This is a genomic window from Streptomyces sp. NPDC048434, from assembly GCF_043200375.1.
In the GTDB taxonomy this organism is placed as follows: Bacteria; Actinomycetota; Actinomycetes; order Streptomycetales; family Streptomycetaceae; genus Streptomyces.
Window position 1 is genome coordinate 1 of record NZ_JBICXQ010000041.1, and the last position, 56,463, is coordinate 56,463.

The window sequence follows — 56,463 nt, forward strand, 5'->3', positions numbered from 1 at the left end:
CCAGGGTGATCTCCTTGCGGCCGAAAGCGGCGAGGGACAGGTCGGCGACCTTGAAGTCCTGGCCGGTGGCTGCTGTCGTCATGCGGGCTGCTCCTTGGGGCGTGGCGGCCGGTGGGGCCGGGGCGTCAGACGGGGAGGGTGGCGGGCGCGTCGGCCGGAAGGTCCGGCCGGGCGGCGGTTCCGGGCACGCCGGTCCGCGCGGGCGGCAGCGTGCCGTGCACGAGGTAGCGGTGGACATGGGCGTCGACCTGCGCATTGCCGGACAGGACGAACACCTCGTGGTCGCCGGAGTCCTCGACCGTGACGAGGTGATGGCCGAGCCGTTCGGCCATGGCGACGCCGCCGGCGTAGTGGTCCATGGGGTCGCCGTCGGCCTGGACGACGAGCCCGGCCGGGTAGCCCTCGCGGGTGAGGGTCACGGGGCGCTCCGGCGCGGTGAAGGTACGGAAGGCGCCCACCCAGGGCTGTGCCCGCAGCACTCCGTAGCCGTAGGGGAAGCGCCTGCGGAACTCGCGCATGTCCGCGAAGTAGGTCTCCGGGTCCACGGGCCAGTCGTGTTCCAGGGTGATGGCTTCGAGGACGCCGCAGCGCAGATCGCCCTCGCTGTCGCCGGGCCGCCAGGTGCCCTGTTCGGACAGCAGGTCGCGGGTCTTCGCCGGGTCGCCGGCCAGCGCGGCGGCCCGCACATCCCGTACCAGGTAGCCGAGTTCGGCCCACTGCGCGCGGTCGGCCGCGCGGTTGCCCACCGCCCCGTCGAGCAGGGTGCGCACCCGGTACCCGTCCGTCTGGCGTTCCAGGCGGGCGACCACGTCCTCGACGGTGGCGAGCACCGCGGTGGCGTCGGTGCCGAGGTCGAAGTGGCGGTGGCGCTCGCCGGCCCACCGGGCCCAGGCGTCCACATTGCGCCGGACGGCGTCGCCCTGCCACAGGAACTGCTCGCGCCAGGTCCAGCCGGGGTGGACACAGGAGTCCAGGACGCTGCGGTCCAGGTGCGCGGGGAAGAGCGAGCCGTAGACGGCGCCGACATACGCCCCGTACGCATACCCGATGAAGTTCAGCCGTTCCTCGCCGAGGACGGACCGGATGAGGTCCATGTCCCTCGCGGTGTTCGGGGTGCTGATGTGCCGGCGCAGCTCGCCGCCGGCCCGCTCGCAGGCCAGTTCGCGGCGCCGCATGTCCTCGGCGAGCGCGTCGAAGGCCGAGTCGGGCGGACGGGAGTCGAACGGTGCCTTGGGGAGCGTCACTTCGGCGTGCAGCGGGGTGGAGGCACCGGTGCCGCGCGGGTCGAACCCGATGAGGTCGTAGACCTCGTGCAGCGGGGTGCCGGCGAACTTCGCCGCCAGGCCCCGGCCCAGGCCCCAGTCACCGCCGGGGCCACCGTTGACGGCCAGCAGGATGCCCCGCCGGCGGTCCGGGTCGGTGGCCCGGTGGCGGCTGAGCGCCAGGGTCAGCCGCTCTCCGTCGGGCTCGGCGTGGTCCCGGGGCACCTCGATGGTCGCGTACTCGACCGGGAGGCCGTCGTCGGTTGTGGCTGCCGTCCACCGCGGCCGCTGTGCGCGGAAGGCGCGCGGCGCGGAGGAAGTCGTCGGGGAGTCGGACCGCTTGATTACCACCGGGGATCTCCGTTCTCGTGATGAGGTCAGCGTTGCGGTGGCGCCTTGAGAGGCTCTGGAACCGCTCCGGACCGGCAGACGGTTCCGCCGGTCCGGACGTCGGCCGGCACCGGTCAGGCGGGCGCGGCACGAGGACGCGGACCCGGACCGCTGCCGGGGGAGGGCGTGTTCAGCGCGCCGCGCGGTGGAGCGCGGCGAGCTTCTCCAGTACGGGCACCGTGTCGTTCGGGCTCGGCATGGCCAGCCAGTCCGTATGCAGCCGCCGGGTGTGGTCCTGGAACGACGGCTCGGTGAGGACCCGCAGGAAGCGGGCTCGCATCTCCGCCACCGCCTGCTGCTGAGGATCCACCGCGAGGCCCGCACCGTGCCCGACCACATAGGCGGAGTTGGCGGCGTACGCCACGCGCAGCTCGTCCCCGACGACCAGCTGCGGCACGCTGTGGGCGACGGCCGCCGTGAAGGTGCCGATACCGCCGTGGTGAACGATCGCCGAGCAGCTCGGCAACAGCAGGTTCAGCGGCAGATAGTCGACGGCACGCACGTTGTCCGGCAGGCGCTGTCCGGCCAGTTGGGAGGTGTCGAGGGTGGCGATCACCTCGATGTCCAGCCCCTCCACCATCTCCAGCAGCGCCGGTACGAGCACCTTGTCGTTGTCGAACATGCGCTGGGTGGCGCCCAGCGTCAGTGCGACCCGGGGGCGGTCGGGGCGCGATCGGAGCCAGGACGGGACGGCTGCCGCGCCGGTGTACGGAATACGCCGGACCGGGACGGTACGGGCCCGGCTCGGCAGCCGCATGTCGGCGGGCGTCGGGTCGAGGGTGAACTGGCCGAGCAGCAGGTCGTCGTCGACCCGCACACCGTGGCGTTCGGCCGCCGGGCGGACGATCTCGGCCACCGGGTCCGGCAGCCCCGCGGCCGTCAGCTCGGCACGGCGCCGGTCGATCCGGTGACAGGCCCAGCCCAGGTAGTCCCGCCCCCACAACACCCGCCCGTGGGCCGCGCCGCAGGCCCGTGCCGCGACCGCGGCGGCCGGCCAGTTGGGATCCCACAGCACCAGATCGGGCTGCCAGTCACGGGCCGCGGCGACAAGATCGTCGACACCGCCCCAGCCGTCCGGAGCGGAGGCGTCCGCCGGGTGGAAGACGCGTGAGGACGCCAGGGTGTAGGTGCTGACGGTGGCCCAGACATCGGTGTCGCTGTCCTGGTCGATGTCCAGGGCCGCGGCCAGCCGCTCCCGGTGCTCCGCGGGCAGCAGGTGATCGCCGACGGTCGCGGGGGAGGCGATGGTCTCCGGCGTGCCGAGCCGCACCGCGGACAGTCCGGCGGCGGTGATGGTGCCGGCCAGATCCGGATGGGAGGCGACCCGGACCTCGTGGCCGGCGCCCTGGAGCGCCCAGGCCACCGGAAGGGTCGGATACAGATGTGCGGTCAGTGGCCACACCACGATCAGTATGCGCATGGGATTCCCCTTTGCTGTCCGGCCCGAGTTGCGGACACGCCCCGGAGCGTCACACGCGGCCATCGAGGGGGACTCGACTCCTCGTCGCCGCCGCCCGGCAGCCGTCCGCCCTGCCCGGTGAGGTACGGCCGGGGCAGGGCGGAGGGGGCAGGTGGGGCCGGGGCCGGCCGGGAGGTCAGGCGATGACCGCCTCGATGACCGACATCAGGGACGGCGTCGGCAGAATGCGAGTGATCCTGAACCCGGCCTTGGTGAGGATCTCCTCGAACTCCCGCTGGGTGCGCTCCTTGCCGTCGTAGACCGCCATCATCATCACGTCGATGGTCTTGCTGGCGTCGAACGCGTTGCCCGGCGGGATGACCGGGTCGACGACCAGCACCTTGCTGTCCTTGCGCATGCCCGCGCGTACGGCCTGCAGGATGCGCAGGCAGTTCTCGTCGCTCCAGTCGTGGAGGATGGACTTGAGCAGGTAGTGGTCGTGGCCGGCCGGTACCGATTCGAAGAAGTCGCCGGAGGCGGTGGACCACCGGCCCGCCACCTCCGGCCGGTCCAGCTGGTGTTCGGCGATGACGGACGCCTGGTCGTAGAGCGTGCCGGTGACCTGCGGGTGCGCGGCGAGCACCGAGCGCAGCAGACCGCCGCGCCCGCCGCCGACGTCGACGACGGTGGCGCCGTCCGGGAAGTCGTAGCTCTGCGCGACATGTTCGGTCACCAGGTGCGAGAAGCCCGCGGTCCCGGCATTGAAGAGCGAGGCGGCGGCCGGGTCCGTCTGCAGATGGGCGAAGAACGGCGCACCGAAGAGCTCGTCGAAGGCCGTACGGCCGGTGCGGACCGTCTCGTGCAGCCGGCCGACCGGCTTCCAGTACAGGTCGTCGCCCAGCATGAGGAAGCTGTCGCGCAGCGAACCGGGCACCCCGCTACGGAGCAGCTCCGCCATGGGGGTGAGGCCGAAGCGCCCCTCCGCGTCCTCCTGGAACACCTGGCGTGTGGACAGATAGCGCAGCACGCGGCCCAGGTGCGGGCCGTGCAGCCCGGTGAGCTCCCCGAGCTCCTCAGGAGTGCGCGGGCCGCCGGCCAGCTGGTCGGCGACACCGTGCAGGGTCACTGTGTAGAGCGCCGCCGAGTACAGAAAGCCGTTCATGTGCTCCGACAGCTGTGCGCTGAGCTCGGCGGCGTCGCCGTGAGCAGATGTCATCTTTGTCCTCCGAGGTGTACGGAAAGGCCCGTTGGCGGGCCCAGAGTGTGGCGGTGCTGCGTGCTTCCCACGGTGCCGACCGCCGCATGAGTGACGGCACAGGACGGGTCGTACGGCGCCTGAGCGCCTGCCCGCAGGGGCGCGGCCGGTGCGGTCCGTCAGCGGCGGCGGGTCCCTCGCGCCGCGACCTCCGCGCTCTCCAGCAGCTGGTCGCCGGCGTCGTAGACATGGGACACCCCGGAGCTGGTGAAGGTGTCCCCCGTCTGTACGACGTGCTGCTCGATGTCCACCCATCCCGTGAACGTGCCGTCCGGGTCGAAGACGAGCTCGGCGAGCCGGAAGGAGAAACGGCCGTCTCCCGTCGCGGTCCAGCTGCCCGCACCCACACAGCCCGGACGCGGGCCCGCCAGCAGCAGGGTGCGGCCGTTGGGCGTGAAGCGCAGGGTGCTGGTGTACGTCCCCCGCTCCAGAAGTAGTTCCTCCGTCCAGGTGCCCACCGGCGTGCTCGCCGTGGCGGTCCGGCCGGCCACCGACTGATCCATCCTGTGCCTCCTCACCCGCCGCACGCGGCGTCGCTGGGGCCCCAGCCTCGGGCCCGCCCCTCAACGACCGCTGGAGTCACGGTCATCCGGCCCGTGCCGGACGGACTCCGCACGCGGACGAGCAGGTTTCGAGCGCGCCCTTCTACCGTCGGGCCGACCGTCCCGCCGCCGTGTGCGGCCACCGACGCAGGAGGAGCCATGCCGCCCCCCGTCCGGATCGCCGTACTGGGCTGCGCCGACATCGCCCGTCGGCGCATGCTGCCCGCCTTCGCCGCAACGCCCGGCGTGACGCCGGTGGTGGTGGCCGGCCGGGATGCCGCCCGCACCGGGGAGCTGGCGCGGGCGTACGGGTGCCGGCCCGTCCAGGGCTACGCCGCCGCGCTGGACGCCCCGGACGTGGACGCCGTCTACCTTCCGCTGCCCGCCGCGCTGCACGCCGACTGGGCGGAGGCCGCGCTGCGGGCCGGCAAACATGTGCTGGCGGAGAAGCCCCTGGCGCTCGACCCGGAGCGCACCGACCGGCTGCTCGAACTGGCGGCGGCACGGGGCCTGGTGGTCGCGGAGAACGTGATGTTCCCCCACCACCGCCAGCACACCGCCGTACGGGACCTGGTGTGCGAGGGCGCCATCGGCGAACTCCGCTCCCTGCACGCGGCCTTCGCGGTCCCCCGCCTGCCCGACGAGGACATCCGCTACCGGCCCGAGCTGGGCGGCGGCGCCCTCTGGGACACCGGGGTCTACCCCGTCCGGGCCGCCGTCCACCACCTCGGCGGCGGGCTGCGGGTCGCCGGGGCCGTCCTGACCCGCGGGCCGGGACGCCTGGTGGACACCACCGGATCCGCGCTGCTGGTCAGGGACGACGGGGTGACCGCCCAGCTGTCGTTCGGCCTGGACCACGCCTACCGCAACGTCTGCGAACTGTGGGGCACCCGGGGCCGCATCGTCATCGAGCGGGCCTTCACCCCGCCCGCGGATCTGACGCCCCTGGTCCGCCTGGAGGACGCGACGGGCACGCGGGAGATCCGCCTTTCCCCGGATGACCAGGTGCGCAACACCGTCAGCGCCTTCTGCGCTGCGGTGCGCGCCCGGCAGACCTCCCCGGACGGCGCCATCCGTGAGCAGGCACGGCTGCTGCACGCCCTCCGCCGCGGTGCGCAGCTGCGATCGGCGGCCGACCGGGCCTCCACCGGCGCTCCCTACGGTGCCGCCTGAACGTGTCGGCCCCGTACGGAGGTGTCCTGGTGAGTGAAGACCGCATCGTCGATCTGGCGGCCCTGGGGGAGGAGTTCACCCGTGACCCGCATCCGGTCTACGCCGAGCTGCGGGCCCGGGGACCGGTGCACCGGGTGCGGTTGCCGGAGGGCTTCGAGGCCTGGCTGGTCGTCGGCTACGAAGCCGCCCGCGCCGCGCTGTCCGACCCGCGGCTCTCCAACGACTGGCGGCATGCCGCGGGTGCCGAAGAGGGCGATCCCGCGGCCGCGCCGCACATGCTCATCTCCGATCCGCCCCGGCACACCCGGCTGCGCAGGCTGGTGGTCAAGGAGTTCACCCCGCGCCGCATCGAGGCCCTCGGCCCCCGGGTACGGGAGATCACCGACGAGCTGATCGACACCATGCTGAGCCGGCCCGACGGCCGTGCCGACCTCGTGGAGGACTTCGCGTTCCCGCTGCCCGCCGCCGTCATCTGCGAACTCCTCGGCGTGCCCTACGCCGACCGGCGGAGGTTCCACGAGTGGTCCACCGAGGTCACCAAGCGCTCCGGCGGACCACAGGCCGAAGGGGCCATGGGGGAGCTGGTGGGCTATCTGGCCGGGCTGCTGGCGGACAAGAGCCGGCGGCCCGGTGACGACCTGCTGAGCGCGCTGATCCGTACGACCGGCGAGGACGGCGACCGGCTGTCCTCGGACGAACTCCTCGGCATGGCCGTCCTGTTGCTCATCGCCGGCCACGAGACCACCGCGGGGCTGATCTCCAACGGCATGCTCGCGCTGCTCCACCACCCGGAACAACTCGCCGCACTGCGAGCGGACTTCGGCCTCCTGGATGGCGCGGTGGAGGAAATGCTGCGGCACAGCGGACCGACCGGGACCTCGCTGCACCGGTTCACCACCGGGCCCGTCGACATCGCGGGCACCCCGATCCCGGGCGGCGGGGAGCTCGTCCTCATCGGCAACACCCCTGCCAACCACGACCCCGGCCGCTTCCCCGACCCCGGCCGCTTCGACATCCGCCGCGACCACCGCGGACACCTGGCCTTCGGACACGGCATCCACTACTGCTTCGGCGCCCCGCTCGCCCGGCTGGAGGCGCGGACCGCGATCCGGGCCCTGCTGCAACGCTGCCCCGGCCTCACGCTGGACGCCGCGCCGGACCGGCTGGTGTGGCACCACAGCGCCATGATGCGGGGCCTGCCCCATGTCCCGGTCCTGGTGCGCCCGCTGACCGCGGACCGGGCCGCGGAGGTGCACCACGCCTCAAGCACTCGTTGAGGCGGGTCCTGCACTGTGACGACGTCAGAAGGAGCGCTGGTGGGAGTGGAAGGGACAGGCGATGACCGACACGGCGAGTGAGCTGGACCCGTCGACGGGGTGGGCCGGGCCGACGGCCGAGGCACCGCCGGAGGCGGCACTCATGCAACTCCTGATGGGCGGTTTCGTCACCCAGTCCATCGGTGTGGCGGCACGGTTCGGTGTGGCGGACGCCCTCGCCCAGGGCCCCCGGCACGTGGACGACCTCGCCGCCGAGGTCGGCGCGCATGCGCCGTCCCTGTACCGGCTGCTGCGTGCCCTGGGGGACTTCGGGGTGTTCGCGGAGCTGGCGGACCGGCACTTCGCCCTCACCCCGGCGGGCGAGCTGCTGCGCAGTGACAGCACTCCGTCGCTGCGCGGGCTGGCGGCGCACTTCGGATCGGGCTTCCACCGGGCCGCGTGGAGCGGTCTGTACGACAGCGTCCGCACCGGCGAGGCCGCCTTCGAGCGGGTCCACGGAGCGCCGCAGTTCGACTACTACCGCAGCCACCCCGAAGAGGCCGCCATCTTCGACGCGGCGATGACGTCCGTGGCCTCCGCGATCTACGCGACGCTGGAGTCCTACGACTTCGGGCGGTTCGCCACCGTCGTCGATGTGGGCGGCGGCAACGGCGCCTACCTCTCCGGCATCCTCGCCTCCTACCCGGCACTGCGCGGGGTGCTCTTCGACCTCCCCGACGTCGTGGAGCGCGCCGCCCCGGTCCTCGCCAAGGCGGGCGTCGCCGACCGGTGCGAGGTGGCCGGCGGCTCCTTCTTCGACGAGGTGCCGCGGGGCGCCGACGCCTATGTGCTGACGGCCGTCATCCACGACTGGGACGACGAGGCCTCGGTGCGGATCCTGCGCAACTGCCGCGCCGCCATGCCCGCACACGCGACCTTGCTCCTGGGCGAACCGGTGCTGCCGGACGGCCCGGAGCCGTCCGTGGGCAAGCTCCTGGACCTGGAGACCCTGATCGGTACCACGGGCCGGCAGCGCACCGAAGTGGAGTTCCGCGCGCTGCTGGACCGTGCGGGGCTGCGGCTCACCCGCGTCATTCACAGCTCGGGACCGGACAGCCTCGTCGAGGCCGTGCCCCGCTGACCGCGCACGGCACCGCCCCCGGTGCCCCCGGTGGAAAAGACCTCAGCGCAACGGAAGAAGGAGTGGGATCAGCCGATGGGCAGCGACAGCGCACAGGACGGCAGTCTGCAACTGCTGGAGATCAGTGAGAGCTTCATCTACGCACGGGCGCTGCATCTGGCGGCGGAGCTGAAGATCGCCGACCTGCTGGCGGACGGCCCGCGCCCGACGACGGAGCTCGCCGAGGCCAGCGTCACCCGGCCGGCGGCCCTCTACCGCCTGCTGCGGGCGCTCGCCGGCCGCGGGGTGTTCACCGAGGTGGAGAGCGGCCGCTTCGGCCTCACCCCGGTCGGTGAGTGCCTGCGCTCCGACCACCCGCGCTCCGTACGGGCGACCGTGGCGCAGGCCGGCCGGCTGACCGCCAGGACGTTCAACCATGCCGAGGAGGTGCTGCGCACCGGCGAAGGGGCGTTCACCACCGCCTTCGGGCAGCCCGTCTGGGAATTCCTGCAGGAACACCCCGACGAGGGCGCGGACTTCGACACCGCGATGCACGAGCACAGCCGTATCGAGCGCGACGCGATCGTGGCGGCCTACGACTTCTCCGGAACCGCCCGGCTGGTGGACATCGGCGGCGGCGACGGCACGCTGCTGGCCACGGTGCTGGAGGCCCACCCGGAGACCGCCGGCGTGCTGTTCGACCTTCCGCATGTCGTCGAGCGGAACCGGATCGGCGACGCCGGACTCACCGCCCGCTGCGAGATCGTCGGCGGTGACGTCTTCGGCGAACTCCCCGCCGGCGGCGATCTGTACATGATGAAGTCGGTACTGCACGGCTGGACCGACCGGGAGGTCGCCACCATCCTCACCGGCTGCCGCCGGGCGATGAAGCCGGACGGCACGCTGCTGCTCATCGAGCGGGTGATCCCCGTCGGGGACACCCCGCACTCCAGCAAGGCGTTCGACCTGGCGATGCTCGTCATGGCCGGCGGCCAGGAGCGGACGCAGGACGAGTACTCGGCGCTGCTCACCGAGGCCGGGTTCCGGGTGCGGAGGGTCATCGGCACCGACTCGTCCCTGAGCATCGTGGAGGCGGTGCCCACCGGCGCCGCGCTCTGAGCCGGCCCAGGACAGGGGTGCCACCGGCGTGTGCCGCGGTGGCGCCCCTGTGCCGTGCGCGGACCCCGCGGCCGGGTACCCGGCCCGGTGCCGTGACGGTGCTGAGCCAGGGACCAGCCGCGCCCTAGCGCACGATGACAGCCTCGCTCCATGACTGCCACCGCGAAGATTGCACTGATCACCGGCGCCAACAAGGGCATCGGATACCAGGCCGCACGACTGCTGGGCGCCCAGGGTGCCGTCGTCCTGCTGGGTACCCGTGACCCGGCGCGCGGCGAGGCCGCCGCGAAGGCGCTGCGCGAGGAGGGCGCGGACGCGCACGCCGTGCCGCTGGACGTCACGGACCCCGCCGGCATCGCCGCGGCCGCACGGCATGTCGACGCGCGGTACGGACGGCTGGACATCCTCATCAACAACGCCGGGATCAATGTCGAATGGCCGGCCGGCGCGCCGAGCGAGGTCACCCGTGATGCCCTGTGGGCGACCCTGGAGACGAATGTGTTCGGCCTGGTCGAGGTCACCAATGCGCTGCTGCCGCTCATCCGGCGCTCGCCGGCCGGCCGGATCGTCAACGTCTCCAGCGAAATGGGACTGCCCGCCTGGCTCGCCGGATCGGAGATGCCGGCGATGACCGCGTACAGCGTGTCGAAGGCGGCGGTGAACATGCTGACCGTGCTCTACGCGAACGAACTGCGGGGCACGACCGTCAAGATCAATGCCTGCTCGCCCGGCTTCGTCGCCACGGACATCAACCGGGGTGTCGGAGAGCGGACGGCCGAGGAGGGCGCCGGGATCGAGGTCCGGCTCGCCACCCTCGGCGCGGACGGGCCGACCGGCCGGTTCCTCAACGACGGTGGCACCGTGGCGTGGTGACCGCGGCGCCATGCGCACCGGGAAGTCCGCCGGGCGCCGTGGAAACCCGCGACGCCCGGCCGGTCCGGACCGGCCGAGGCCGTGCCGGTTACGCGTGGGGGCCGACGCTGACCGTTCCGATCGTGAGCTCGGCGGTCCCCTCCAGCACGAACGCCAGCCGCTCCACCTGTGTGTCGAGCTCCGCGCGCTGCGCGGTCGTCAGGGGGGTGCTCGGCTCGACGGTGACGGCCAGCCGGCGGCCGGACCGGCGCTGGTGCCAGACGCCGCTGACCACGCCGTCGACCAGCAGGACCGGATAGTTGCCGGCCTGGCCGCTCGGGGTCAGCGCCCGCTGCGCCATGGCTCCCGGGTAGAGCCGGTCACGGGGCCGGCAGGCCACCACATAGGCGTCGAAGTACGGCAACAGCCGCACCCCGCACGGCGGTTCCGCGGGCGTCTCGGTGTCGCCCGCGTTCACCCAGGCCGCCGTGCCCTCCAGATCGACGCGCTGGAGCGCACCGGCCAGGGACTCGAACAGCTCGGTGGCCCAGCGCGGTGAGACATTGAGCCACTGCGCGAAGTTCTGCGGAGTCGCCGGGCCGTAGGCGTGCAGATACCGCTCCACGAGCCGGGCCAGCGCCGCCGTGCCCTCCGTGGGGCGGCCACCGGTCAGATGCTGCGGGTGGGTGTACGTCACCTTGCGGCCGCGGTTCGGGCCGAAGCACAGCTGTCCGCGGTGCGAGGCGAGGGTGATGGCCTGCCGCCAGCGCGGCCACATCCCCTGGAAGGCGGGCATGACCAGGTCGCCGGCCCAGGGGCCGGTGGCGGCGATGACGGCCTCGCTGAGCTCGTCGACGGTCAGTTCGGCGTCCCGCAGGGCCGCGCCGATGGCCGCGATGACCTCTTCCGTCTGCTCGGGGCTCATCCGGACGTCTTTGGTGAACGGACTGGGCGAGGGCGGCAGCGCGGTCAGGGCGCCCACCCACATCGGCAGTTCGGCCGCCGGCAGCAGATGGACGGTGCCCCGCGGCCCGTACATCTTGATCAGCCCGGCCTCGTCCCACAGCGCCTTGCGCACCACGCTCCGGGTGATGCCCTCGCCCCGCATGCCGAGGGACAGTTCGGCGGCGCTCAGCACCTGGGCATGCGCACCGCACAGGGCGCCGACGATCCCCGCGGGATCCAGATGCGGTGACGGCGCGGCGAGGGCGCTGCGCTCCAGACGCCGGGCGGAGACCGCGGGCCACCGCATCCGCACGGCGTCGCGCGTGGTGTCGCTCATCAGTGATCACTTCCTTGTTCCTGGCGGCGCCGTCCCCGGCGGCGGACGGACTGGTGAACCTACCCATGGATACTCGTGCTCGGCTCGACCGGCACTCCCCTCGCGGGTCCGGATCCCGGCGCAGCACGACGGCCGGCCCGTGGGCACCGGAAGGGGCCACGGGCCGGCCCGGTCGGGCGCGGCGGCGGGGTGTCAGCCGACGGTGGGTGTCGGTTCGTTCGTGGCCGGCACGGCCTCGTCGCGCAGCGCCGGGGAGTCGTCGGGCGACGAGGTGCCGGAGGCGGCGGCCGGGTCCTCGGCGGCGTCCTCGGCGGGCGCCGCGAACTGGGCCTGAGCGGCCTTCGGCAGGGCGAACATCAGCAGGAACGCCAGCGCCATACCGCCGATCACCCACCACAGCGAGTGGGTGAACGCCGTGATGAAGGGGGTACCGCCGGTCGGCGCCGGGTGCCCGGCGTCGTCCACGACGTTGAAGAAGGCCACCGACGTCAGCCCCAGGCCCAGGGACAGACCCACCTGGTTGATCGTGTTGATGAGGCCGGATGCGGACCCGGCGTGCTGACCGGGCACTTCGGACAGCACCGCGCTGGTCAGCGGCGCCATGATCATGCCGAGGCCGCAGCCGCCCACGACCAGGGGGACGGCGATCTGCGCCGGAGTGACCCCGGTGCCCTGCTGGTGGGCGATCCAGCCGTAGAGACCCAGTCCGACGATCATCAGCAGCGCCCCGGCCTGCAGCACCTTGCGGCCGAACCGCGGCACGAGCTTCGGCACGGCGACCATGGCGACACCGGCCATGGTCGCGCCGAACAGCAGGCTCGTCAGCGCGGCCCGCAACGGCGTCCAGCCCAGGCCGACCTGCATGTAGAGCGCGCCGGTGAGGGAGAACAACCCGAAGGAGGTACCGAAGGTCAGCTGGACGGCGATGCCGGCCGCAAAGCTCCGGATGCGGAACAGCGAGAGCTCCAGCAGCGGGGAGGCATTCTTGCGGACCTTGGTGCGCTGGTGCAGGACGAACAGCACGAACATGACGATGCTGCCGGCCATGGAGGCCAGGCACCAGGCCGGCCAGCCCAGGTCGCGGCCGCGGGTGAGCGGGAAGAGCAGCATGAACAGCGCGAGCGTGACGAGCGTGACGCCGACCAGGTCCAGGCGTGGCGCGCTGGGCGCCTTGGACTCACGGACGAAGCGGTGGCCGAGGATCAGACCGGCGATCCCGATCGGCAGATTGACCAGGAAGATCGGGCGCCATTCGAGGCCGAAGAGGTTCCACTCGGTCAGCAGGGCGCCGATGACCGGGCCGGAGACCGCACCGATGCCGCAGACGGCACCGAACATCCCGAAGACCTTGCCGCTCTCCTCAGGAGCGAAGGTGACATGGATGATCGACAGCACCTGCGGCACCATCATCGCGGCCATCCCGCCCTGCAGCACACGGGAGATGATCAGCATGTCCGGGCCGGTCGCCAGGCCCGACAGCGCGGACGCCAGGGTGAAGCCGGCCATGGCGAGCAGGAAGACTTTCTTGCGTCCGAAGATGTCGCCGAGCCGGCCACCGGTGACCAGGCCGATGGCGAACGCGAGCGTGTAGCCTGCCGCGATCCACTGAACGGCAGTGTAGGTAGCATGGATGTCCCGCTGGATGCTCGGAATCGCGATGTTGATGATCGTCGCGTCGAGCAGATCCAGCAGGGTAGCGGTCAGTAATACGGCCAGTGCCATCCAGCGCCGGGCATCCGCGACCGGTGCCGCTGTTTCGCGGGCGGAGCTCATGGGCCTCTCCTGATACGGGGGTTTGGGCGTGTCGACCGATCTTGCTGTACCGCGCTAGAGCCGCACTCGGGTCTCGCCGGAGCGAGGGGTTCCGCCTCCGTCGCGCGGGGGGCACGGCAGCGGATCGCCGGCCGCCGGACCGTGCAGACGCAGGCCTTCAGCGGCGCTCCACGGGCGTTCGAGTCCGGTCCACGACGGTGATTGCCGTCCGAGCCGGCCCGGCTCGCCGTTCCGACGCGCCCTGGAGGACGAATGGTCATCGATGCCTGCCGCATCTGCGACAACCGCACCCTGTTGCCCGTGCTCGACCTGGGCCCCTCCGCCCTCACGGGTGTCTTCCCCGCGACGCCGGATCAGCGCATCCCCACCGTCCCGCTGGAGCTGGTGATGTGCTCGCCCGACGGCTGCGGTCTGCTGCAGCTGCGGCACACCGCCGACCTGGGGCTGATGTACGGCGAGCACTACGGCTACCGCTCGGGCATCCGGCCGTTCATGATCCAGCACCTGCGCGGCAAGGTGGCCGCGATCACCGAACTGGTCGAACTCGGCCCCGGCGACCTGGTGCTGGACATCGGCAGCAACGACGGCACCCTGCTGAGCTGCTACCCCCGAAACGGGCTGGCGCTGGTCGGCATCGACCCGTCCGGGGAGAAGTTCCGCGCCTCCTACCCGCCGAACGCGGAACTGGTCACCGACTTCTTCTCCCGGCAGGTGTTCACCGAGCGGTTCGGCGCCCGGCGCGCCAAAGCCGTCACCTCCATCGCGATGTTCTACGACCTCCCGCGCCCGCTCGACTTCATGCGCGACGTCGCCGGCATCCTCGCCGACGACGGCGTGTGGGTGATGGAGCAGAGCTATATGCCGGCCATGCTGGAGGCCACCGCCTACGACGTGGTCTGCCACGAGCACCTGGAGTACTACGCGCTGCGGCAGATCGAGTGGATGGCCGAGCGCGCGGGGCTCACGGTCATCGGCGCCCGGCTCACCGACGTATACGGGGGCAGCCTCTCGCTGACGCTGGCCAAGAAGGGCAGCCGGCACCCCGTCGACCACACCGCCCTTGCCGGCATCCGCGCCCACGAGCGGAAGCTGGGGCTCGACACCCCGGCCCCCTACGAGGCGTTCGCCCGGCGGGCCGTCGACTCCCGCGACCGGCTGGTGGAGTTCCTCGCGGACTCCCGCAAGGCCGGGAAGCTGACCGTCGGCTACGGCGCCTCCACCAAGGGCAATGTCATCCTCCAGTACTGCGGCCTGGGCCCCGACGACCTGCCCTGCATCGGCGAACCCAACGAGGAGAAGGCCGGCTGCTTCACCCCCGGCACCGGCATCCCGATCGTGTCCGAGGCCGACGCCAAGGCCCTCGCACCGGACCAGCTCCTGGTCCTGCCCTGGATCTACCGTGACGGCTTCATCGAGCGGGAGGCCTCCTACCTCGCGCACGGCGGAAAACTGGTCTTCCCGCTCCCGGAAATCACGGTCCTGTGAGGGCGGCAACCGCGCCGTACGCGCCGTCGCCGGCCGGTCCCACGCCCCGTCAGGGACGGTGGTGAGAGCGTGCGCACCCGAGAGCTCGCCGTGTCCGGCGCCTTCGAGTTCACCCCGGACGTCCACGCCGACCAGCGGGGACTGTTCGTCTCGCCGCTGCAGGAGGAGGCGTTCCTCGCCGCCGTCGACCGTCCCTTCCCGGTGGCACAGACCAACCACAGCAGATCGGCCCGCGGGGTGCTGCGCGGTGTGCACTTCACCACCGCGCCACCCGGCCAGGCCAAGTACGTCCACTGCGCCCGCGGCCGGGCCCTCGATGTGGTGGTCGATCTGCGGCTGGGATCCCCGACGTTCGGCGCCTGGGACACCGTGGACATGGACGAGAGCACCTGCCGGGCCGCCTACTACCCCGAAGGAGTGGGGCACGCCTTCCTCGCCCTGGAGCACGACACCGTCATGTCGTACCTGGTGTCCACCGGCTACCGGGCCGAACGGGAGCTGGCCATCAGCCCCTTGGACAAGGAGCTCGCCCTGCCGTGGCCGGCCGGCACCGACTTCGTCCTCTCCGACCGGGACCGCGTCGCCCCCGGCCTGGCACAGGCCACGGCCCAGGGGCTGCTGCCCCGCTACGCGGACTGCGCACGGGTCTGACGGGAGCCTCGATGACCACGACAGAACTGCCCCGCCGGGTCGCGGTCCTGGGCGCCAGCGGCTGTGTGGGCCGGCACCTGTGCGCGGCGTTCGCGGCCCGGGGGACGGAGGTCGTCGCGATCGCCCGCGGCAACGCCCCGCACCTGCGCCGCTATCCGTTCCTGTCGCTCGATCTGGCCCGGTGCACGGGGGCCGGGCTGGCCGCGATCCTGGCGGACGAAGGCGTGGACACGGTGGTCAACGCCACCCTCGGCTGGGGGAGTACGCCCGAGGAGATGGCGCACGCCAATGTCCGCCCGGTGGAACGGCTGCTGGCCGCCCTGCCGCGGCTCCCGGACCCGGTCCGGCTGGTGCACCTGGGCACCATCCACGAGTACGGCCCGGTCCCGGCCGGCACGTCCCTCGACGAGGACGTCGCACCGCGTCCGGCCTCCCTGTACGCGCAGGCGAAGCTGACCGCGTCACATCTGGTGCTGGAGGCGGTCCGCCGCGGGGACGTCCAGGGCTCGGTGCTGCGGCTGACCAACACCGTCGGGCCGCACCCGGCGAAGGAGAGCTTCTTCGGTGTCCTGGCGGCCCGGCTGCGGCAGGCCGACCCGGCCGAAGGGCTCGACGTCACGGTGGCCGCGGCGCGCCGCGACTATGTCGATGTCAGGGACGCGGCCGACGCGGTGCTCGCCGCGGCCGCGGTCCGGACCGCCGCGCCGCTGGTGAACATCGGGCGGGGCACGGCGGTGGACATCCACACGATGGTCCGCACCCTGATCACGGTCAGCGGTCTGCCGCCGGACGCGGTCCGGGTGCGCCTGGACGAGGTACGCAGCCGCAGCGCCGGCGCGGACTGGATCCAGGTGGACCGCTCCCGGGCCGAGCGGTCCCTGGGCTGGCGCCCGCGCTACGCCCTGGCCACCTCGTTCCGCGATATGTGGGAGACCGTGGGCGTCGCCTGAGCCGGGCAGCCGGCGCGGGGGCCGGTGACCGCCGCCCACGGGGTCACCGGTCCACCGCACTGCTCAGCCGATCAGGACCTCGCCCGTTGCGGCCGCCGCGCGCCGCCGCCCCTCGGCGCCCGTACCGTCAGGCCCCCGCAGAAAGCCGAGCAGCAGCCCGGCCTCCTCCCGGACCGCGGCCGCCTCGTCCGGTGCCAGCGGCCGGAACGGGGTGACCTCCACGCTGCCGTCCCGCCGGGACCAGATGCCGCGCACAAAGCCGTCGACCAGGAACACGGGGCGTACCTCGCTGCCGGTGATCACCCGTCGGCGGTCCTCGTCGTCGATCACCCGCGTCCGGTCCGCATGGCTGAGGACGAGGTTGTCGAAGGGCGGCAGAAAGCGCACCGGCGCGGGCCGGTCCGGGTCCGCGAGGGGAGCACCGGGCACATCGAACAGCTCCCGGCCCGACGCGTCGTGGTACACCCGCAGTCGCGACCGCATGCCGTCGACCACCGCCCGCAGCCTGGTCAGACCGCACCACGCCTGGATGTCCATCACGCCGGCCGGCCCGTGGGCCGCCAGATAGCGCAGGATCATCTCGTCGATGCGGGGCGGCTCCGCCGTCGGGCGGCCGAGCCACTCCTCCACGAGGACCACCGGAGTGGCGCCGCGATGGCCCCAGACGCCGCTGGGCGGTGGGTGCACATGCGCCACCAGCGACTGCACCACATAAGCCAGGGCGAGGCTGTCCCGCCCGGGGAACCGCGCCGCCAGCGCACGGCCCAGCTGCGGACGGGTGAGACCGTCGCCGCTCAGCAACTCCCGCCCCGCACGGACCAGATCGTCCGTGCCGAGCCCGTGGACGGCCCGTCCGAACGCACCCTGGCGGGCCTTGCCCAGCACCGGGGCCAGCAGCGGATGCAGCGTACGGAAATCCCGGGCGTCCACCAGGTGCTGGGTATTGCGCTGGAGCTTGGCGCGGACGACGGAACGGTCGTGCAGCAACGCCGTCAGTGCGTCGTGCCGGAATCCCGCGAGCCGCGCCCACAGGCCCACATAGGGAGCGTCGGGCTCCTGGCCCTGCAGGCCCATCAGATGCCCGAGGGCTTCGAGGGGGGTGCGGCCGACGCGGTCCAGCAGTAACTGCCGTTCGAGATAGGTGCGGTTGAGGGTACGCAGGGAGAGCGGGGACATGCGCGCATTGTCGCCGTCCGCGCTCGACCGCCACTTGAGGCCGCACCGCCCCTTGCGGCCGTGCCTCCCCTCCGGTGGTGCGGTCAGTCCTGGAGGACGGCGGCACCGGTGGTGAGCAGCGAGAGCAGGCTGCGCGCCTGGACGTTGAGGTAGTGGCCGTGCCGGACCAGCGCACCGAGCATGCCGGGCGTGACCCACCGGTAGCCGGGCGGCAGGACCTCCGGTACGTCGTCCGCCACCTCGACGAGCAGATAGCGGCTCTCGGCGTTGAGGAAGCGGCCGCCCTCCTCGGAGTGGACCGCCTCGTACCGAATGCGGCCGGGCCCGGCCGTCAGCACCGTGTCCAGGAACGGCGGCCGGTCCCCGGGCGGCAGCGGGGCGTGGTTGCCCGGCACGCACTGGACGGTCGGCCCGAGCTCGACGGTGTCGAGGAAGCCGCCCTCCACCCGTGCGTGCACCAGCACATGGGGAATGCCTCCGATACGGCGGGTGAGGAAGGCGGTGACACCCGGTGCGCACGGCTCGATCAGGGGCTGGCTCCAGCCCGCCACCTCGCGGCTGCCGGCCTCGACGGCCACCGCCACCACACGGAAGTACCGGCCGTCCGCGCGCTCGATCGTGTGCGGCCCGCGCCGCCAGCCCGCCACCGCGTCCAGGGGGATGCGCTCGGCGCTGACCGTGTGGCGGGAGCGCTCCGCGGTGATCCAGGACAGCAGATCCGTGTCGCAGCACGGCGCGCCGGACGCCGGAGCGCCGGTGGGCACACTCGCCAGAACCGACCGGGCATCCATGTTCACGACGTTGTCCCGGCGCAGCAGCCGGCCGATCTGTCCCAGCGTCAGCCAGCAGAAGTCCTCGGCCACCGGCACCTCGTCGCGGGTCTCGACGATCATGTTCCGGTTGCTCTTGCGGAAGAACCAGGAACCGTGTTCGGACTGCAGCACATCGGCCACCACACTGCCCGGGGCGGGCCGCAGGAAGTGGTCGAGGTACGGGACGTCAGCGCCGCGGTGCACCTTGGTGTAGTTGCTGCGGGTGGCCTGCACGGTCGGCGACAGCTGCAGCAGGTTGCGGTTGCCCGGCTCCATCTTGGCCTGCATCAGGAAGTGCAGCACTCCGTCGAACTCCTTGGCGAGGATGCCCAGGATGCCGACTTCCGGTTGTTTGATGATGGGCTGCTGCCAGTGCGGGAACGGTCCGCTGCCGACCGAGACCTGCAACCCCTCCACGGTGAAGAAGCGCCCGCTGTCATGTCCGAGGTTCCCGGAGCCGGGGTCGAAGGACCAACCGGTCAGCGCCGCGAACGGGATGCGCCGCACCACGAAGCGGTGGGACGCGTGACGCTCCGCCATCCAGCCGGGGACCTCGGCGGTGCGCAGCCACGAGCCGGCCTCGGTCACCGCGGCGGAGCGCGCGAAGCGCTCCGCCGGATCCGCTGCCGTAGGGGAGGGGGTGGCGGTGGCCATGGCCTCAGGCTCCCCAGGTGACCGGAAGACTGGTCAGGGTGTGGTTGATCTCGCCCGTGTGCCAGGGGAGTTCGCTCTCGGGTACGGCCAGCCGCAGGTCCGGGAAGCGCCGCAGCAGTCCGGCCAGGGCGATCTCCATCTCCATCCGGCCGAGCTGCTTGCCGAGGCAGTAGTGGATGCCGTGGCCGAAGGAGATGTGCGGATTGCGGCCGCGGGAGAGGTCCAGCCGGTCCGGGTCGTCGAAGACCGACGGATCGCGGTTGGCGGAGGCGAGGGACAGCAGGACCGGCTCGCCCGCGGCGATGTGCACCCCGCCGATCTCCAGATCCTCGACGGCCATCCGCGGGAACCCGGAGGTGTCGGTGGCGAACAGGTTGACGTGCCGCAGCAGTTCCTCGACGGCGTCCGGTATCCGGCCGGGGTCCTCGACGAGCGCGCGCCACTGGTCACGGTGCCCGGCCACCAGCGCCAGCACGGAGTTGGCGAGCTGGTTGGCGGTGGTGTCGAAACCGGCGCCGATGAGGGTGAAACCGAACGTCACCAGCTCCTGTTCGCTGAGCCGGTCGTCGTTGTCCCGGGCCGCGATCAGATCCGAGAGCATGTCGTCGGTGGGGTCGGCCCGCTTGTCGGCGATCAGGCCGACGATGTACTCGTTGAGCTTGGCCAGGCCGGCCAGGGACTCCTCACCGCCGGCCCGGTCGTCGACCGTGGCGAAGGCGCGGGCGTAGACCTCGAACTGCCGCAGATCCTCACGCGGGACGCCGAGCAGTTCACCGATGACCGTCAGCGGCAGCGGCACCGTCAGCTGCTGCACCAGATCCACCGGACCGCCGCGGTCGGCCATGTCGTCCAGCAGCTCGTCGGCCACTTTCTGCACACCGGGCCGCATCTGCTCGACGCGCCGTGTGGTGAACGCGCCGATCACCAGTTTGCGCAGCCGGGCGTGTTCGGCACCGTCCAGCGAAATGATCATCTCGGGTGTGGTCGTCATCGACCCGCCGATCCGCGGCGCCCCGGGCCTGCAGGTCTCGGCCCTGCTGAGCCGCGGATCGGCCAGCGCCGCCCGGACGTCCTCGTACCGGGTGACCAGCCAGGCGTCCACACCGCCTGCCGTCCGCACCCGTACCACCGGCTGTTCGGTGCGCAGCCGGGCGTAGTGCGGGGCCGGGCCGTGGTAGGACGAGCCGGGGAAGGGGAACGCGTCTGAGACGGGGCAGGCGGACAAGGGGCACCTCCGCGGTGTGCGGCCTTTTCGGATCGGATCGGATCGGACCAGGAGCGGCCGGGGGCCGGCCGGGCTGCTCAGGACGGGTTGTGGATCTTGTCGGCCCAGGCGGGGGAGTCATGGGTGACGACGCGTGAACGGGTGTACAGCGCACCGTCGATACGGACCAGGACGTCGTCCACGACGGTCGTCGGCTCGAAGCTGACCTTGCCCGCGGCGTCGGTCATGCTCACGATCGCCTGGTAGCGCACCTGCAGGGTGTCCTCGTCGACCGGCTCGATATGCATCCGGTCGAACCAGTACCGGTACACCAGCCCGTCGTAGTACGAGACGTTCCGCTCCCGGGCCTCGCGCGGCGAGATCTCCTCGACGAGCGGCCGTTCCGGGTCCCCGCGGCGCGCCTGCATCTCGGTCAGCAGCTGCCGGCGCCCCGCCAGCTTCCAGCCGCCGGGACGGTGCTCGATCGAGCCGTCCTCGGTCAGGGTCTCCAGGAACTCCTCCAGCTTCCGGGCTTCCAGGAGCGGCATCTGCCGTGCGTAGAACTGCTGCACCTCGACATACAGATCCGCGGTCACCCGCTGCACGGTGCCCTGCGATACCTGGGACACAACGACTCCTTCCGGTCATGGCGCGCCACCGTCGCCGGGTGGCTCCGTGGCGCCGTCCACGGTGACGTGCTGAGCTGGATGCGTCCTGGAGAGGCACTACAGCGCCGCGTGTCCCCGGCCGGACGTGCGACGTTGTGCAGGCCGGTGCCGCAGGACGGCGCTGTACCACCAGCACGGACGAGAGGCGATCGGCATGCCGACCCCGGCGGACCCGCGGATGGATGAATGTGAAGAGCTGTTGGCCGCCTGGCAGGAGCACCGCGAGGTGCTGCGCCGGGCGCTCGTCGGCCTCACCGAAGAACAGGCGCGCAGCACCCCCAGCGTCAGCACGCTGTCACTGGCGTCGCTGCTCACCCACGCCGTGCGCGGGGAGCCGGCCTGGATCCCGGTCATCGCCGGCCGGGGCGCCGACTGGCTGCAGCGCGACGGACAGGCCGAGTTCGAGGTGCCCGCGACGGAGACGGTGGCCGGTCTGCTGGCGGAGCACGAGCGGGCGGGCACCGAAGTGGCGCAAGCGGTGCGCGCGGTCAAGGACTTCGACGAGCGGGTGCCGATGCCCAAGACCCCGTGGGGCCCGCAGGACGAGCCGCGTACGGTCCGGTGGGTCCTGCTGCATCTGATCGGGGAGGCGGCCCGGCACGCCGGTCATGCCGACCTCATCCGCGAATCCCTGGACGGCGCCAACGCCTTCGACCTGCAGCGGGCCGCCCCCGACGCCTGACGGCACCCGGCCCGCCGCACTGCTCCCGCGCTGCACCGGCGCCCGAGGCGGGCGCGAGCGGGCCGGGATATCCCTGGGGTGTTTGAGCCCAGGCTGCCGACGGCACGAAGGAGAGTCATGAGCGCTGGTGTGGGTCCCGGCATTCCGCAGAAGGCGCGGGAGGTACGGCTGTCCGAGCACTTGGAGGGTGAACTGACTCCCGGCCACTTCGACATCGTCGAGGTCGAGGTGCCCGAGCCGGCGCCCGGCGAGGTCCTGGTCCGTACGGACCACCTGCCGCTGGCGGCGGCCTACCAGGATCTGATGCGGGCCGACTGCCCGCTGCCGCTGCCCCCGTTCCAGGTCGGCGAACGGCTCGGAGGGGGCGCGCTGGGCACGGTGGTCCGGTCCGCGAGCCCGGACCTGGCCGTCGGCGACATCGTCCAGTCGATGACCGGCTGGAGCGAGTACTCCTGCGGTCCGGCCAACACCTACTTCAAGGTGGACCCGGACCTCTTCCCGAGCCCGGTGTACTACCTGAGCCAGGGCCCCACCGCCTACTACGGCATGGCCGATATCGCCCGGGCCGGCAAGGGTGACGTGGTGTTCGTCTCCGGTGCCGCCGGTGGTGTGGGCTCGCTGGCCGGGCAGATCGCCAAATGCCGGGGAGCGGCACGGGTGATCGGCAGCGCCGGCAGCCAGGAGAAGGTCGACTACCTCGTGGGCGAGCTGGGCTTCGACGACGCGTTCGACTACCACGACGGCCCGGTCGTCGACCGGCTCCGCGAGCTCGCCCCGGACGGCATCCAGGTCTTCTTCGACAACGTCGGCGGTGAGCAGTTCGAGGCCGCGATCGAGGTCGCGGTCCCGCATGCCCGGTTCGCGCTCTGCGGCGCACTGTCCGCACAGAACGGGGCACAGGCGCATCCCCGGCTCGACCTCATGACGGCCATCACCAAGCATCTGGAGCTGCGGCCGTTCGCGACGTACCACACGCCGGAGCAGATCACGGAGTGGACGCGGCACTTCGCGATGTGGGTGGCCGAAGGCACTTTCGTCTTCCCGCACACGGCCGTCGAGGGCGGCATCGAGGACGCGCCCGTCGCCCTGATGTCGCTGCTCAAGGGGGCCTACCGGGGCAACGTCGCACTGCATCTGGCGCACGCCTGACGACACGTCGAACAAGCCTCAGGGGCGGGTACCGGATTCTCCGGTGCCCGCCCCTGGCGCGCCGGGTGGCCCTCACCCCCACCGGCGTGCGGAGACCGCCACCGGCACGCGGTACCGCAGGACGCCGTGTGCGTCATGGACACGGGACACCCCGCAACTGGTGAACGCCGCACCCCGGCACACGGCCGTCTGGTCGATGTCCACCCAGCCCGTACAGCGGCCGTCCGCGTCGAAGAGCGGCTCGGTGATCCGGTAGCAGAACGCCGACGCCCCCGTGAGGCGCCAGGAGCCGCAGCCCGCGGTGCCGGAGAGCAGCAGGGCCGAGCCCCGCGGGGTGAAGACGAAGGTGCCGGCGGAGGTCTCCCTGGGCCGCCGCACCAGCGCCCGCCAGGCACCGGCCGGTGCCGGCGGGGAGGTGTGGTCGTCGCGGTCCGGGCGGGAGCGGGGGAGCGGCATCGGGCCTCCTCGGGATGCGGCCGCCCAGTGTCATGGCGCCGTCTCGCGCCCCGCTGGAGCGCAGCCGTGCAGCGTGGTTCGAGCGCCCGTCGAGGCGGCGGCCGCAGCCTGGCCCGACCGTTTCACCACAGCAGACGCGCGCCGCGCGGGGGAGGAACAGCATGAAGCGTTCGGCAGAGAGAGTCAGACACCTGAGGACTCCGGTCGTCGTGGCGGCGGCCGTCCTGGCCGCGGTGCCGATGGCCGGTACGTCCACGGCCCTGGCCGGAGCGGGCGGTACGGCCGGGCGCCCCGGGCGGGTGGCCGCGGCCAGTCCGGTCGGGAGGTGGGCGCTGAAGGTGTCCTTCGAGGGCCAGACCTATGACAGCACCGTGCAATTCACCGCGGGCGGTACGGCCTTCATCGTGGGCGGCGGAGCGGGCAGCTGGACCCGTACCGGGACCGGGCGCTTCACCTTCCGGATCGCCGAACCCGTCTGGAGCGCACGGGGCGACTACCTCGGCCGGGTGAGCGTCGACCAGAGCGCCCGGCTCACCGGCGACACCTTTACCAGCAGCGGTGTCTCCCGGCAGTACGACGCGAACGACGTCCTCGCCCGCACCGTGCAGGCGCACGACACCGGCACCCGTTCCTGAGACCACGGCGCGGGGGGCCCGCCCCGCCAGGACAGGTCTTGTGGACGGGGTGGGCCTTTTGCCGTATCCGCGTCCGGCCACCGGTCGCCCGGCCACGTCGAGGGGAACACCGCGGACACGGCGAAGGCCCCGCCCATGCGCCACGGGGGCAGCACACGGACGGGGCGGCTCTCAAAGTGTAGGATCTCGCCGCGTCCGACATGTCGATCTTTTGCGACCTGGGCTTTCTTGGTTGTCTCACGGCCGTGTCACCATGATCAGTCTCAAGTCCGTGGCATTTCCTCGTACGACACCGGGCAGGTCAGCGGTCGTCCAGCCCACCACCGCTGTTGGCCCATTCCAGGGCGCTCAGGGGCGTACGCGAATGACGGTCTTGCCCTTGCGCCGCTCGGTCGGGTTGAGCGCAGGGACGGCGTCGTCGAGGGTCGCGACGGTTCCGATGTGCGTGCGAAGGCGCCCGTCCCGCACCCGGTCGACGATCTCCACCAGCTGACTCGGAACGGGCTCGACGACGAAGTCGACCGCCAAGCCGTCGACAGGGCGAGCCTCAACAGGCCCGACCACCGACACCAGCGTCCCGCCAGGCCGGATGATTCTCGCCGAGCGCCTTTGGATGTCAGCGCCGATGACATCGAAGACCACGTCGACCCCGCCGATGTCGTCGAGATCCTCGGTGGCGAGGTCGAGGAACTCGTTCGCGCCGAAGTCGAGCGCCGCCTGGCGGTCCGCCGCCCGCCCGGTACCGATGACGTAGGCGCCGAACTCCCGGGCGAGTTGCGTAACCACGGACCCGACTGCGCCGGCGGCGCCGTGTGCGAGGACGCTCTGCCCCGCCTGAAGACGACCGTGCTGGAACAGACCTTGCCACGCGGTCAGGCCGGAGATCGGCAGGCTCGCACCCAACGCGAAGTCGACGTTCCCCGGCAGCGGCGCCAGGTTGCGTGCCTCCACGGCCGCGTACTCGGCCAGGGTTCCATCGCGGTGCCAGTCCGTGATCCCGAACACCCGCTGTCCCAGCGAGAGCCCCGTCGTGCCGTAGCCGAGGGAGGTGACCACTCCGGCGAACTCGTGGCCGATGATCGCCTGGGCTCGATCGCGCCCGGCGCGATCGACCCACGTCGAGGGCCACTCCCACTCCGCGGGGACGAAGCCCGACGCATGGACTTCAACGACGACGTCGTTGATCGCCGGCGTCGGCTCAGGCCGCTCCGCGAGTGTGATCCCGGCTGCTTCCGCGGCCGGATCCGTCGCGACGATTGCCTTCACTGGTAACTCCGTATATCTCGTGCTCGCCGGCTCTGTGCGCCGCCCAAGCCATGGAGTGGGCGGATTAGCCCACAGAGAACGGCAACAAGATCCGTCACCACAGACGGATGGACCACTGAAACGCGTCGAGCCCAACCGGAGCTCGACGAGCACCACACACCCGGGGCAGCAACACCCACCCACGCGCTAGTCTCACGGCGATGTCGTATACGACATCGGTACGACACGGCTCGTGCGATTACGACATCAGCCGTAAGACCCAACAGGTTCGTGTAGGTTCTCAGTCTCCGCGTCGCCGACGCTGTGACCTGCACATTCTTCTGGCGTCTCACGCCGTGTCATCCGTCAGCTATCTCAGATCCGTGTCATTTCCCGGGGCCCGATGAGCGAGCGCTCACTGGCGTCGGAGCCAGGTGTGTCTGCCCGCCCATGCCGGACGGTGGGCGGGCAGACGGCTCGGTTGTGCTCAGCGGCTGCGGACGGACACTCCGTACGCATCGGTCTGGCGGAGCACCGCCGCCTGGGGGGCCAGCCATGCCTGGACGAGGTACCACTCGGTGACCTCGTCTGGGGCGAGGTCGACGGCGGTGTCCCGGCCGCGGGCATGGACGCGCAGCCGGTAGTCACCGGGACCGTTGAACGACAGGACCGGGAGTTCTTCGCGTGTTAGCCGTTGTTAGGCAAGGAAACCTCGTTTTGGACAGCCGCTCGTTGTGCCCACACGGATCGCTGGACGTTCGGCGCGCTCAACGCGCAAGCCGTCGTAGATCAAGCAGGCGTGGTCCTCGTGCGCTAGGCCACGGGCCCGATCGTTACCGGCTTCACACGCCAGTCGCGTGATGGGCCTGTGACCCTGAGTGAGTCAAGAGTGGCTGAGATCCGCAATCATCGCGCGGATCCGTGTGCTGCTCCGCCAGCGTTTAGGCCACTGTGCCACGTAATGTGACCCAGCAGGCGGCACCCGGAACGCGGGCGCTGCCGTTTCTTGTGAACGTCGGACACCGTGTGGCCTGGGTGCCTTCTGAAGATTAGCGACGCGGCCGTCCCGGTGTTCAGATGGCCCAGGTGCAGCCAGTCTCAGATTCGTGGCCAATCGGCCGCCGGGTGGCCATCGGTCGTGAGATTCGGCCACGGAATCCGAGATCCCACACAAAGGGTCCAGGAATTGGCCGGCTCGTCCAGCCACGCCCGTTCGCCCTTGGCGGTCACGGTCAGACCGAACCGCGAGTGGTCCGGCCGGCCATGGCCGTCCCACCACTGGAACGCGGCCTCCACGTCGTCCCACAGCCGGCGGGGGCCGAATTGCCAGACGCGCGCCGTGTCCCCGTCGCGGAACATGCAGCACGCCCAGGACCGTTCACTCAGGCTGTAGAACCAGACCGGCCGGGCGCCGTCGCTCTTCTCCGCCACGAAGTGCCGGCACTGCGGGACGCGGAGCCCCAGGGCGAACCGCTCGGGGCCGAATTGCTCCCCGACGAATTCCCCTTCCGTGACGGTCGTGGACGACTCGTCGCCGTCGGCCACGCTGCCCGTGACGTACTCCTTATGAACAACGGGCGAAAGCCGCTGGGACCGAAGCTTCATGAACTCCACGGGCCCAGTGAACTTCCCGGACGCGCTTTCGCCGTCCGGCGCTACGAGCAGGCGGGCCACCGCGTCGCCATGGCTGTAGTTCGTCCCCCACGGGGCCACGATGACGCCGCCGGGCCGGCACTGCTCCACCCACGCGAACGGAATGGAGCGGAGGCCGCACGTGGCGATGACGCGGTCATACGGTGCTCCCTCCGGGTAGCCCTGGAACCCGTCGCCGTGGACGACGTGGAGGGGGATTCCCAGCCGCTCCACCGTCGCCATGGCGGCCGTGGCCACCGCCCGGTCCACCTCCACCGTGGTCACGCTCCCCGGCCCCGCACGGTGGGCCATGAGCAACGCGTTCCAGGTGGTGGCGGTGCCAATCTCCAGTGCCTTGTGGCCAGGCAGGAGGTCCAGCTCCTGGAGCATCCGGAACACCACTGACGGCATGGACGCGGAGCTGGTCGGAACGTGGCCGGGCTCAGTGCCGGCGTGCTTCCCGTCGTCCCACTGGGTCACGATCGGTACATCGGAGTCCGCGAACTCCTGCCACTTGGCGGGGTCGTCCGCTTTGGACACGGCCACGCTCCGGCCGGCCGCCATGTCGAATGGCCACATGAGGTCCGGCAACACGGCGGAACGGGGAACGGCCGCGTACGTAGGGGCCCAGTCGGAGGTGAGGGCGCCGGAAGACATGAGGACGCGCCCCAGCCCGTCAAGGCTGGGACGCTCCTTGTGTGCGTCGGCGGTCACTGCTCAGGCAGCCTTGGGCGGGTTCGGCTGACCCGGGCCACCGTCGGGGGACGGAGGCTGATGCGGGCCGGGGTACGGCTCCCCGGGGAGCTTGTCGCCACCGTCGTTCGCAAGGACGGTTTTCATGTTTCCTCCTGGTGCTCTCTCGGTGATTGTTCACCCGGCCGACTGCCGCTGTCCGTGAGACAGTCGCCCGGGGCCTGGCCCGCCCCCTGCCGGGATCACTCGACAACGCGGGGGACGCCGGAATGGGCATCCGACAAGGGGCGGAATCCGGGGGCTAGCCGTTCGCCGGCTTGCCGTGGATGCGCTCCCGCATCCGGTCCAACAGGTCGCCCTTTTCAGCTCGTTGCCTGCCCGTACTGCGATCGTCCTTGACCACGGCACTGGTCTGCTTCAGGTCACCCCGTGGCTTGCGGGCGCCCAGTGGCCTACTCATCTCCCGCCACCTCCCTTCTCTTCTGGGAACGCGGGCCCGTCTCCACGGGGACGTCGTCGTGTTCGGGGTGGCGTCGGAGCAACACCCGACAGTCCACCGCTTTGGTCTGGTCGCCGGCCTTTTCGGCAGCCTCCAGCTCCCGCTCCAGATCCACGCACTTGGTGCAGCTCACGGCATGCCCCGCTTTCGGGTCCGGATCACGCCCGTACCTTCCTTCCGTGCGGGTGGCCCGCGATCACCCCGTTGAGGCTCCGGACCTCCAGCGAACGGCCCGCCTGCCGAGCCACCTCCCGCTCCTGGCCGCAGGGTTCGCACACATCGCACCCCGGAACCGGGACGGGCTCCAGCTCCATCAAGAGGGCCCGGCGCGGCTTGACGTACGGACCGGCGGGAATCGAAGACGGACGGGGCAGCCCCCGAGGGAGCCATGTCACCGCTCCGACGTTCACGGACCAGGACACGGGCCTCAACCCGTCCGCGTCCGGGTCCGTCACATCACCGGTGGACGCTGACGCTGGTCGCTCCGTCATCCGAACTCCTCACTCTGTGCTGCTGGTTAGTCACAAGAGTGGGGTAGGAATCGGTACTGTGGGGAGAGATTCAGCGCCCAACCTGGGCGTTGGTCAAGGTGGGATATGCACGTGCTGTTGACCGGTGGAAACGCCGCCATCACCGCACGTGACCAGGTCAATGGTCAGGGGGAATGATGGACCTCACTGGGGGCGCATCAGGGGGCGCAGAGGGCGCAGTCGACCCACGCAGGCAATTCGCCGAGGAGTGCCGGAGCGGTCGGGAACTGCACCCACAAGGGCCCCTGAACCAGACGCAACTGGCGAAGATGGTCCGCACGTCAAAAAGCACCATCAGCCGCGTCGAGACATGCGTGGGACCCATCCCCGCGGACCTCCCGGCCCGGCTGGACCAGGTCTTTTCGACAGACGGATTGTTCAAGCGGCTGTATGAGGAAATCACCGCCCAATCGTTCCCGGTGCATGCCCGTCGGCGGATCGAGCTGGAGCCACGCGCCGTCAGCATCGCCGCGTGGTCGCCTACGGTGGTGCCAGGTCTCTTGCAGACGGCGTCTTACGCGCGGTCCCTTTTCCGAGAAGGCGATCCCCGGGCCAGTGATGAAGAAGTGGCCACGCTGGTCCGGGCGCGAATGGCGAGACAGGAAGTGCTGAAGGGCACTTCCCCGCCGGACTTCTCCGTGGTTATCTGCGAGTCAGTACTTCGGCGGAACGTCGGGGGCCCAGATGTGATGCGGGAACAGCTCTCCGCGTTGCTCGCTCACGGTTCCCAACGAACCACCGTGCTGCAGGTGATGCCGCTATCTGCAGAGACTCACGGCCTCATGGACGGTTCCATGTCCATTCTGACCACCGCGGACGGGCCGCCCGTGATCTACACGGAGGGCATCAGATCAGGCGCGATCCTCGATGATCCCTCCACGGTGCGGCTTCTCTCGCGGTCTTACGATGTACTCACCGCTTCAGCCCTCTCGCGTGACGCGTCAGCCCACATGATCCGCAAGCTTATGGAGGCATCGTGACCCCCCTGACTCACTCCTGGGTCAAGTCGAGCTACAGCAGCCAAGACGGTGGCGACTGCCTGGAGTGGTCCCCGGCGCATGTCTGTGCCCACGGGACCGTCCCCGTCCGAGACAGCAAGGACCCCGACGGGCCGGCCCTGATATTCGAGCCGGCTGCGTGGTCCTCGTTCGTGGCCGGCGTGCAGGCGGGGGACTTCCCCGCGTAGGCACGCACTTCCCCAGGGCACCGGCCTGTCCGCCCACACCCGCGCACACCTCGACGTAGTCGCCGCCGAACTCAACGGTCGACCACGCAAAACGCTCGGCTGGGAAACCCCAGCCGAGCGCTGCAGGAACTGCTCGCGGTCTGATCGACACGACCACGTGTGGCGATGACCCCTGGAAACCGCCCACCGAAGGGCGGGCTCTCCGCCGTCGCGTCATGCCGCGGCGGCCTGCTGAAACGCCTTGAAGCCGAAGCCGGGCGCGGCCGCCTCCCGCGGGGTCGGCAGTGGTGCTCCCGCGGCCATCAGCCGCCGGGTGATCATGTGATCGGCCGGCTGGTTCACCGACTCGGTGGCGAGCAGCCGGTTGCCCCGGAAGCACAGCAGCGAGAACCGGCCGGCGCTGGGATTGCCGAGGGTCACCACCCGGTCGTGTCCCGCGCCGATCCCGGCGATCTGCAGCCGCAGGCCGTACTGCTCGGTCCAGAACCACGGCAGCGCCGCGTACGGACGGGGCGCCCCGCAGAGCGTGGCGGCCACACAGCGCGCCTGGTCGGCCGCGTTCTGCACCGATTCCAGGCGGAGCGGGCGCCCGGTGTGCGGGCTGGGGAACCGGGCACAGTCCCCGATCGCGTACACGGCGGGGTCGCTGGTACGCAGGTGCCCGTCGACGAGGATGCCGTCGCCGACGGCGAGGCCGGCCTCGGCGGCCAACCCGACGTCCGGCAGTGCGCCGATGCCGACGACCACCAGATCCGCCGCGATCCGTTCCCCGCCGTCCAGTTCGGCTCCCCGTACACGGCCCGCGCCGTCGCCGTGCAGGGCTGTCACGGCGCGGGAGAGCAGGACCCGGACGCCGTGGGCACGGTGCTCGGCGAGCAGATGTGTCGACATCGCGCCGCTGACCGAGCGTGCCAACAGGCAGGTTCCGGCCTCGACGACGGTCACCGCCAGCCCGGCCGCCCGTGCCGTCGCGGCGACCTCCAGTCCCACGAACCCGCCCCCGATCACCAGGAGATGACCGATGTCGCGCATCCGGTCCCGCAGCCGGGCGGCGTCGGAGAGGGTGCGCAGGGTCAGCACCCCGTCCAGCTCGGCGCCGGGCACGGAGAGCCGGCGCGGGCGTGCGCCGACGGCCAGGACCAGGTGCTGGTAGCCGAGGGAGCGCCCGGAGGCGAGCGTGACCCGGCCGCTGTCCCGGTCGAGGCGTACGGCCGGGTCCCGGGCCACGAACTCGATGTCCTGGGCGGTGTGGAACGAGGCGGGGCGCAGGGCGAGCTCGGCGCTGTTCTTGGTACCGGCGAGGAACTGCTTGGACAGCGGGGGCCGTTGGTAGGGCAGGGTGTCCTCGGCGCCGACCAGGGTGATCCGCCCGCCGAAGCCCTGGGACCGCAGCGCGGCGGCGGTGTCCGAGCCGGCCTGCCCCGCGCCGATGACGACGACCGACGGCGCCGCCATCAGCTCTGTGTCTCCGGCAGGTGCACCACCAGCCCGTCGATCTCTTCGGAGACCGGCAGCTGGCAGCTGAGGCGGCTGGTCGCACGGCGCGGGGCGGCGGTGCCGTAGAGGACGTCGTCCTCGGACTCGTGCATCTCGGGCAGCGGCAGCGCGTTGGCCTCGTCGATGTACACATGGCAGGTGCCGCACTGGGCGGAACCGCCGCACTGGGCCTCTATCCCGTCAATGTTGTTGATCTTCGCGGCGCGCATCACAGTGTTGGGCACCGGGACGTCGACGACGGTCTCGGTTCCGTTCGGGTGCCGGTAGGTGATCTTGGCCATGGAGCTCTCCTCGTCTGATGACGGCCGGCGGACGGGCGGTGAAGGTGCCCAGGGGCGCCGGTGCGGCGCCGCGGAGGCCCGGGAGGTCACCAGGTGACCGGCAGCTCCCACAGCCCGTAGATGACCGCGCCCTCCTTGCGCGGGATCTCCAGGAACGGCTTGGCCAGCCGGAGGGCCGGGATGCGCCGGAAGAGCTTGCTCCACACGATCTCCAGCTCCAGCCGCGCCAGGTCCGCGCCGATGCAGTGGTGCACGCCGTGACCGAAGCCGAGGTGCTTGCGGCTGCCGCGGGTGATGTCGAGCTTCTCCGGCTCGGGAAAGGTCTCCGGGTCACGGTTGGCGGCCAGCCCCAGGCACAGGATGCCGTCGCCCTTGCGGATGACCTGCCCGCCGATCTCGATGTCCTCCAGCGCGACGCGCGGCACCGCGGTGTCCCCGATGGTGGCGAACCGCACCAGCTCCTCGACGGCGGGCTTGACCAGCGCGGGGTCGTCCAGCAGCAGCTGCAGCTGGTCGGGGTTCTCCAGCAGGCAGGCGGTACCGAGCGAGATCTGGCTGGCGGTGGTCTCGTGCCCGCCGTTCATCAGCAGCCGCACCATGTTGAAGAGGTCCCGGTCGGTGTACTCCTCGCCGGACGCCGCGTAGTCGGCCATCGCGCGGCTGAGCAGATCGTCGCCCGGTTCGCGCTTCTTGAGCTGGATCAGCTCGTCCACATAGGCGTTGACCTCGACGATGGCGGCCTGCCGCTCCTCGGTGGAGCTGTGGCCGCCGAGCAGGGCGGTGCCGTGCTTGATGAAGAAGTCGTGCTTGTCCTGCGGGATGCCCAGGAGTTCACAGATGACGGTCATCGGCACCGCCAGCGAGAACACCCGGTGCAGGTCGACCGGCGGCTGCATGCCGAGCATCTGGTCGAGGTGCTCGTCGACGATCTGCTCGATGCGCGGACGCAGCCGCTGCACCTGCCGGTTGGTGAAGGTCAGTGCGGCCTTGCGCCGGGTCGTGGTGTGCTCCGCGCCGTCGTACCCGATGAACGAGGTCTCGGTGCGGTACTCCGGCGGCGCCACGAAGTAGAAAGGGAAGTTGGCGTGCTTGCGCGAGGCACTGAGCCGCGGATCGGTGAGCAGTTTGCGGATGGTGTGGTAGCCGGTCACCGTCCATATCCGCAGCCCGGAGCCGGTCAGGGTCACCTGCGAGACGTCCTGCTCGGCCATCGCCGCATACTCGGCCGGCGGGCTGAAGGGGCACATCCGCTGATAGGGGAACGTCTTGGCGCCGGTGGCCGCGCCGGGTCCGGTGGCAGAGGTCGTCACGAGGGGTCCTTTCCAGAAGGGGCGTGGGTCAGCGCAGGGTGCGGAAGAAGGCGCGCAGCTCGCGGACGAGGTTCTCGGGCTGTTCCAGGGCCGGGAAGTGACCACCGTGCTCGTGGTCCCGCCACTCCCGCAGATCGGTGAAGCGGCCCTCGATCCAGGGCCGCGGCATCCGGCCGTCCTTCGGGTAGTTGGCGACGGCGGTGGGGACGTGGACGGGGGCCAGCGCGAGCTTGTTCTGGCTCTCCCAGTAGATCCGGGCCGACGACGCGGCCGACGCCGTGAACCAGGACACCGACACGGCGTCCAGCAGCCGGTCGCGGGAGATGACCTTCTCCAGGTCCCCGTCGTGGTCGCTCCACGCCCAGTACTTCTCCGCCATCCAGGCCAGCTGGCCGGCGGGTGAGTCGGTCAGCCCGTAGCCGAGCGTCTGCGGCCGGGTGGTCTGGAGGACCGAGTAGCCGCCCTCCTCCTGCTGGAACCGCTTCATCGCGGCCAGTCCGGCCAGATCCCGCTCGGACAGCTCGGCCTGCTCCTGCGGCGGACGGGCGAACGGCATCGTCAGATGCAGCCCGAGCAGACTGCCGCGGTCGCTCTCACCGATCACCGCCGAGATGAAGGACCCCCAGTCCACACCGTGCGCCGCATAGCGCGGGTACCCCAGCCGCGCCATCAGCTCCTGCCAGGCGGCCGCGATCCGCTCGGCGGTCCAGCCGGCCTCGGACGGCTTGTCGCTGAAGCCGTAGCCCGGCAGTGAGGGGCACACGATGTGGAAGGCGTCGGCCGGGTCCGGGGGATCGGTCAACGGGCCGACGATGTCCAGGAATTCGACCACCGAGCCGGGCCAGCCATGGGTGATCAGCAGCGGTACGGCACCGGGATGCGGGGAGCGGACGTGCAGGAAGTGGATGCCCAGCCCGTCGATCTCCGTACGGAACTGCGGCAGCGCGTTCAGCCGGGCCTCGGTGGCCCGCCAGTCGTAGCGCTCCGCCCAGTAGGTGCACAGGTCCTGCATGGCCGAGAGCGGGACGCCCTGGGACCGGTCGGAGACGGTCTCCGCCTCCGGCCAGCGGGTCCTGGCGAGCCGCTGCCGGAGGTCGTCGATCTCCGGCTGCGGAATGTCGATGCGGAACGGGGTGATTGCCGGGCTCATGAGAACGTCCCCTCCAGCGCTGCGGCTTGCCTCGGTCGCACCGAGGCTAGGAGCGGGCCCTGAACAGCGGGTCGAGCCCGGCTGGACCAGGGCGCCGCCGCGGGTCAGCCGCCCTGCGGCCCGCCCACGTCCATCCCGCCGTCGATGGTGATGACCTGCCCGGTGACCTGGGCGGACGACGGATGTGCCAGCTGCACGATCCAGGGCGTGATGTCGTCGGTCTCGGCGACCCGCCCCAGCGGGATGCTGTGCGCGACGCCCGCGAACAGACCCTCGACCTCCTGCGGCGCCAGGCCGTTGGCGGCGTAGGCGTCGGTGCGGACGAAACCGGGAGCGACCGCGTTGACCCGGATGCCCTGCGCGGACAGTTCGGCCGCCCAGCTGCGCGTCAGGCTGTGCACGGCCGCCTTGCTCGCCGAGTACAGCGAGCTGCCGGGGCCCGGATTGTGGCCGCCTCGGCTGGAGACCAGCACCAGGCAGCCACCGGGCGTACGCAGCAGCGGCAGCAGCTGCTTGGTCAGCAGGACCGGGCCCATGACGTTGGTGTCGAGGACCTCCCGGGCGGCGGACACGTCCAGTGCCGCCAGCGGACTGAAGCGGAAGATGCCGGCGTTGTGCACCAGCACCTCCACCGTCCCGCCGTGTGCCCGCACGGCTTCGGCGACCGCCTCGGCGCCCGATTCGGTGGTGACATCGGCGGTCACCGGGACGATCGCGGAGTGCGCGGCGGCGGTCTCGGCCAGCCGCTCCTTGCGGCGGCCGGTGACGATCACGGCGGCGCCCTGCTCGGCGAAGGCGAGCGCGGTGGCGCGGCCGATGCCACTGCCGCCTCCGGTGACGACGACGGTCCGGCCGGTGAACGGTGCGTGGGGCATGGCGGGTTCCTCTCGGGAAGGCCGGGCGGCTCGTCCGCCCGGTGCAGGGTCGTACGGGCGCACCTGCCGTGACGGGAGGGCGCGGTCACCCTCCGGGCGGTGCGAAGCGGATGTCGTGCGCGCGGGCGTCGGCCGCGGCGAACGCCAGCAGACGGGCGCCCTCCTCGGCCAGGGCGTCGCGGTCCGGCGCGCCGAGCGGGACGAACGGTTCGATGCGCAGCACCGCCCCGCTGCGGTCGCGGTCGATGGCCCACATCCCGCGGACGAAACCGTCGACGAGGAAGGTGGCACGGACGATGCCGTTGCGGGTGAAGATGCGCCGGCGGTCCTCGTCGGTGATGATGCGGGCCCGGTCGGCGTGTGAGAGCAGGATGTTGTCGAACTCCGGGAGGAACCGCACGGGGGCGGGGACGCCGGGGTCGGGCAGTGGCGCTCCGGGAAGGTCGAACAGCTCGTTGCCGGTGCCGTCCCGGAAGGTGCGCAGCTGGTCCCGCAGTCCGTCGAGCACCGGCCGCAGCCGGGTCAGCCCCGACCAGACCTGCACATCCTTGACGGTGGCCGGACCGTACGCCGCCAGATAGCGCAGCACCAGCTCCGCGAGCGACGGCTGTGCCACCAGCGGCTCGCCCAGCCAGGACTCGGCGGTGGCGTAGCGCGTCCGGCCGCCCACCCCCCAGATGCCGCGCGGCGGCACCTGCACCAGCGGCAGCAGGGCGCGCGCCGCGTACGCCAGATGCCGGGCCGCCACGTCGGGCCACTCCTTCTGCAGCACCTCGCCCAACTCCCCGGTCGTCAGCGGCGCGTCGGCCAGCGCGGCGCGCGCGGCGGCGGCCAGCCGGGCCGGGTCCACCACCCCGTCCACCGCCTTGCCGGACCCGCTGCCCACCCACAGATCGCGGTCCAGGGCCGGCTGGGTCAGCGGGCGCAGCGTGCGGCAGTCCTGCGCCGTGACGAGATGAACCGTGCTGCGCATCACGGCGATACGGGTCAGTGAGCGGTCCCGGATCGCCCCTGCCAGATCCTCGATCGCCAGCTCTTCCAGACGGGTCCACAGGCCGATGTAGGGCGGGTTGGGCGCCTGGGCCTGCAGTCCGACGAGCCGGGTCACCGCGTCGACGACGCCCAGCCGGTGGCGCCGCAGCAGCAACTGGCGGGCCAGCAGTGCACGGTTGAGGGCGCGGGTGCTGAGGACGGGACCGTCGTCCTCGCCGTTGTGCGGGCGGCTGCTCGCCGGCATCCGGGTGGCCATCGGGTTCCTTCGGTCGTGGTGCAGGAGGGCAGGCCCACTATGGACCGGTTCACTCGCCTCCGGCTCGAACCGCGCGCGGGCGGGCGTCGGCGTGGCGCGAGAGCCCCTCAAGGCCCGGTGCAGCGCCCGCTGTCACCCTCACCGGATGCCGCCTTCCCACTCCGCCGGCCGCCCGCCCGCCGGCACGCCGCCCCGCCCTGCCACCGCGTCCGCACCGCTTCACCGGGGCCCACGGTGAGCGGCGGCCCGCTGCGCGGTCTGCGGGTGCTCGAACTCGCCGCGATCGGCCCCGCGCCCTACGCCTGCATGATGCTCGCCGACCTCGGCGCCGAGGTGCTGCGCGTCGACCGGCCCGGTCAGGAACGCGCCTTCGCCGCCTGGCACCGCATTCTCGACCGGGGCCGCCGGCCGGTCAGCCTGGACCTCAAGGACCCGGCGGACACCGGGCTGTTGCTGCGGCTCGTGGACGGCGCGGATGTGCTGGTCGAAGGCTTCCGGCCCGGGGTGGCCGAGCGGCTCGGCGTCGGACCCGTGGTGTGCCGCGACCGCAACCCCGCGCTGGTGTACGGCCGGATGACCGGCTGGGGCCAGGACGGGCCGCTCGCGCAGGCCCCCGGCCACGACATCAACTACATCGGACTCACCGGCGCGCTGCACGCCATCGGGCCGGCCGGCGGCGCTCCGGTCCCGCCGGCCAACCTGCTCGGTGACTTCGGAGGCGGCGGGATGCTGCTGGTCGCCGGGATCCTCGCCGCGCTCTTCGAACGGTCCCGCTCCGGCCTGGGCCAGGTGGTGGACGCCGCCATCGTGGACGGCACCGCTTCGCTGACGGGCATGCTGCTGGCCATGGCGCAGGCGGGCCAGTGGGGTGCGGACCGGGGCGGCAACCTGCTCGACGGCGGGGCGCCCTTCTACAGCGTCTACCGCTGCGCCGACGGCGAGCATGTCGCGGTCGGCGCGCTGGAGGAGCGTTTCTACCGGGCGCTGCTGACGGGCCTCGGGCTTGACGCGGCCCCGCTGCCGGACCGCGACGACCCCGCCAACTGGCCTGTTCTCCGACAGGAGTTCGCGGCCCAGTTCGCGACCCGTACCCGTACGGAGTGGACCGCGGCCTTCGACGGCACCCAGGCGTGTGTGACCCCGGTGCTCAGCCTGCGGGAGGCCGCCGGGCACCCGCACCACCGGGCACGCGGCACCTTCCGCCGCGCCGACGAGGGCGTCCAGCCCGCCCCCGCGCCCCGGTTCGGACGCACCCCCGCAGGACCGGACCCGGCGGCGCCCGGCGCGCCCTCCCGGCGGCTGCTCGCCGGCTGGGGCCTGACGGAGGCGGAGAGCACCCGGCTGTGCACCGCCGAACCTGCCCCGGCACGCTAGGGCCCCCGGCCCCACCGGGCCGGAAACCAGCGGGGGTTGAGCGCGCCACGACCCGCCCACCGCATTCTGCGCCCGCAGGTCACAGGCCGCCCGCCGCCGTGCAGCGGCGGCCGGCGACGCGGTGAGGAAGGACTTCCCATGAAGGCACTCGTGTTGGCCGGCGGGCTGGGCAGCCGGCTGCGCCCGTTCAGTCATTCCATGCCCAAGCAGCTGATCCCGATCGCCAACCGCCCGGTGCTCGTCCATGTGATGGAGGACCTGCGCGCCCTGGGCGTCACCCAGATCGGACTGGTCGTCGGGGACCGCGGCAACGAGATCGTGGCCGCGCTCGGCGACGGCACCGGCCTCGGCGTCGAGCTCACCTACATCCGGCAGCACGCACCGCTCGGCCTGGCGCACTGCATCACCATCGCCCAAGACTTCCTCGGCGACGACGACTTCGTGATGTATCTGGGCGACAACATGCTCACCGACGGCGTGGCCGACATCGCCCGGCAGTTCCGGGCCGACCGGCCCGCCGCCCAGGTCGTGGTGCACAAGGTGCCCGACCCCAGGGCGTTCGGAGTCGCCGAGATCGACGAGAACGGCCGGGTGGTGCGGCTCGTGGAGAAGCCGGCCGAGCCGCGCAGCGACCTCGCGATGACCGGCGTCTACTTCTTCACCCCGGCCGTGCACGAGGCGGTCGCCGCGATCGAGCCGAGCGCCCGCGGCGAGCTGGAGATCACCGACGCGCTGCAGTGGATGGTGTCCCACGGTGCGGAGGTGCGGGCGCGGATCTACTCCGGCTTCTGGAAGGACACCGGCAAGATCGAGGACGTCCTGGACTGCAACCGCGAACTCCTCGACCGGCTCGCGCCGTCGGTGCTCGGCGAGGTGGACGGCACCAGCGAGGTGACCGGCCCGGTGGTGATCGAGGAGGGCGCCCGCGTCGTCCGCTCACGCCTCACCGGCCCGGTCATCATCGGCGCCGGCACCGTCGTGGAGGACAGCCACATCGGCCCGCACACCTCCATCGGCCGGGACTGTGTGCTGACCGCGGCGGAGGTGGAGTACTCCATCATGCTGGACGGGGCGACAGTCCGGCGCGTCGGCGGGGTCCGCGGCTCGGTCATCGGCCGGGACGCGACGGTGACTTCGGCCGTCCGCACCCGCTGCTCCCGCCTCGTCGTCGGCGACCACTCCAGCGTCGAGGTCGCCGCCTGACAGCGCGGAGAAAGGGGAGCGTTTCCCGACGGGGTCCGGCCCGCCACGGACGGGCTCAGGGGCCGCACGGGGGGCTGCCGGGCCCGGCCGGGGACGCTCGCCTCCCCGGCACCTCCTCGGCGAGGGCCGAACCGCCCTGCCGCGCCACGCCGACGGCAGCCGTCGCCCCCCACGCGCCTCAGCGCACGAGGGAACGCGCGAGGCGGAATCCGACGTCATCGATCCGGAAGGTCGGGTGGCTGCGGCGGCGCACCGAGGCCCGGCAGCTCCAGCGCTCGTCGAACCACCCACCGCCACGCAGCACCCGGTACGTGCCGTAGACCTCGGCATCGTAGAGGTCCCAGCACCACTCCCAGACGTTGCCCAGCATGTCGTGCAGGCCCCACGCGTTGGGCTGCTTGCCGCCCACGTCGTGCATCCGCTCGTGCGCGTTGCCGCGGTGCCAGGCGATCTCGTCGAGCTCCCCGTACCGCGCCCCCGCCGTACCGGCACGGCATGCGTGCTCCCACTCGGCCTCGGTCGGCAGCCGGTACCCGTCGGCGGACGTGTCCCACTCGACGGCTTCGACGCCCTCGGCGCCGGCCTGCAGACGATACGCGGGCGCCAACCCCTCTTCCCGGGACAGGGCGTTGCAGAACCGGACCGCGTCCCACCACGAAACGCCCTCGACGGGCAGCCGGTCGCCTTGCGCGGTGCTCGGCCGCCGTCCGGTGACCTGCGCGTACCGCGCCTGGGTGAGGGGGAACGCCGCGAGCCGGTAGGGCGCGAGCTCGACCGGCCAACTGCGCTGTGTGCGCCGGTCCGACAGCGTCACCCGCCCCGGAGGGACGGCCATCATCTCGTTGTCCTCGCTCGCGTCCATGAGCAGGCGATCCTACCAACGGCCGTCCGCGGCGGAGCGAACAGCTCCGGCGCCGCTCGTGCCGCACCCGGCCCGTCCGTGCCGCGCACCCGGCCCGGCGCCCCACGGGGGACCACCACGGCGGTTCGAGCCGTCCTCCATCCCCGCTCCACCCCGCCGCCCGACCGTGACCGCTCCGAGCCGCCGACCGAGAGCGGCGTGAGTCAGGGACGGAGGGACCATGGCCGAGCAGCGTTTCCAGCTCTACGACACCACCCTGCGCGACGGAACGCAGCAGGAGGGCATGGTGCTCACGGTCGAGGACAAACTCGCCGTCGCGCGCCATCTGGACGCCTTCGGCGTCGGGTTCATCGAGGGGGGATGGCCGGGAGCGGTCCCCAAGGACACCGAGTTCTTCCGCCGCGCGGAACAGGAACTGGACCTGCATCACGCGCAGTTGGCCGCCTTCGGCGCGACCCGCAAGGCGGGCGCGATGGTGTCCAACGACCCGCAGGTGCGCGCACTGCTCGCCGCCGGCACTCCGGTGGTGACCATCGTCTCCAAGAGCCACCCGCGCCATGTCGAGCTGGCCCTGCGCACCACGCTCGCCGAGAACCTCGCCATGATCGGCAGCACCGTGCGCTTCCTCGTGCGCGCCGGCCGGCGGGTCTTCGTCGACGCCGAGCACTACTTCGACGGCTACCGCCTCAACCGCGAATACGCCCTGGAGGTGGTGCGGATCGCCGCCGACGCCGGCGCGGAGGCGGTGGTGCTGTGCGACACCAACGGCGGGGGACTGCCGGACCGGATCGGCGCGGTGGTCGACGACACCCGGGTGGCGACCGGTGTCCGCCTCGGCATCCACTGCCACGACGACTCCGGCTGCGCGGTCGCCAACACCCTCGCGGCCGTCGACGCCGGCGCCGACCACGTCCAGGGCACCGCCCACGGATACGGCGAACGCTGCGGCAACGCCAACCTGTTCACCGTCACGGCCAACCTGCTGCTCCAGCGCGGCCTGGAGGCGGTCTCCCTCGAACAGCTGCGGGAGATGACCCTCTCCGCCGGATCCATCGCCGAACTGACCGGCATCCCGGTGCGCGCCGCCGCCCCGTACGTCGGCGCGGGCGCCTTCACCCACAAGGCCGGGCTGCACGCCTCCGCCTTGCGCGTCGACCCCGGCCTCTACCAGCACATCGACCCGGCGCTGGTCGGCAACGCGATGCACACCCTCGTCTCTGACATGGGCGGCCGCTCCTCCGTGGAGCTCAAGGCCCGCGAACTGGGCTACGACGTCGCGGCCGGCTCCGAGCCGGTCGCCCGCGCCGCCGCCCGCATCAAGGACCTGGAGATGCGCGGCTACAGCTTCGAGTCCGCCGACGCCTCGTTCGAACTGCTGCTGCGCGAGGAGCTGCAAGGGGCCGTCGCCGGACCGCTGGAGTGCCCCTTCGATGTCGAGACCTGGCGGGTCGGCGTGGACCGGCGGCCCGGTGGCGGCACCCGCACCCAGGCCTCCGTGCGGCTGCGGGTCGACGGGGTGCCGCTGAGCGCCGCCGGCGAGGGCAACGGACCGGTCAACGCCCTGGACCGCGCGCTGCACACCGCACTCGACCCGTTCTTCCCCGAGCTCGCCGCGCTGGAGGTCGTCGACTACCAGGTGCGGGTGCTGCCCGGCAGCGCCGGACCGGGCGGCGGCAGCGGCGCGGCCGCCCGGGTGCTGATCACCTTCAGCGACGGACAGCGCCGCTGGGGCACCGTCGGCGTGGACGAGAACACCGTCGCCGCGTCCTGGCGGGCCCTGCTCGACGCGGTCCGCTATGTCCTGCTGTCCGGGGCGCGGACCGGCGGTGAACGCTACCGGGCGCTGCCGACCGCCGCCGTGGCCGACTGACCCCGCCGGCGCGCCGCCGGGCACCCCGGCCGCGCCGGCCGCGAACCACACTCCAGGAGTGGCTGTGCGAGTGGACGACATCTTCATCCGGGGGACCGCGACCAGGCTGCCCTCCTCCTTACCGATTGCCGACGCCGTCGCCGACGGAAGCTGCCCGCCCCAGGTGGCCCGGGCGACCGGCATGCTGTCGGTGGCCCACTCACCGGACGAGTCGGCCGCCGAGATGGGCGCGGCGGCCGCCCGCGCGGCCCTCGCCAGGGCCGCATCCGCCCCGGGCGACATCGCGCTGATCCTGCATGCCGACACCTACCACCAGGGCCAGGACCTGTGGCCGGTCGCCTCGTACATTCAGCGGGAGGCCGTCGGCAACACCTGCCCGGCCATCGAGATCCGGCAGATGTCCAACGGCGGGATGGCCGCCCTCGACCTGGCCACCGCCTACCTCACCGCGGCCGCCGGCCGCCGGGACGCCCTGCTCAGCGCCGCCGACCGGTTCTGTGCACCCGGCATCGACCGCTGGCGTACGGACCCCGGCACCCCCTACGCCGACGGGGCGAGCGCCCTGGTGCTCTCCCGGCAGAGCGGCTTCGCCCGGCTGCGGTCGCTGGCGCTGCTCGCCGACCCCGAACTGGAGCCGATGCACCGCGGCGACGAACCCTTCGGCCCGGCCCCCTTCAGCCACCGCACCCCGGTCGACTTCGAGGAGGCCAAGCGCGCCTTCGTCGGCCGGGTCGGGATGTCCTTCGCGATCAGCCGCGCCAACGCCGGCCAGCGCACCGTCGTCAAACAGGCCCTGGCGGATGCGGACCTGGAGCTGGCCGAGGCGGAGTGGGTGGTGCTGCCGCACTTCGGCCGCCGCCGGCTGGAGGCCATCTACTACCGGCCGTACGGCATCGACCCCGCCCGCACCACCTGGGAGTGGAGCCGCACCGTCGGCCACCTCGGCGCCGGCGACCAGTTCGCCGGCCTGGACCACCTCGTCACCTCGGGACGGGCCGCGCCCGGCGACCGGGTCGTGCTCATCGGAGTCGGCGCGGGCTACAGCTGGGGCGCCGCCGTGGTCGAGATCTGCGAACGCCCCGCCTGGGCGGAAGCGTCGGCCGGGTCCGCTCGCGCGTCGTGATCCCTGCCCTCCGCCGGGCGCGCCGCCGGTCCGGGGACCGGCCGACCCGCGCTCCAGCTCCGCTCAAGTCCCCCCTGCCAGTCTGATGCCGCCGCCTGCGCGGCGCGTAGTGAAGGGAAGGTCCGCCGTGGCGCCGACCGCTACCACCACCGGCACAACCCATGTCACCGAGCACACCGTCCCGGTCGCCGCCCCGCCCGGCACCGTCTACGCCCTGGTCGCCGACGTCACCGCCTGGCCGCAGGTCTTCGGGCCGACCGTGCATGTCGAGGTGCTGGAGGAGGCCCGCGGCGAACAGCTGCTGCACCTCTGGGCGTTCGCCAACGGCGAGGTACGCAACTGGACCTCCCGCCGCACCCTCGACCCCGCCACGCACACCATCACCTTCCGCCAGGTCGTCTCCGCCGCACCGGTGGCATCGATGGGCGGCACCTGGCAGATACAGCCCGATGACGACGGCGGCTGCCGGGTGGTGCTGCTGCACGACTACCGGGCCGTCGGCGACGACCCGGCCGCCGTGGCCCTCATCGAGCAGGCCGTCGACCGCAACAGCCGCGCCGAACTGGAGGCGCTGAAGAACGCCGCCGAACTCGCCGGCCGGCGCCACGAGATCACCTTCACCTTCAGCGACTCGGTGGACATCGACGGCGCCGCCGCCGATGTCTTCGCCTTCCTCGACCGCGCCGACCGGTGGCCCGAGCGGCTGCCGCACGTGGCGCGGCTGCAGCTGACCGAGGACGAACCGGGCCTGCAGCACCTGGACATGGACACCCGCAGCCCGGACGGCTCCATCCACAACACCACGTCCGTGCGGGTCTGCTTCGCCGACCGCGCGGAGATCGTCTACAAGCAGCTGCGGGTCCCCGTCGCGATGGCCGGCCACACCGGCCGCTGGGAAATCACGCCACGCGGGCCGCACGGCACGGGAGTTACCGCCACCTCCTGGCACACTGTCACCCTCGATCCCGAGGGGGTGCGCCAGACGCTCGGGCCCGAGGCGACGCTCGAAGAGGCCCGCACCCTGGTGCGCAAGGCGCTGGGGACCAACAGCTCGACCACGTTGCGCCATGCCAAGCAGTTCGCGGAGGAAGCACATGCCCGGACGTGACCTCGACGGGCCCGTCACCGTCATCAACCGGTTCAGCGTCAAGGGCGACACCGGAAAGTTCGAGCGGGAGTTCCACGAGCACTCCCAGTTCCTGCGCCGGCAGCAGGGGTTCGACTTCCTGGTGACCGTCAGGCTCGTCGAACAGCCCCATATGTACGTGCACTTGGGTCACTGGCGCAGCCTGCGGGACTTTCTGGACGTCGTCCACGACGACACCTTCCTGGACCGGGTGCGGCGCCTCGGCGCGCTGGTGGAGACCGAGGCCGACCAGGCCGTCAGTGTGGGGCGGCTGCTCCACCACGATGCCGCCGTCGGCGACGCGGATGTCGTCCTCACCCACGCCAGGGTCCGCGGCTCCGGCGCCGAGTTCGAGCGCCGCTTCGGCGAGCTGACGGACCGCTGGTCCCAGCTCGACGGGTTCGGCGGCAGCGACCTGCTGCGCTCCACCCTCAGCCCCATGGCCTACCTCGGGCTGTCGTGGTGGCGCAACGGCGACGCCTGTGTCTCCGCACTGCGCGACCCGCAGGCCGAGGACCGGCTGCGGGGCGTCTCCGAGATCGCCGACGTCAGCACGGAACGGACCGTGCACCTGGCCTACCAGCGCGTCATCCGCTGACACCGCCCGAACGCGCACCGTAGGAGCCGAGGACCCACCGGTCCTCGGCTCCGGCCGTTTCCGCCCGGGACCGCCGCCGTATAGCGATCTTGGCGGGCGGACGCGAGTTCCCTTCGAGTGCCCCGGCGCATCCTGCGCACATGGCCAACGACATACGGTTCACCGTGGTCCGGGGGAGACCGGACGAGGCCGAACTGGCCGCCGTCACCACCGTGTTGCTCGCCGTGCTGCGGGCCGGCGAAGCCGCCGGTCCCGAAACCGGTGAGCCGCTGTCGCCGCGCGCCGGATGGGGCCGCGCGCACATCCCGCGCCGCTCACCCGTCGGCTGGTCCACGCCATGACCCCGCGGTCGCCGTGCGCACCGCACCACCGGCACCCGCACCCCGCCGGACGGGCCGCGCCCGACGACCGCAACGCACCGCCGCAGGGGCCGACCGGGGCCCGTACACCACGACATGTGAGGGGGAGGCGTTGAACGGCAACCACAACTTCACCCAACTCGTCCGCTCCAGGGCCGCCCAGACGCCCGACCGGGAAGCGCTGATCGTGCTGCCCGAATACGAGGGCCGGGCGCAGCCCGAAGTGGTGACCTACCGGGCGCTGGACGAGGGCGCCCGGCGCCTGGCCGGCTGGCTGCAGGACCACGGGGCCGCCGGCGAACGCGTGCTGATCGTGCACAGCGACCGCAGGCTGTTCGCCATCAGCTTCCTGGCCTGCCTCTACGCCGGCGCCCTCGCCGTCCCGGTGCCGCCGCCCGACGGCCGCGGCCACCTCGAAGCCCGCCTCGCCGGCATCGTCAAGGACGCCGCCCCCACCCTCGCACTGGCCGACGGGGCCGGTGCCCCGGACGTCTCCCGGCTGCTCGCCCGGCACGGCCACGGCCATATCCCCTGCCTCGCCGCCGACGTCGTCCCCGCCTCCCGGGCCTGGCAGGAGCCGGACCTGCCGGGTGACACGGTCGCCTTCCTCCAGTACACCTCCGGCTCCACCCGCGAACCCCGCGGCGTGGTGGTCACCCACGACAACCTCCTCGCCAACCAGCGGGCGATCAGCCGGGTGCTGCACACCCTGCCCGGCGCCCGCCTCGGCGGCTGGCTGCCCTTCCACCACGACATGGGCCTGATCGGCCAGTTGCTGCACCCGCTGTGGCTCGGCGGCAGCAGCGTGCTGCTCTCACCCGAGGCGTTCGTCCGGCGCCCGGTGCGCTGGCTGGAGGCGATCGGGCAGCACCACGTCACCGTCAGCGGCGCACCGGACTTCGCCTACGACCTGTGCGCCCGGCGCGTCACCGACGAGCAGCTCGCCACCCTGGACCTGTCCGGATGGGAGATGGCGGTCAGCGGCGGCGAGCCGGTGCGCCCCGCCACGCTCCACGCCTTCGCCGAACGGTTCGCCCCGGCCGGCCTGCGCCCCGAGGTCCTCACCCCCTGCTACGGACTCGCCGAGGCGACCCTGCTGGCGTCCGGCGCCCCGGCCGGCACCGAGCGCCGCGAGCTGACCGCCGACGCCGCCGCCCTGGAGACCCACGAGCTGCGGGCCCCCGCCGAGGGCGCACCGCGGCGGCTGCTCACCGACTGCGGCGAACCCGCCGACGGCGAACTGCTGATCGTCGACCCGGCCACCCGTGAGCCGCTCCCCGACGGCCGCATCGGTGAGATCTGGCTGCGCGGCGACAGCGTCGCCCGCGGCTACTGGCGCCGTCCCGCCGAGACCGCCGCGGCCTTCAACGGAACCACAGCGGCCGGCCACGGCGGCCATCTGCGCACCGGCGACCTCGGCACCCGCGAGGACGGCCGGCTGTATGTGACCGGCCGGCTCAAGGACATGATCGTGGTGGCCGGCCGCAACCTGTATCCGCAGGACCTGGAGACCACCGTCCAGCGCCTCAGCGCCCTGTTCGGCGCCTGCACCGCCTTCGTCGTCCCCGGCGAGCGCGAACGCGTCGTCGTCGTACAGGAGCTGCGGGCCGGCAGCCGCTACGACATCGACCTCGCCGCGCTCACCTCCGCGGTCGGTGCCGCGCTCACCGAGGAGTACGACGTGCGGGCCGGGGCGGTGCTGCTGGTGCGGCCCGGTACGGTCCGTCGCACCACCAGCGGCAAGGTCGAACGCGCCGCGATGCGCAGGCTGTTCCTCCAGGGCGAGCTACGGCCGCTGCACCAGCAGATCGAGTCCGACGTCGAGCAGCTGCTGCCGGTCGGGAGCGCGCGATGAGCGGCCCGGCGCAGGACCGCATCGACCGCCTGGAGTCCGCGTTCGGCCCGCTGGACGACCCCGCAAACCCCTGCGGCCAGGACGCGCTGCTCGCCGCCGACTCGGCAGGCGAGGCGCTGCCCGCGGCCGAAGCGGTGCTGGACTCCTACGCCTTCGACGCCGAGTTCGTGCCCGAGCGCCACGGCGGGCGGCTGGCGCGCATGGATGTCCTGGGCCGGGTGCTGCGCCCGGTCTTCCGCCGCGACGCCTCCCTGGGCTTCGGCTACGGGCTGAACTGCTTCTTCGCGGCCGTCCCGGTGTGGACCGGAGGGCACGACGGCCAGTGTGCGCTGGCCGCCCGGCTGCTGCTCGACGGCCGGCGGATCGCGGTCGCCCGGCACGAGGTCGCCCACGGCAACGCCTTCGTCCGCGAGGAGTTCGCGGCCGAGCCCGTCGAGGAAGGGTTCCTGCTCAACGGCAGCAAATCCGTCATCGCCAACGCCGCCCGTTCCGCGGGCCTGGTGGTGTTCGCGCGCACCGGCGAGTCCAGGGGCCGCACCCACTCCGTGCTGCTGCTCGACCGCGAACGGCTGCCCGCCGGACGGGTCCGGAACCTGGGCCGCCGCGCCACCAACGGCATGCGCAGCACCGACTTCAGCGGACTGAGCATCACCGACTGCGTCGTCCCGCACGATTCCCTGGTCGGCTCCCTCGGCGACGGCTATGAGCTGAGCCTGCGCTCCTCCCTCGTCATCCGGGGGCTGATCCCGTCCATCGTGCTGTCCGGAGCCGACACCGCGCTGCGCACCGTCGCCCGGTTCGCCACCCGGCGCCGCGCCGACGGCCGCTCCTCGCTCGACGTACGGCACGTGCGGGACGTGCTGACCGGCGCGTTCCTCGATCTGCTGCTCAGCGACTGCCTGGCCGCGGTCGCCACCCGCGCGCTGCACCTGGTGCCCCGCCAGATGAGCGCCTACGCCGCCGCTGCCGCCTACCAGGCCCCCAAGCTGCTCGCCGAGTCCATGGACGAGATGTCGGCGGTGCTGGGCAAGGCGACCTTCGCCGAGGCGGGCGCGTACGCCATGTTCCAAAAACAGCTGCGGGATCTGCCGGTCACCTCGCTCGGGCACGCCGGCAGCGCCGGCCGGCAGGTCAGCCTGCTGCCGCAGCTGCCGTACTTCGCCCGCAACGCCTGGTTCGCCGACCCCGAGGCTCCGGCCGCGCTGTTCCGTATCCACGACGGGCTGCCGCCGCTGGATCTGTCGCAGCCGGCGCTGCTGGGCGACGGCGATCCGCTCGCCGCGACCCTGGTCGCCTGCACCGACCAGCTGGAGGGCGAACCGGCCGCGTCCCGGGACGGCACCCTGCGGTTCCTCGCCCGCGCCTTCACCACCGAACTCGCCGAGCTGCGCAAGGCGTTCACCGAAATCGCCCCCGACGACCGCAAAGCGCTGGCCAGCCCGCACGCGTTCGGCCTCGCCGACCGCTACTCCCTCGTACTGACCGCGGCCGCCTGTCTGGGGGTGTGGCGGGAACAGCGCGCCGGCTCCGACGACTTCCTCGCCGACCCGTCCTGGGCGACCGCCGCGCTCTACCGCCTGGGCCGCCGCCTGGGCCTGCCGCTGCCCGACCGCCCGGCCGCGGACGAGGAACGCGTGCTGGCCGAGGTGCTGGCCAGACTCCACGGCCGCCGCAGCTACGACCTGTACGGATCCGCGCTGGCCTGACCACCCGCGCCCCGTCCCCGTACCGACGTACCCGACCTGCCCAGGAGGAGCCCGCCATGCACAGCACGCCGCCGTCCACCCCGCCGATCGAACCGGACTACGAGGGCTGGCTCACCGCACGTCTGCGGCACTATCTCGGCCGGCCCGTCGCGGCCGACGTCGCCTTCGTGGAGTACGGGCTGGACTCGGTGGCCGCGCTGAGCCTCTACGGGGACATCGAGGAGGAGTTCGGGCCGCTGATCGACCCGACCGACATCTGGGACTACCCCACCGTGCGGGAGCTCACCCGCTACCTCCAGCTCCGCGACATCCGGCCCTGCGGCGGCCGGCGGATCCGCGCCGCCTTCGTCTTCACCGGCCAGGGCTGCCAGCACCCGGGTATGACCGCCGGCCTGTACATGCACTCCACCGGCTACCGCGGCTACCTGGACGAGGCCGCCGACGTCCTGCGGCCCTACACCGGTCTGTCCGTCGTCGACCTGATCCTCAGCGGCGACCGCCGGATCCACCGGACCGCCTACACCCAGCCCGCGCTGTTCGCCGTGCAGTACGCCCTCGCGCGCACCCTGGAGGAGGCCGGGGTGCGGCCGGTCGCGGTGCTCGGGCACGGCATCGGCGAGTACGCCGCGGCCACCGTCGCCGGGGCGCTGCCGCTCGCCGACGCCGCCAAACTGGTCGCCCTGCGCGGCGCGTTCATGCAGTACCTGCCGTCCTCGGACGGCGGCATGATGGCCACCTGCGCCGCGCCCTACGAAGCGACCGAGGCGATAGCCGGTGAACCGGGCGTCGTCATCGGCGCGATCAACGCCGCGCGCGCCACCGTGCTCTCCGGGGACCTGGCCGGCCTCGAACGGGTCCGGGGCCGGCTGGAGGAACGGGGCATCCGCTGCAGCATGCTGGAGGTGTCGCACTCCTTCCAGTCGCCGCTGATGGAGCCGATGCTGCCGCGCTTCGAGGCGGTCGCCCGCCGGCTGCCCGGCGGCGCCCCGCGGCTGCCCTACTACTCCACGGTGCACGGCAGGCTCACCACCCAGCCGCTCTACGCGCCGTACTGGAGCCGCCAGATCACCGCCCCGGTCCGGTTCGCCGACGCGGCACGGCAGCTGCTCGACCAGGAAACCCCCAGCCATGTCGTGGAGATCGGCCCGCGGGTGGTGCTCACCCCGTTCGTACGCCGGATGGGCGGTTCGGCCGGTCCCGTCTGCCTCGGGGTGTGCCGCGGACCGGAGAGCAACGCCGTCGACCTGGCCGGTGTGCTGTCCGCGCTGGACGCCGGACCGCTGTCCGACCCGCTGGTACGGGCCTGAGATGGCACCGGTGTCCCCCGCTGCCGGGCCCCCGCTCCGCCGCCCCCGGGCCGTCGCCGGACCGCAGGGTCCGTGGCACACGGTCCATGACGATCTGTCCGCCACCGGTGTCGTCCTCGTCTACGGACGGCTGGCGCAGTGGCTGCCGCACATCCAGGACGTGGCCCTGGTGCGGCCCGTGCTCGGCCGTGACTGGCAGCGGTACCAGACCCTTACCCATCCCCGGGCCAAGGAACGGTTCCTGGCCTCGCGGCTGCTGCTGCGCTACGCCGCGGCGGTGGCCATCGAGACGGCGCCGGACCTGGTGGACCTGGCCTACCAGCCCGGCGGCCGGCCGTTCGTGCGCGGCTGCGACCAGATCGACATCAGCCTCAGCCACACCGAGGAGGTGATGGTGGTGGGCATCACCAGCCGCGGACGGGTGGGCGTGGATGTCGAGCTGGCGGTGCGCCGGATGGCCGGCACCGGCTCCGAGGCGCAGGGCTGCACCCCCTACGAACGGCAGTGGCTGGACGCCGCCGACGACCGCGACCGCAATGACACGCTGGTGCGGCTGTGGACGCTGAAGGAGGCGTACAGCAAGGCGCTCGGGCAGGGACTGCGGTTCCGTTTCACCGAGTTCGGCTTCGCGCTGGACGGCACCTGGGCCCGGCTGGTCGGGCCCGACGGGCGGGACGCGGGCGCCGACGACTGGGTCTTCGCCACCTTCGCCGTCGACGGCAAATACGTCGTGAGCGCCGCCGTGCAGGACGCCGGGTTCGGCGGCGGCACCGACCTGTCGGTCCAGACGGCCCTGGACGCCGGGCTGCTGGACGCCCTGCTGGACACGACCGGCTGACCCCGCACCGGCCGTGCCCCCGTCGCCGGGACACCGTCTTACGGGATCCAGCCGGCCTCCTCCGCGATCCGGACCGCGTCGATCCGGTTGCGGGCGTTGAGCTTGGTGACGATCGCGGTGAGGTAGTTGCGGACGGTGCCCTGCGACAGGAACAGACAGCCGGCGATCTCCGCGGCGTCCGCGCCGCGCGCGGCCAGTCGCAGCACTTCCAGCTCGCGCGGCGAGAGCGGGTTCTCGGGGGAGTCCCAGGCGGCCAGGGCCAGTTGGGGATCGATCACACGCCGCCCTGCCGCCACGCTCCGTACCGCCTGGGCGAGCTGGTCGGGCGGCGCGTCCTTGAGCAGGAAGCCGGTCACCTGGGAGGCCAGCGCACGGCGCAGGGTCCCCGGACGGCCGAGGCTGGTCAGGATCAGCGTGCGACAGCCTGGAAGGCGCTGGTGCAGTTCCGCCGCGGCGGTCAGCCCGTCGATGCCCGGCAGATCGATGTCGACGACGGCGACATCGGGCCGGCTGGCGAGCGCGGCCTCCACGATCTTGTCGCCGCGGTCCACGGAAGCGATCACCTGCAGGTCCGGTTCCAGTTCCAGAAGGGCGATGAGCGCACCGCGGATCATGTGCACATCCTCGGCGAGCAGGATCTTGACGGCGAGCATGGCAGGTCTCCCCCGGCGGGCAGGTGCCCGGCACGGAGCCGGGCAGGTATCGATCAGGCCGCGGGTCTCGCGGCCATCCGGTCTTGCGTCGTGCGCGCGGCGATCGGCCGCGTCGGCGCTTCGGCAACCATCCGGAAGCACCCGTCGTGCGTCCGTTCCGCCTCCAGCCGGCCGCCCACCGCGCCGAGCCGCGCCTTGAGGTTGCCGATTCCGCTGCCGCTGTGGGGGGAGAGCGTGGGCAGATCGTCGGGCACACCGTCGTTGGTCAGGGTCAGCGTCACTTTCTCGTCCTCCGTGACGGCGCTGATGTGGCAGGTCTCGACCTTGCTGTGGCGGAGGATGTTGGTGACACCCTCGCGCAGTGCGGTCGCGAGCACGGTGTCTATGACCGGATGCAGATGTCCGCAGGCGATCTCGACCTCCGCCTGCACGTCCGCCGAGGCCAGGATCGCCGCGGCGGAATCCGCCTCCGCGGCGAGCGACATGTCACGGTACCCACTGGCCACCGTGCGCACATCCGACAGCGCCTGACGGGAGATGTCCAGCAAAGAGGCGACCTCGTCACGCGCCAGCTCCGGCCGGCCGGGCACCAGCCGGTAGATCAGCTCGCTCTTCAGCGTGATCGCGGAGAGGCTGTAGCCCAGCAGGTCGTGCAGGTCCCGCGAGAAGCGCAGCCGCTCCTGCGAGACGGCGAGCCGGGCGAGTTCGGCGCGCGAGCGGTGCACCTCCTGGACGAGATCGGTCAGCCGGGACAGCCCGTAGATCACCAGACCCGTGAAGAGCGTCGACAGCACCAGATACGACGTCTCCAGCCAGCTGAGCGACACCACCAGCTGGAAGGAGGCGGGCACGGCGACGGTCGCCGCGAACGGGATCCACGCCCGCGGGAAGGGCACCAGCAGGAGAATCGATCCGGCCAGCGGACCGGTCATGCTGACCCAGGTGCGGTGGAAGATCAGGACGGGTGCGTAGGTGAAGACCGCCTGCGTCAGCAGCATCAGCACCCGCGTCCGCGTCGTCCAGCGCTGCGCCCGTGACGAGGAGTGCAGGAACTGCAGGAAGAACACGGCCAGCACGATGGCCACCGACGCGGCCAGCGTCGGCATATTGGCGCTGTACTCAAGGGAGTTGAGCGAGACCACGATCGACAGGCACAGCAGCACCACGATGGTGATGGTCCGGGCGAGCCGCGGCGCGGGCAGATCGCGATCCGGCAGCCCTGCGGGCCACCGCGAACGCTGCGATAACGGCTCCGCGCCGGCATCGGACGGAACGCCGGTGACACCCATGTATGCCCCCCCGTGCCTTGGCTGCGCGGCTCTCGGACGTGTCAGCATAGTATGGCCAAACCTGGGCCCTACCGCCCCGCGGAGCGGGTTTTGCGGAGGTGGGCGGGGCCTCTGGCATATGGCTCACGGGCTGCCTGGACGTACCCCTCTACACGTCAACACGTCTACACGTCTACACGAAGAGCGGGACGGGGTTCAGGTCCTCGTAGTGGGTGGGGCGCGCCAACCGCCCCTCGGCCACCGGTACGTCGAAGAGCCTGCCGGGGGCGAAGCGCGCCCAGAAGTGCCGCAGCCCCGGCACCAGCACCGCCACTACCGGAATCCCCACGTCCGGCCGGGTCTGATCCAGTACCAGCAACTCCAGCCCCCGTTCGGCGACCAGCCGCTCCGCCGCCTCGATGTCGTCGCGCAGATCGGCGCGCGGCCGGTAGCCGTAACTCCCCGGTGTACGCGCGCTCTGCCCACCGTCCGGCAGCAGGTACGGCTGCCCGCCCACCGTCGCCCCGGTCCACCACGCGAGCAGATCACGGTCCCGGGTGAGGTACCCCGTGCCGTCCTCGCGGGCGCCCAGCACCGGCGGCAGCAGCTGGTTCATCTCGGTCAGGGCGCGGCGCAGCGCCAGCCGCGGGTCGAAGTGCGCCCCGAATCCGAAGGTGATGTCCTGCGCGGCCTTGTCCCGCCGCCGGGAGACGGCCGCCACGACCGGAATGCCGAAGTCCGAGGTGAGGTCCAGTGCCCACACCTCACGGTGCAGATCCCGCTCGTAGGCCGTGCGCAGCCCGGCGATCCACGGCTCGTCGAAGGCGTCGAGGTCCAGCGCGGCCTGCCGGGTCCGGTTGTACCACCACTGCGCGACCGCGTCCCGCTCCACCAGCTCCAGGAAGCCCTGCACGATGGCGTCCTCCAGGCTGCTGCCGGCCGCGTTGCCGTTGGAGTCGGCCGGTACGGCGGGCGGGGTGCCGTCCGGGCCCGGCCCGAAGTACAACAGCGAGGTGGGCAGCAGCCGTTGACGGCGATGGGTCAGTGACCACACCGGGGTCCAGTCGGTGGGAGCGGAGGCGTCGAAGGGCGCGGCGACCCGCTGGAGCGGTGAGGCGGTCGCGTTCCACCGCGCGCGGTCACGGAACTGCCGTGCCGCCCACAGCTGGCAGCGATTGGGGTGCAGTGCGTCGCCGCCCAGCGCCCGCAGCGAGTCACGGATCACCGGCTCATCGCCCTGACGCGTCCCCGAGTAGCGCTCCACGGCCTCACACAGCGCACTGACCTGCGCCTCGACCGCGGTCACGCCCTTGCCGCCGCTGAGGCTGCGCAGTCCGCCGCGCAGCCAGCCCAGCCCGCCGCCGAGCGCCACGTTGTGCCCCGAGGTGTAACAGTGCAGCGCGGCAGGGGCGTTGTCCGCGCGCCGGATCTCACTGACGACACCGGTCACCGGCCCCACCAGATGGCCGTGGCGCGCCAGCATCTGCTCGGGGGGCAGCGCCCGGTGGTTGCCGCCGCCGTGCGCGGCCTTGGCGCGCGAGCGGGGCACCACGGGCCGGTCCACCATCCGCGCCACCAGCCCCGGGTCCCCGCAGCCGTGGCACTGGGGTCTTCGCTGCACGGTGTGGTGCCGGGTGTGCAGCGTCAGGGTGTCCAGCGCACAGATCGCGTCATGGCTCTCCCGCCGCACCCCGCCCAGCCAGGTCGCCGCCAGCAGCACGGCCAGTTGCAGGCCCATGGCACGGCCCGCGGCCAGCGAGGCCTCGGGCGCCGCCACCGGTCGGTCCGCCCCCAGGGCGCGCTGCACCGCCAGTTCGGCCCGCCGGTGGCCGCGCAGCCGGTCGGCCAGACAGTGCCAGCAGGCGCCCTCTTCCGGCCGGAACACCGGTCCGGCCCACGGCTCCGCGCCGCAGGGGCGCACCGGCAGCCAGGGCCGGCCCTGCGCACGGTGCCAGGTGTCGACCGCCGCCAGGTCCGGGGCGAGGTAGTCGTCGCAGAGCACCAGGGAGAGATCCGCTGCACCCGCCGACGGGCCGCCGCCGGGGCCGGGCCCGACGACCGTGAGCCCGGAGTCGGCGCATGCGGTGCGCAGTCCGTCGGCCGCACCCCGGCCCACGGTCAGGATCTCGACCGTCGGCCGGATGCGCGGCGGGACGGACCGCAGTCCGGAGACCTCCGCCAGGTCCCAGAACGCCGCGGCCGCACCGTCGGACGGCGCACCGGGCGCGGAGCGGTAGCCGATGAGCCCGGCCGTGGCCAGCTCGGCCACCACCGCGCCGGCCTGCATCGCGGGCAGCTCGCGCGCCGCCTCCGTCAGCAGTTTCGACAGCGTCCGGGTGCCGTCGAGCAGCGGCGCGACGACCTCGGCCGGGCGGCCGAACAGCGCGGTGACGCCCTGCCCGGACAGCAGATAGGTGGCCTCGTCGGGCACCACCTCGGCACGCAGATGGCGGCGGAAGCCGACCAGGGGCTCCGTGGTCTCCACGGCGTCAGACGGCGTACGGGATACCGGTCAGCAGCGTGGTGGCCGTGGCGTCCGGCCGTCCGAGATCCTCGATGACGAGCGCCGGCGCGGTGTAGACGGGCTCCGCTCCCAGCAGCCCGAACTCGGCGAACACGGCCGCCGGGTCACTGGTGTAACGGTGCTTCAGGTCGGGCTCCAGGCCCGCCCGGGCGACGAGTTCGGCGAAGCGGCAGAGGTCGGCGGCGGTGTCGGTCGCGGTGTGGTCAGACATGGTCCGGTGCGTCGCGGGCATGTGACTGTTCCCTCCGTTGTCGGACGGTCCGTCGGGGTTGGCCTGAAGTGCTCGGCACGACGACCCGGCGTCCGGTGAGGCAGTATTCTGCGGGCGCCGGAGGCACAGGCCCCAGTGCCTGGTTCACCACATCGGCATGACATTTTCATGATTGTGTTCATGAGTGGCTCACTGGGCTCGTGCGCTCCCCGGTGCCAACCTCGCTTGAAGCTCGAGATGAACCGCGGCCCGGTGGCCGGCGGTTGTGACTCACGAGGGGAGAGCACTCATGGAAATCAAGGTTCTGGGCCCGCTGACCGCCCACGAACACGGTGTCTCGCTGGTGCCGAGCGCCGCCAAACCGCGGCAGATACTCGCGCTGCTCGCCCTGCAGGGCGACCATGTGGTGACCGTACCGACGCTGATGGAAGAGATCTGGGGGCAGAACGTGCCGCGCAGCGCGGCCACCACCCTGCAGACCTACATCCTCCAGCTGCGCCGCAAGATCGCGGTGGCCCTGGACGGCGACCCGGTGCGCAACGCCAAGGAGGTCCTGGTCACCCAGCACGGCGGCTACCTCCTCCAGGTCCAGCCCGGCCAGGTCGACGTCCAGGAGTTCGAGCAGCTCGCCCTGTCGGGGCGCGGCGCCTACGACGCCCACGACTACGCCGCCGCCTCCGCCCTGCTGGGCAAGGCCCTGGCCATCTGGCAGGGGCCCGCGCTGGTCGATGTGCCCGTGGGCGGGGTGCTGGAACTGGAGGTGCTCCGGCTGGAGGAGGACCGGATGGCCTGCCTGGAGCGCCGGATCGACGCCGACCTCAAACTCGGCCGGCACACCGAGGTGGTGCCCGAACTCTGCTTCCTCGCCGCCCGGCACCCCATGCACGAGAACTTCTGCGCCCAGTTGATGACGGCACTGCACTGCTCAGGCAGCTCCTGGCGTGCGCTGGAGGCGTACCAGCGGCTGCGCGAGGCGCTCGTCGGGGAGCTCGGCATCGAGCCGTCGGCCCGGCTCCAGCAGCTCCAACACGCGGTCCTGTCCGGGGACTTGCCCCTCGGCCAGCGTCTGACCGCCACCGGCTGACGGAGCCCGCCGGCCGCCGTCGGCCGGACCGGGCCGCGCCCGGCAGCCGCGCCGCCGTGCGCTCTCCAGCGGGGTTCGAGCCGGCGTTCCTACGTTCGGCCGATGACGATCCTTCAGGAAACCGCGACCCCGCCGCTCAGCCCACCGCGCCCCGATCTGGGCCGGGCCACCGACGAGCTGCACCGCCTCAAGGAGGAGGTCGGCCGCGGCCCCGACGCCGCCGCCACCCGCCGGCAGCACGCCAAGGGCAAGCTGACCGCTCACGAGCGGCTGGAACTCCTCTTCGACGACGGCACCTTCACCGAGCTCGAACCGCTGCGCCGGCACCGGGCCACCGGCTTCGGGCTGGAGTCCCGCAAACCGCACGGCGACGGCGTGATCATCGGCTGGGGCCTGGTGCACGGCCGCAC

The 56,463-nt window shown here is 72.2% G+C and carries 51 protein-coding genes (1 of these 51 only partly in view); 26 read left to right on the forward strand and 25 right to left on the reverse strand.

Annotation, left to right across the window (positions count from 1 at the left end):
• Nucleotides 1-125: 125 nt before the first annotated feature.
• The 4 genes from ACGFWI_RS35210 to ACGFWI_RS35225 all read right to left on the reverse strand — a co-directional run bounded on the left by ACGFWI_RS35210 (nt 126) and on the right by ACGFWI_RS35225 (nt 4,809).
• Nucleotides 126-1,613 (reverse strand): alpha/beta fold hydrolase, encoded by a 1,488-nt coding sequence (locus ACGFWI_RS35210; RefSeq protein WP_393910132.1) that lies wholly within the window; start codon nt 1,611-1,613, stop codon nt 126-128.
• 169 nt (nt 1,614-1,782) lie between these two features.
• Nucleotides 1,783-3,072, reverse strand: coding sequence for a nucleotide disphospho-sugar-binding domain-containing protein (locus ACGFWI_RS35215; protein WP_393910133.1), 1,290 nt, complete (start codon nt 3,070-3,072; stop codon nt 1,783-1,785).
• 175 nt (nt 3,073-3,247) lie between these two features.
• Nucleotides 3,248-4,267: a methyltransferase gene (locus ACGFWI_RS35220; protein ID WP_393910134.1), complete on the reverse strand. Its 1,020-nt coding sequence runs from the start codon at nt 4,265-4,267 to the stop codon at nt 3,248-3,250.
• Nucleotides 4,268-4,425: 158 nt separating this feature from the next.
• On the reverse strand, nt 4,426-4,809 hold the full coding sequence (locus ACGFWI_RS35225; RefSeq protein ID WP_393910135.1) for a hypothetical protein: 384 nt from the start codon (nt 4,807-4,809) through the stop codon (nt 4,426-4,428).
• Between the two features lie 198 nt (nt 4,810-5,007).
• Here ACGFWI_RS35225 and ACGFWI_RS35230 point away from each other — a divergent pair, with 198 nt between their 5' ends.
• The 5 genes from ACGFWI_RS35230 to ACGFWI_RS35250 all read left to right on the forward strand — a co-directional run bounded on the left by ACGFWI_RS35230 (nt 5,008) and on the right by ACGFWI_RS35250 (nt 10,389).
• Nucleotides 5,008-6,021, forward strand: a complete 1,014-nt coding sequence (locus tag ACGFWI_RS35230; RefSeq protein WP_393910136.1) for a Gfo/Idh/MocA family protein — start codon at nt 5,008-5,010, stop codon at nt 6,019-6,021.
• Nucleotides 6,022-6,050: 29 nt separating this feature from the next.
• Nucleotides 6,051-7,298 carry a cytochrome P450 gene (locus tag ACGFWI_RS35235; RefSeq protein ID WP_393910137.1) on the forward strand — a complete coding sequence of 416 codons (1,248 nt, stop codon included), beginning with the start codon at nt 6,051-6,053 and terminating at the stop codon, nt 7,296-7,298.
• A 61-nt stretch (nt 7,299-7,359) separates the two neighbouring features.
• Nucleotides 7,360-8,418: a methyltransferase gene (locus ACGFWI_RS35240; RefSeq protein ID WP_393910138.1), complete on the forward strand. Its 1,059-nt coding sequence runs from the start codon at nt 7,360-7,362 to the stop codon at nt 8,416-8,418.
• 75 nt (nt 8,419-8,493) lie between these two features.
• A complete protein-coding gene (locus tag ACGFWI_RS35245; RefSeq protein ID WP_393910139.1) occupies nt 8,494-9,516 on the forward strand; it encodes a methyltransferase in 1,023 nt (340 codons plus the stop codon).
• Nucleotides 9,517-9,666: 150 nt separating this feature from the next.
• Nucleotides 9,667-10,389: an SDR family oxidoreductase gene (locus ACGFWI_RS35250; RefSeq protein WP_393910140.1), complete on the forward strand. Its 723-nt coding sequence runs from the start codon at nt 9,667-9,669 to the stop codon at nt 10,387-10,389.
• Nucleotides 10,390-10,477: 88 nt separating this feature from the next.
• Here ACGFWI_RS35250 and ACGFWI_RS35255 read toward each other — a convergent pair whose 3' ends face one another.
• Both ACGFWI_RS35255 and ACGFWI_RS35260 read right to left on the reverse strand, forming a co-directional pair.
• Nucleotides 10,478-11,650, reverse strand: a complete 1,173-nt coding sequence (locus ACGFWI_RS35255) for a winged helix DNA-binding domain-containing protein (RefSeq protein ID WP_393910141.1) — start codon at nt 11,648-11,650, stop codon at nt 10,478-10,480.
• 192 nt (nt 11,651-11,842) lie between these two features.
• Entirely contained in the window at nt 11,843-13,423 is a 1,581-nt protein-coding gene (locus tag ACGFWI_RS35260; RefSeq protein WP_393910142.1) for an MFS transporter, read from the reverse strand.
• 252 nt (nt 13,424-13,675) lie between these two features.
• Between ACGFWI_RS35260 and ACGFWI_RS35265 the strand changes: the two genes are divergently transcribed.
• From ACGFWI_RS35265 to ACGFWI_RS35275, 3 genes are all read left to right on the forward strand, one after another.
• Nucleotides 13,676-14,908, forward strand: a complete 1,233-nt coding sequence (locus tag ACGFWI_RS35265) for a class I SAM-dependent methyltransferase (protein ID WP_393910143.1) — start codon at nt 13,676-13,678, stop codon at nt 14,906-14,908.
• 69 nt (nt 14,909-14,977) lie between these two features.
• On the forward strand, nt 14,978-15,559 hold the full coding sequence (locus tag ACGFWI_RS35270) for a dTDP-4-dehydrorhamnose 3,5-epimerase family protein (RefSeq protein WP_393910144.1): 582 nt from the start codon (nt 14,978-14,980) through the stop codon (nt 15,557-15,559).
• An 11-nt stretch (nt 15,560-15,570) separates the two neighbouring features.
• Nucleotides 15,571-16,509 carry an NAD-dependent epimerase/dehydratase family protein gene (locus ACGFWI_RS35275; RefSeq protein WP_393910145.1) on the forward strand — a complete coding sequence of 313 codons (939 nt, stop codon included), beginning with the start codon at nt 15,571-15,573 and terminating at the stop codon, nt 16,507-16,509.
• Nucleotides 16,510-16,572: 63 nt separating this feature from the next.
• Here the strand turns inward: ACGFWI_RS35275 and ACGFWI_RS35280 are convergent, their stop codons facing one another.
• From ACGFWI_RS35280 to ACGFWI_RS35295, 4 genes are all read right to left on the reverse strand, one after another.
• A complete protein-coding gene (locus tag ACGFWI_RS35280) occupies nt 16,573-17,685 on the reverse strand; it encodes a winged helix DNA-binding domain-containing protein (RefSeq protein WP_393910146.1) in 1,113 nt (370 codons plus the stop codon).
• A gap of 83 nt (nt 17,686-17,768) precedes the next feature.
• Nucleotides 17,769-19,151 (reverse strand): NDP-hexose 2,3-dehydratase family protein, encoded by a 1,383-nt coding sequence (locus ACGFWI_RS35285; protein ID WP_393910147.1) that lies wholly within the window; start codon nt 19,149-19,151, stop codon nt 17,769-17,771.
• 4 nt (nt 19,152-19,155) lie between these two features.
• The gene (locus tag ACGFWI_RS35290; RefSeq protein WP_393910148.1) at nt 19,156-20,376 is read right to left on the reverse strand and encodes a cytochrome P450; all 1,221 of its coding nucleotides are present in this window, start codon (nt 20,374-20,376) and stop codon (nt 19,156-19,158) included.
• Nucleotides 20,377-20,453: 77 nt separating this feature from the next.
• Nucleotides 20,454-20,984: a nuclear transport factor 2 family protein gene (locus ACGFWI_RS35295; RefSeq protein ID WP_393910149.1), complete on the reverse strand. Its 531-nt coding sequence runs from the start codon at nt 20,982-20,984 to the stop codon at nt 20,454-20,456.
• Between the two features lie 217 nt (nt 20,985-21,201).
• Between ACGFWI_RS35295 and ACGFWI_RS35300 the strand changes: the two genes are divergently transcribed.
• Nucleotides 21,202-21,705 carry a DinB family protein gene (locus tag ACGFWI_RS35300; protein WP_393910150.1) on the forward strand — a complete coding sequence of 168 codons (504 nt, stop codon included), beginning with the start codon at nt 21,202-21,204 and terminating at the stop codon, nt 21,703-21,705.
• Nucleotides 21,706-21,822: 117 nt separating this feature from the next.
• Entirely contained in the window at nt 21,823-22,854 is a 1,032-nt protein-coding gene (locus ACGFWI_RS35305) for a zinc-binding dehydrogenase (protein WP_393910151.1), read from the forward strand.
• A gap of 72 nt (nt 22,855-22,926) precedes the next feature.
• Here the strand turns inward: ACGFWI_RS35305 and ACGFWI_RS35310 are convergent, their stop codons facing one another.
• Complete coding sequence (locus tag ACGFWI_RS35310) at nt 22,927-23,310, reverse strand: hypothetical protein (protein WP_393910152.1); 384 nt, start codon at nt 23,308-23,310, stop codon at nt 22,927-22,929.
• Nucleotides 23,311-23,471: 161 nt separating this feature from the next.
• On the opposite strand from ACGFWI_RS35310, the gene ACGFWI_RS35315 reads away from it, so the two are divergent.
• A complete protein-coding gene (locus ACGFWI_RS35315) occupies nt 23,472-23,945 on the forward strand; it encodes a hypothetical protein (protein WP_393910153.1) in 474 nt (157 codons plus the stop codon).
• A gap of 348 nt (nt 23,946-24,293) precedes the next feature.
• Here the strand turns inward: ACGFWI_RS35315 and ACGFWI_RS35320 are convergent, their stop codons facing one another.
• The 3 genes from ACGFWI_RS35320 to ACGFWI_RS35330 form a co-directional block, all read right to left on the reverse strand.
• Nucleotides 24,294-25,211, reverse strand: a complete 918-nt coding sequence (locus ACGFWI_RS35320) for an NADP-dependent oxidoreductase (protein ID WP_393910154.1) — start codon at nt 25,209-25,211, stop codon at nt 24,294-24,296.
• Nucleotides 25,212-26,288: 1,077 nt separating this feature from the next.
• Entirely contained in the window at nt 26,289-27,536 is a 1,248-nt protein-coding gene (locus ACGFWI_RS35325; RefSeq protein WP_393910155.1) for a protein-L-isoaspartate(D-aspartate) O-methyltransferase, read from the reverse strand.
• Nucleotides 27,537-27,816: 280 nt separating this feature from the next.
• A complete protein-coding gene (locus ACGFWI_RS35330; protein ID WP_393910156.1) occupies nt 27,817-27,975 on the reverse strand; it encodes a hypothetical protein in 159 nt (52 codons plus the stop codon).
• Between the two features lie 838 nt (nt 27,976-28,813).
• Here ACGFWI_RS35330 and ACGFWI_RS35335 point away from each other — a divergent pair.
• Nucleotides 28,814-29,524, forward strand: a complete 711-nt coding sequence (locus ACGFWI_RS35335) for a DUF5753 domain-containing protein (protein WP_393910157.1) — start codon at nt 28,814-28,816, stop codon at nt 29,522-29,524.
• Nucleotides 29,521-29,730: a DUF397 domain-containing protein gene (locus ACGFWI_RS35340; protein WP_393910158.1), complete on the forward strand. Its 210-nt coding sequence runs from the start codon at nt 29,521-29,523 to the stop codon at nt 29,728-29,730. Before ACGFWI_RS35335 ends, ACGFWI_RS35340 begins: the two co-directional genes overlap by 4 nt.
• A 213-nt stretch (nt 29,731-29,943) precedes the next feature.
• Here ACGFWI_RS35340 and ACGFWI_RS35345 read toward each other — a convergent pair whose 3' ends face one another.
• From ACGFWI_RS35345 to ACGFWI_RS35370, 6 genes are all read right to left on the reverse strand, one after another.
• Nucleotides 29,944-31,185 (reverse strand): NAD(P)/FAD-dependent oxidoreductase, encoded by a 1,242-nt coding sequence (locus ACGFWI_RS35345; protein WP_393910159.1) that lies wholly within the window; start codon nt 31,183-31,185, stop codon nt 29,944-29,946.
• Nucleotides 31,185-31,508, reverse strand: coding sequence for a 2Fe-2S iron-sulfur cluster-binding protein (locus tag ACGFWI_RS35350; protein ID WP_393910160.1), 324 nt, complete (start codon nt 31,506-31,508; stop codon nt 31,185-31,187). Before ACGFWI_RS35350 ends, ACGFWI_RS35345 begins: the two co-directional genes overlap by 1 nt.
• 86 nt (nt 31,509-31,594) lie before the next feature.
• Complete coding sequence (locus ACGFWI_RS35355) at nt 31,595-32,818, reverse strand: cytochrome P450 (protein ID WP_393910161.1); 1,224 nt, start codon at nt 32,816-32,818, stop codon at nt 31,595-31,597.
• Between the two features lie 28 nt (nt 32,819-32,846).
• The gene (locus ACGFWI_RS35360) at nt 32,847-33,968 is read right to left on the reverse strand and encodes an epoxide hydrolase family protein (RefSeq protein WP_393910162.1); all 1,122 of its coding nucleotides are present in this window, start codon (nt 33,966-33,968) and stop codon (nt 32,847-32,849) included.
• Between the two features lie 104 nt (nt 33,969-34,072).
• Nucleotides 34,073-34,843 carry an SDR family NAD(P)-dependent oxidoreductase gene (locus ACGFWI_RS35365; protein WP_393910163.1) on the reverse strand — a complete coding sequence of 257 codons (771 nt, stop codon included), beginning with the start codon at nt 34,841-34,843 and terminating at the stop codon, nt 34,073-34,075.
• A gap of 85 nt (nt 34,844-34,928) precedes the next feature.
• Nucleotides 34,929-36,092 (reverse strand): winged helix DNA-binding domain-containing protein, encoded by a 1,164-nt coding sequence (locus ACGFWI_RS35370; protein WP_393910164.1) that lies wholly within the window; start codon nt 36,090-36,092, stop codon nt 34,929-34,931.
• A gap of 234 nt (nt 36,093-36,326) precedes the next feature.
• Between ACGFWI_RS35370 and ACGFWI_RS35375 the strand changes: the two genes are divergently transcribed.
• A complete protein-coding gene (locus ACGFWI_RS35375) occupies nt 36,327-37,466 on the forward strand; it encodes a CaiB/BaiF CoA transferase family protein (protein ID WP_393910165.1) in 1,140 nt (379 codons plus the stop codon).
• Nucleotides 37,467-37,604: 138 nt separating this feature from the next.
• On the forward strand, nt 37,605-38,669 hold the full coding sequence (locus tag ACGFWI_RS35380; protein ID WP_393910166.1) for a glucose-1-phosphate thymidylyltransferase: 1,065 nt from the start codon (nt 37,605-37,607) through the stop codon (nt 38,667-38,669).
• A 178-nt stretch (nt 38,670-38,847) separates the two neighbouring features.
• Here the strand turns inward: ACGFWI_RS35380 and ACGFWI_RS35385 are convergent, their stop codons facing one another.
• Complete coding sequence (locus ACGFWI_RS35385) at nt 38,848-39,531, reverse strand: formylglycine-generating enzyme family protein (RefSeq protein WP_393910167.1); 684 nt, start codon at nt 39,529-39,531, stop codon at nt 38,848-38,850.
• Nucleotides 39,532-39,751: 220 nt separating this feature from the next.
• Here ACGFWI_RS35385 and cimA point away from each other — a divergent pair, with 220 nt between their 5' ends.
• From cimA to ACGFWI_RS35430, 9 genes are all read left to right on the forward strand, one after another.
• The gene (gene cimA / locus ACGFWI_RS35390; RefSeq protein WP_393910168.1) at nt 39,752-41,401 is read left to right on the forward strand and encodes a citramalate synthase; all 1,650 of its coding nucleotides are present in this window, start codon (nt 39,752-39,754) and stop codon (nt 41,399-41,401) included.
• Between the two features lie 64 nt (nt 41,402-41,465).
• Nucleotides 41,466-42,524, forward strand: a complete 1,059-nt coding sequence (locus tag ACGFWI_RS35395) for a ketoacyl-ACP synthase III family protein (RefSeq protein ID WP_393910189.1) — start codon at nt 41,466-41,468, stop codon at nt 42,522-42,524.
• A gap of 127 nt (nt 42,525-42,651) precedes the next feature.
• Nucleotides 42,652-43,632: an aromatase/cyclase gene (locus ACGFWI_RS35400; protein ID WP_393910169.1), complete on the forward strand. Its 981-nt coding sequence runs from the start codon at nt 42,652-42,654 to the stop codon at nt 43,630-43,632.
• The gene (locus ACGFWI_RS35405; protein WP_393910170.1) at nt 43,619-44,248 is read left to right on the forward strand and encodes an antibiotic biosynthesis monooxygenase family protein; all 630 of its coding nucleotides are present in this window, start codon (nt 43,619-43,621) and stop codon (nt 44,246-44,248) included. Before ACGFWI_RS35400 ends, ACGFWI_RS35405 begins: the two co-directional genes overlap by 14 nt.
• Nucleotides 44,249-44,388: 140 nt before the next feature.
• The gene (locus tag ACGFWI_RS35410) at nt 44,389-44,589 is read left to right on the forward strand and encodes an acyl-CoA carboxylase subunit epsilon (protein ID WP_393910171.1); all 201 of its coding nucleotides are present in this window, start codon (nt 44,389-44,391) and stop codon (nt 44,587-44,589) included.
• Nucleotides 44,590-44,719: 130 nt separating this feature from the next.
• Nucleotides 44,720-46,462 carry a fatty acyl-AMP ligase gene (locus ACGFWI_RS35415; RefSeq protein ID WP_393910172.1) on the forward strand — a complete coding sequence of 581 codons (1,743 nt, stop codon included), beginning with the start codon at nt 44,720-44,722 and terminating at the stop codon, nt 46,460-46,462.
• Entirely contained in the window at nt 46,459-48,168 is a 1,710-nt protein-coding gene (locus tag ACGFWI_RS35420) for an acyl-CoA dehydrogenase family protein (protein ID WP_393910173.1), read from the forward strand. Before ACGFWI_RS35415 ends, ACGFWI_RS35420 begins: the two co-directional genes overlap by 4 nt.
• Before the next feature lie 56 nt (nt 48,169-48,224).
• Nucleotides 48,225-49,475, forward strand: coding sequence for an acyltransferase domain-containing protein (locus ACGFWI_RS35425; RefSeq protein ID WP_393910174.1), 1,251 nt, complete (start codon nt 48,225-48,227; stop codon nt 49,473-49,475).
• 1 nt (nt 49,476) lies between these two features.
• Entirely contained in the window at nt 49,477-50,313 is an 837-nt protein-coding gene (locus ACGFWI_RS35430) for a 4'-phosphopantetheinyl transferase family protein (RefSeq protein ID WP_393910175.1), read from the forward strand.
• Between the two features lie 38 nt (nt 50,314-50,351).
• On the opposite strand, the gene ACGFWI_RS35435 is transcribed toward ACGFWI_RS35430, so the two are convergent.
• The 4 genes from ACGFWI_RS35435 to ACGFWI_RS35450 all read right to left on the reverse strand — a co-directional run bounded on the left by ACGFWI_RS35435 (nt 50,352) and on the right by ACGFWI_RS35450 (nt 54,969).
• Entirely contained in the window at nt 50,352-50,966 is a 615-nt protein-coding gene (locus tag ACGFWI_RS35435) for a DNA-binding response regulator (RefSeq protein WP_393910176.1), read from the reverse strand.
• A gap of 53 nt (nt 50,967-51,019) precedes the next feature.
• Nucleotides 51,020-52,255: a sensor histidine kinase gene (locus ACGFWI_RS35440; RefSeq protein WP_393910177.1), complete on the reverse strand. Its 1,236-nt coding sequence runs from the start codon at nt 52,253-52,255 to the stop codon at nt 51,020-51,022.
• Nucleotides 52,256-52,427: 172 nt separating this feature from the next.
• Nucleotides 52,428-54,719 carry a TOMM precursor leader peptide-binding protein gene (locus ACGFWI_RS35445; protein ID WP_393910178.1) on the reverse strand — a complete coding sequence of 764 codons (2,292 nt, stop codon included), beginning with the start codon at nt 54,717-54,719 and terminating at the stop codon, nt 52,428-52,430.
• Nucleotides 54,720-54,723: 4 nt separating this feature from the next.
• A complete protein-coding gene (locus ACGFWI_RS35450; RefSeq protein ID WP_393910179.1) occupies nt 54,724-54,969 on the reverse strand; it encodes a hypothetical protein in 246 nt (81 codons plus the stop codon).
• Between the two features lie 289 nt (nt 54,970-55,258).
• On the opposite strand from ACGFWI_RS35450, the gene ACGFWI_RS35455 reads away from it, so the two are divergent.
• Entirely contained in the window at nt 55,259-56,053 is a 795-nt protein-coding gene (locus ACGFWI_RS35455; protein ID WP_393910180.1) for a BTAD domain-containing putative transcriptional regulator, read from the forward strand.
• A 102-nt stretch (nt 56,054-56,155) separates the two neighbouring features.
• Nucleotides 56,156-56,463, forward strand: the 5' end (the start) of a protein-coding gene (locus tag ACGFWI_RS35460) for an acyl-CoA carboxylase subunit beta (RefSeq protein WP_393910181.1). 1,291 nt of this gene lie beyond the right edge of the window; only the first 308 of its 1,599 coding nucleotides appear in the window; its start codon is at nt 56,156-56,158; its stop codon lies beyond the right edge, outside the window.

What these genes read in the sequence shown, in the direction of transcription:
- ACGFWI_RS35225 (WP_393910135.1), bottom strand. Translation starts at nt 4,809, where the DNA reads ATGGATCAGTCGGTGGCCGGCCGGACCGCCACGGCGAGCACGCCGGTG.
- ACGFWI_RS35410 (WP_393910171.1), top strand. Translation starts at nt 44,389, where the DNA reads ATGGCCAACGACATACGGTTCACCGTGGTCCGGGGGAGACCGGACGAG.
- ACGFWI_RS35350 (WP_393910160.1), bottom strand. Translation starts at nt 31,508, where the DNA reads ATGGCCAAGATCACCTACCGGCACCCGAACGGAACCGAGACCGTCGTC.
- ACGFWI_RS35380 (WP_393910166.1), top strand. Translation starts at nt 37,605, where the DNA reads ATGAAGGCACTCGTGTTGGCCGGCGGGCTGGGCAGCCGGCTGCGCCCG.
- ACGFWI_RS35430 (WP_393910175.1), top strand. Translation starts at nt 49,477, where the DNA reads ATGGCACCGGTGTCCCCCGCTGCCGGGCCCCCGCTCCGCCGCCCCCGG.
- ACGFWI_RS35330 (WP_393910156.1), bottom strand. Translation starts at nt 27,975, where the DNA reads ATGAGTAGGCCACTGGGCGCCCGCAAGCCACGGGGTGACCTGAAGCAG.
- ACGFWI_RS35435 (WP_393910176.1), bottom strand. Translation starts at nt 50,966, where the DNA reads ATGCTCGCCGTCAAGATCCTGCTCGCCGAGGATGTGCACATGATCCGC.
- ACGFWI_RS35335 (WP_393910157.1), top strand. Translation starts at nt 28,814, where the DNA reads ATGGTCCGCACGTCAAAAAGCACCATCAGCCGCGTCGAGACATGCGTG.
- ACGFWI_RS35265 (WP_393910143.1), top strand. Translation starts at nt 13,676, where the DNA reads ATGGTCATCGATGCCTGCCGCATCTGCGACAACCGCACCCTGTTGCCC.
- ACGFWI_RS35275 (WP_393910145.1), top strand. Translation starts at nt 15,571, where the DNA reads ATGACCACGACAGAACTGCCCCGCCGGGTCGCGGTCCTGGGCGCCAGC.
- ACGFWI_RS35250 (WP_393910140.1), top strand. Translation starts at nt 9,667, where the DNA reads ATGACTGCCACCGCGAAGATTGCACTGATCACCGGCGCCAACAAGGGC.
- ACGFWI_RS35365 (WP_393910163.1), bottom strand. Translation starts at nt 34,843, where the DNA reads ATGCCCCACGCACCGTTCACCGGCCGGACCGTCGTCGTCACCGGAGGC.
- ACGFWI_RS35425 (WP_393910174.1), top strand. Translation starts at nt 48,225, where the DNA reads ATGCACAGCACGCCGCCGTCCACCCCGCCGATCGAACCGGACTACGAG.
- ACGFWI_RS35245 (WP_393910139.1), top strand. Translation starts at nt 8,494, where the DNA reads ATGGGCAGCGACAGCGCACAGGACGGCAGTCTGCAACTGCTGGAGATC.
- ACGFWI_RS35220 (WP_393910134.1), bottom strand. Translation starts at nt 4,267, where the DNA reads ATGACATCTGCTCACGGCGACGCCGCCGAGCTCAGCGCACAGCTGTCG.
- ACGFWI_RS35285 (WP_393910147.1), bottom strand. Translation starts at nt 19,151, where the DNA reads ATGGCCACCGCCACCCCCTCCCCTACGGCAGCGGATCCGGCGGAGCGC.
- ACGFWI_RS35280 (WP_393910146.1), bottom strand. Translation starts at nt 17,685, where the DNA reads ATGTCCCCGCTCTCCCTGCGTACCCTCAACCGCACCTATCTCGAACGG.
- ACGFWI_RS35420 (WP_393910173.1), top strand. Translation starts at nt 46,459, where the DNA reads ATGAGCGGCCCGGCGCAGGACCGCATCGACCGCCTGGAGTCCGCGTTC.
- ACGFWI_RS35215 (WP_393910133.1), bottom strand. Translation starts at nt 3,072, where the DNA reads ATGCGCATACTGATCGTGGTGTGGCCACTGACCGCACATCTGTATCCG.
- ACGFWI_RS35315 (WP_393910153.1), top strand. Translation starts at nt 23,472, where the DNA reads ATGAAGCGTTCGGCAGAGAGAGTCAGACACCTGAGGACTCCGGTCGTC.
- ACGFWI_RS35455 (WP_393910180.1), top strand. Translation starts at nt 55,259, where the DNA reads ATGGAAATCAAGGTTCTGGGCCCGCTGACCGCCCACGAACACGGTGTC.
- cimA (WP_393910168.1), top strand. Translation starts at nt 39,752, where the DNA reads ATGGCCGAGCAGCGTTTCCAGCTCTACGACACCACCCTGCGCGACGGA.
- ACGFWI_RS35385 (WP_393910167.1), bottom strand. Translation starts at nt 39,531, where the DNA reads ATGGACGCGAGCGAGGACAACGAGATGATGGCCGTCCCTCCGGGGCGG.
- ACGFWI_RS35230 (WP_393910136.1), top strand. Translation starts at nt 5,008, where the DNA reads ATGCCGCCCCCCGTCCGGATCGCCGTACTGGGCTGCGCCGACATCGCC.
- ACGFWI_RS35305 (WP_393910151.1), top strand. Translation starts at nt 21,823, where the DNA reads ATGAGCGCTGGTGTGGGTCCCGGCATTCCGCAGAAGGCGCGGGAGGTA.
- ACGFWI_RS35450 (WP_393910179.1), bottom strand. Translation starts at nt 54,969, where the DNA reads ATGTCTGACCACACCGCGACCGACACCGCCGCCGACCTCTGCCGCTTC.
- ACGFWI_RS35255 (WP_393910141.1), bottom strand. Translation starts at nt 11,650, where the DNA reads ATGAGCGACACCACGCGCGACGCCGTGCGGATGCGGTGGCCCGCGGTC.
- ACGFWI_RS35260 (WP_393910142.1), bottom strand. Translation starts at nt 13,423, where the DNA reads ATGAGCTCCGCCCGCGAAACAGCGGCACCGGTCGCGGATGCCCGGCGC.
- ACGFWI_RS35240 (WP_393910138.1), top strand. Translation starts at nt 7,360, where the DNA reads ATGACCGACACGGCGAGTGAGCTGGACCCGTCGACGGGGTGGGCCGGG.
- ACGFWI_RS35405 (WP_393910170.1), top strand. Translation starts at nt 43,619, where the DNA reads ATGCCCGGACGTGACCTCGACGGGCCCGTCACCGTCATCAACCGGTTC.
- ACGFWI_RS35345 (WP_393910159.1), bottom strand. Translation starts at nt 31,185, where the DNA reads ATGGCGGCGCCGTCGGTCGTCGTCATCGGCGCGGGGCAGGCCGGCTCG.
- ACGFWI_RS35310 (WP_393910152.1), bottom strand. Translation starts at nt 23,310, where the DNA reads ATGCCGCTCCCCCGCTCCCGCCCGGACCGCGACGACCACACCTCCCCG.
- ACGFWI_RS35360 (WP_393910162.1), bottom strand. Translation starts at nt 33,968, where the DNA reads ATGAGCCCGGCAATCACCCCGTTCCGCATCGACATTCCGCAGCCGGAG.
- ACGFWI_RS35370 (WP_393910164.1), bottom strand. Translation starts at nt 36,092, where the DNA reads ATGGCCACCCGGATGCCGGCGAGCAGCCGCCCGCACAACGGCGAGGAC.
- ACGFWI_RS35440 (WP_393910177.1), bottom strand. Translation starts at nt 52,255, where the DNA reads ATGGGTGTCACCGGCGTTCCGTCCGATGCCGGCGCGGAGCCGTTATCG.
- ACGFWI_RS35300 (WP_393910150.1), top strand. Translation starts at nt 21,202, where the DNA reads ATGGATGAATGTGAAGAGCTGTTGGCCGCCTGGCAGGAGCACCGCGAG.